The following is a 57671-nucleotide window of genomic DNA, read 5'->3' as shown; positions in this document are numbered from 1 at the left end:
GCACGCGCTGCCCATGCAGGCCTGCGCACCGCACGCAAGCTGAGCTACGAGCACGGCTACAACGACAAGGACGAACAACAGGCCTTCGACGACTTCTTCATCCACCCCAATGTGTGGACCGGCTTCGGCTACATCGGCATCCCGCCGGGCTGCGCGCTGGTAGGCAGCTATGCCAACGTGGTAGCGCGCATCCACGAGTACCACGGCATCGGCATCGACCTGTTCTTCCTGGCCGGCTACCCGCACCTGGAAGAGGCCTACCGCATCGGCGAGCACATCCTGCCGCACTTCCGTGCGCAGCGCGCAGCCCTTGCCCGCCCGGCAACCGAACCCGTGCAACTGCACGCCAGCAACGGAGCCTGACGCCATGGCCAGGGACGGTTACCCACTGAGCCGGCGCAGCTTCCTTGGCCACGCCGGCGTGCTGGCCGGCGGTTTGCTGGCCGGCTGCGGCCCCGCCGACAGCCCGAGCCATGCCGTGGCCGACCAGCCGCGCCATGGCGGGCGCCTGCGTTTAGGCATCATCGACGGCAACCAGAGCGGCAACCTCGACGCCCACAAGCCCATCGGCAGCGGCATCGTGCGTGGCTTTGCGCTGTACAGCAAGCTGTGGGAATGGGACGAGCAGATGCAGCCGCGCCTGGCCCTGGCCGAGTTCGCCGAGCCCAACGCCGATGCCAGCAGCTGGACCCTGCGCCTCAAACCCGGGCTGGAGTTCCACCATGGCAAGACCATCGACGCCGAGGACCTGATCTTTTCCATCCGCCGCCTCACCGACCCGCAGCTGGCCTCGCCCTACGCGGCGCTGCTGCACTGGGTGGACCGCGACAACCTGGTCAAGCTTGACGAGCGCACCGTACGCCTGAGCTTTCGCGAGGGCCGCAGCTACCTGCCGCTGCCGGAAACCTGGGTCAACTTCGGCGGCATCGTGCCGGTGGACTACCACCCGGTCACCAACCCGGTCGGCGCCGGGCCTTACAAACTGAAAAGCTTCACCCCGGGCCAGCGCTCGCTGTTCACCCGTTTCGACAACTACTACAAACCCGGCAAGCCCTACGCCGATGAACTGGAGATCATCGACTTCAAGGACCAGACCGGCCGCCTGGCGGCACTGCGCGCCGGGCAGATCGACATGGCCAACGTGATGTCCACCGAGCACCTGCAGGTGCTGCAGGCCGACCCACGGTTGCGCCTGCTGAAGTCGGTGAGCGGCAACTGGCTGTCGTTCGACATGAACACCGCCAAGGCCCCGTTCGATGACCCGCGTGTGCGCGAGGCGTTCCGCCTGCTGGCCGACCGTGACGAGCTGGTGCGCCGTGCGCTGAATGGCCAGGGCCGGGTGGCCAATGACCTGTATGCACCGTTCGACCCCACCTTCGACCACAGCATTGGCCCACGCCCCTATGATCCGCAGCGTGCAGCGCAGTTGCTGCGAGAAGCCGGCCATGAGCAGTTGCAGGTGGAGCTGGTGACCACGGCCGGGCCGGGGCTGGCTTCGGCACTGGTGCTGGCCGAGCAGGCCCGGCGCATCGGCGTGACGATCAACGTGCGCCAGGTTGACCTGGCTACCTTCCAGGGCCCGCAGCGGGATGACTGGACCCTGAGCACCGGTGGCAGCATCGGCGCCCCGTTCCTGGCCAGCGCGATTCATACCGACGCGCCGTTTGCCGTAGCCAACAAGACCCACTTCAACGACCCCGAATTCAGCCAGGCTTTTCTCGCCGCCATGGCCCAACCGGACCTGGAAAAGCGCAAGGCGCTGGTGCACCGGGCCCAGCGCATCCAGTACGAGCGCGGCGGCATGCTGATCTGGGGCTTTGCCGACTTGCTCGACAGCGTCAGCACCCGCGTGGGTGGCGCGCAGGCAGAGCAGTCGCTGTTCAGTACCTGGCGGTTCGAGAGCCTGTGGCTCAGAAGCTGACCTACCAGCCTTGCATTGGCTGCACTGGCCCTATCGCCGGCAAGCCAGCTCCCACAGGGACTGCGCAATACTTGAGACCTGCGCTGTACCTGTGGGAGCTGGCTTGCCGGCGATAGGGCCGGTACAGGCAGCACAAATATCAAACCAACCGCAGGCGCGGCTGCGCCCTCGTTTTTCCCACATTCCTACTTTTGAACGAGGCCCAGCCAATGCCCCGCGTTACCTTGCTGCACCCAAAATTCCAGCCCAGCGCCCTGACGCTGGCCATCCTGGCCACCAGCACGTCATTGGCCCACGCCGAAGACACCCAGCTGCAAACCGTCACCGTGCAGGCCGAGCAGACCGACGACGACGCACTGCCCACCCGCCCGCCCGCTTCGATCTATGGCGGCCTGGAAGCCAAGGTGCTCGACACCCCGCGCTCGGTCACCCAGATCAACGCCGAACAGCTTGCCAACGACCCCATCCGCAGTTCCGACGACCTGGTCAAATACGCCCCCGGCATCACCCGAGGCGGTGGCCAGAACGCCGGGATCGCCCCGCAAATGCGCGGGCAGAACACCGAGGTGTTCCAGGACGGCCAGCGCGCCTACGGGGTTCGCCACCCCGCCAACTTCAACGCCTACGAAGGCGCCGATATCGTCGCCGGGCCGTCGTCGGTGACCTATGGATCGGTCAGCGGCAGTGGCGGCTACGTCAACTACCTCAGCAAGAAACCCGACTTCAACCGATTCCGCACCAAGCTCAGTGGCGAGATCGGCAGCTGGATTCCCGATGGCGAATCACGCGATGCCACCAAATTCAGCATCGACAACACCGGCCCGCTCACGGACAACCTGGCCTACCGGGTCAGCATCACCCGCCAGCGCCAGGAAGACTTCTACGACAACGTCGAGAACAACTTCGACGCCTTCTACGGCGCGTTGGCCTGGCGCAACGACAACGTGCGGGTGGACTGGAATGCCGCCTACGACGACTACTACGACTACAACATCACCCACGGCTGGAACCGCGCCACCCAGGACCTGGTCGACCACGGCAAGTACTACGCCGGCCGTGCCACGCCGATCATCCAGAACGGCAACACCCTGTGGTCGCCGGTGCTGTCCTCGGGCGCTGCCGACGCCCAGGTGCTCGGCTGGGTGCAACGCCAGCGCAATGCCCAGGGCCAGTACGCAGTGGTGGACGGCAGCTTTCAGGGCGCCTCGCCCAATACCCAGGCCAACCCCGGCAGCCTGCGCGGCTGGGTCTACGACCCGTCGTTGGCAGGCAATGGCCTGACCTCGTTGTCGTCACAAACCGGCCAGCGTGCACAGGATGAAAACCGCTCACGGCGCTTTACCACGCAACTGCGCGTCGAAGGTGACCTGACCCCGTCGATCACCCTGGCCAACAGCACCTTTTACCAGCACTCCACCGACACAACCGACGCCGTGGGTGCGTTTCAGGTGCAAGGCAAGGACGATATCTTCGACAACCGCTTCGAGTTCCGCGCCCGTGGCCAGTGGCAGCTGGGCGACCTGACGCTGGTCGATGACAGCAACAGCGGGCTGATCTATCGCCGCGAGCGCAACGAGTCGATCGCCGCCAACAACAGCTTCGGCAGCACCATCAACGCCTATGACCTGACCCTCGACCCCACCTTTAAAAACCCCGGTGACCTGCTCGGGCTCACCGGCCGCAACCCCGCAGGCGGCAACGCTGCGTGGATCGGCCAACCCGGCGTGCCGCAGTTCTCCAGCTACTACGGCTGGCTCAACCTGCCGGCCATGTACCCGGCCGGGCATGGCCTGTATGCCGAATCGGTGGCGCCGTACACCGCCGACAGCACCTGGACCACCAAGACCCTGTTCAGCCAGCACAACCTGCGCCTGGGCGAGCGTGTGGGCCTGAACGTGGGCGCCAGCCGCAGCTGGATCGATGCCCGTATCGAAAACCCCTTTGTGCTGCCCGGCGGCAACCCACGCAAGGACTCGGACAACTACCGGCTGTTCTCGGTGCAGGTCAGCCCCTATGTCAAACCCACAGAAAACAGCACGCTGTACTACACCTTCGATCGCTCGCTGGCGGTGAACACCGGCTTCTTCACCAACGGCCTGGGCTGGGGCAGCGGCACGGGGGCCAACCAGCTCAACCCGCTGGCCTTCGAGAGCCTGAGCGTGTTGCATGAGGTGGGTTTGAAAGTGGAGGCCGTGCCCGACCAGCTGTTCCTCACCCTGGCTGCCTACAAGCAGGCCCGCGACCAGTCGCCGGACAGCAACAACAACATCGCCCGGTTGATCGTCAAAGGCTGGGAGGCAACGCTGCGCTACCAGGACCAGAACCTGCGCAGTGGCCTTAACCTCAGCCGCATCAGCGCCTACAACGAGTTCACCAGCCAGGCCGGGTTCGCCTCGGCCGGGTTCGTCCCCGACAACGGCACGGTATTCGGCGACAACAACAGCCTCAACCAGCGGCCATCCGGCAAGTTCGATGCGGTGCAGATCCCCGAATACAACGCAGGCGGCTATGTCGACTACCGCTTCGATTCAGGGTTTGGCGTGGAGCTGTCGGGGTGGTGGACCAGCAGCTGGTACCTGAACCTGAGCAAGACGGTGAAAGTGCCGGACGAATACAACCTTGACCTCGCCGTTTACTACCGCCAGCCGCAATGGGGCGTAACCGTGCGCATGCTCAACGTCACCGACGAGCTGAATTTCGTCAGCGGCCTGGCCGGGTCGACCAACACCTTCCTGCAGCCGATGCCGGGGCGGACATTGTTGGCGCAGGTGGATTATCAGTTTTAGAGGTTTGTTGTCTGGGAGATCGAGCGCCGCGCGGGCGGCGCTCGATCTCACAGGCGCCAAACTTCTTCAGACAAACCAACATCAAAACCGGGCAAGGCTCGGCGAGTGCGCCACCAGGTTGCGGGTATAGGCGTCCGCCGGCCGCTCCAGCACCTGCCCGGCACTGCCCTGCTCCACCACCCGCCCCTGGCGCAACACCAGCACGCGGTCGGCTATCGCCCGTACCACGCCCAGGTCGTGGGTCACGAACAGCAACGTCAGCCCCTCGCCCTGCAAGCGCCGCAGCAAGGCCAGGATCGAGGCCTGCACCGACACATCCAGCGCCGAGGTAATCTCGTCACACACCAGCAACTTCGGCTCGCAGATCAACGCCCGGGCAATCGCCACGCGCTGACGCTCGCCGCCGGAAAGCCCCTGCGGGTAAAGGTCCGCCACACGCGCCGGCAATGACACCCGCGACAACACGGCCTCGACCCGCTGCCGGGCCTCGGCACCCCGCACGCCAAAAAAGTGCGCCAGGGGCGCACTCAAGGTTTGTCCCACCGTCTGCCGTGGGTTCAGTGCACGGTAAGGGTTCTGGAACACATACTGAACCTGGTGCCGCAACCGTGCATCACGCTGCCGGGCAGCGAAAGCCAAAGGTTGCCCGGCATAGCGCATTTGCCCCTGCACGTTCTCGCCCAGCCCGGCAATGGCCCGGGCCAGGCTGGTCTTGCCCGAGCCGGACTCACCGACCAATGCCAGGCATTCACCCTGGCGCACCTGCAGCGACACATCGAACAGCACCTGGCGGTCATAGGCGACATCCAGGCCCTGCACCTCCAGCAGTACGTCACCGGGGGCTGACAGCGTTTCGACCGGCACGTCGTCCAAGGCTACGGTTTCCAGCTGCGGCACCACACACGCCACCTGATGCCCATCTGCATGCGCCAGCAACGATGGCTCGATGACCGAGCACTGCGCCCGACGCTGGGCACAGCGCGGTGCAAAGGCACAGCCATCCGGGCGCTGCCCCGGTGCCGGCGCATGCCCGGCAATCGCCTGCAATGGCTGGCGCCGGGCAATGTCGGGAATGGCCGCAAGCAAGGCACGGGTGTAAGGGTGCCCGGGGATGCGGAACAGCGCCTCACGCCCGGCCACTTCCACCAGCCGGCCGGCGTACATCACCATCACCCGATCAACCAGGTCACGCACCACCGCCAGGTCATGGGTCACGTACAGCGCCGCCACCCCATGGCCACGACACAGGTGCTTGAGGGTTTGCAACACATGGGCCTGGGTGGTGACGTCCAGCGCGGTGGTGGGCTCATCAAGCACGATCAGCTTCGGTCTCAAGACAAACGCCAGCGCCAACATCACCCGCTGTTGCTGCCCGCCAGACAGTTGATGCGGGAACCGCCGCAGGAAGGTGTCGTCATCAGGTAGGCCCACATCCACCAGGGTTTCGCCAATACGCTTGCGTACAGCCTCACGCGACAGCAATGGCTGGTGCGCCAACAGGGTTTCTTGCAGTAAGGCCCCCAGGCGCAGCGCGGGGTTAAGCGCCGTGGCCGGGTCCTGGGCCACGTAACCGACCAACCCGCCACGGGCCAGGCGCAGCGCCTCGCCTTCCAGTTCGAGCAGCGATTGCCCGGCCACCACTACTTGCCCACCCACAATGCGTGCACCCTGCCGGGCATGGCGCAGCAAGGCGGTGGCCAACGTGGTCTTGCCCGAGCCGGACTCGCCCACCAGGCCAACGATTTCCCCAGCCGCCAGGCTGAAAGAAACCTCGGCCAGCACATCGACCTGCCCGGCCAGCTCTACCCGCAGGTCACTGACCCGCAACACTTCACTCGTAACATTCAACGGCGCGTTCATGGCTGCTTCTCCCCGATCCGTGCACTGGCCCGGCCAATGCCTTCGGCCAGGATGTTGGTGCCATAGGCAAACACCCCGATGAGCAAGGCAGGTGCCAGTACGGCCCAGGGCTGTACCAGCAGGCCTGCCTGGTTTTCGTTGATCATCAGGCCCCAGTCCGCAGCAGGCGGCGCCACCCCGTAGCCCAGGAAACTCAGGCCCGACAGCATGCCCACCGCCCAGGTGAGCATGTTGCCGAAGTGCACCAACAGCGGCGTGAGGATGTTCGGCAGGATTTCCTGAAAGAGGATGCGCCAACGCGGATAACCCATCATCTGCGCCGCCTCGACAAACTCCTGCCCCGCCACCGCCACCGCGCTGCCACGGGCCAGGCGGATGACGCCGGGGGTGAAGGCGATGGCCACGGTCAGCACGATCAGCCACGGCGCCCGGCCGAGCATGGACACGATCAGCAGCACCAGGATCAGGTCCGGGAACGCCAGCGACACGTCGGCCGCCCAGCTGATGGCCTGGTCCAGGCGCCTGCGCGAGAACCCGGCCAACAGGCCCAGGCTACCGCCGACCAGTAACGCGAGGGTGGCCGCCGCCACCGACATCCACAACACCGACAGGCCGCCACTGAGCAACCGCGACAACAGGTCATGGCCCAGAAAATCATGCCCCAGCGGTGCCTCGGCAGCTGGCGGGCCATACACCGGCCCAACCATTGCCGTGGACGCATGCGGCGCCAGCCAAGGGCCGAGTGCTGCCAGCAGTGCTACCAGCAACGTGATCACTGCGCCGCGCCGCACTTGCGGGTCGGCCAGCCAACGCGATTCAATCATGGGTCGCCTCCTGGGCCGGGGTGCTGCGTGCGCGGCGCCACCACGGGCGGATACCACGCCGGACACGGCGGATCATCCGCACCCGGCGTGCTGTGCGCAGTTTGGGGGTGAGCAATACCGTCAGCAGGTCGGCCAGCAGGTTGATCAGTACCACCGCCAGGGTGATGACCAGCACCACGCCCTGGATCATCGGCAGGTCGCGCATCTGGATCGCCGCGTTCAGCGCGGTGCCAATGCCCGGGAAACTGAAAATGACCTCGGCCAGCAGCGCACCACCGACCAGCGTGCGCAGGGTCAGCGCCACGCCTTGAATGGCCGGGGTCAGGGCATTGGGTAACGTATGCCGCCAGACAATGCGCCGCTCGGGGATACCGCGCAGGCGCGCGGCAATCACATACTCGGACTCCAGCGCTTCGATCATCGAGGCGCGCACCATGCGTGTGAGGTACGGCAGTGCCGTCAGGCTCAGGGCCAGCACCGGCAGCACCAGCGACGGCCACTGCCGCCACAACGGCAGCTGCGGGTCGAGGATCGATACCGCCGGCAACCAGCCCATGCCGGGCATGGAGAACAGCAGCACCAGGCCGATGGCCAACAGAAAGCCCGGTGTGGCCTTGAGCAGGATCAACGCCGACAGGCTCCAGCGGTCCAGCCGGCTGTCGCGGCGCAGGGCCAGGCTCACGCCCAGCAACAGGGCCACCGGCACCACCAGCGCCAGCACCCCGGCCAATAAGGCCAGGGTGTGGCCCAAGCGGCCGAACAACAGCTGCGCCACCGGGACCTGGGAATCCAGCGATACCCCCAGGTCCCCGCGTAGCGCAGCGCCCAACCAGCGCAGGTACTGCACCAGAATCGGCTGGTCGAGGCCCAGCTGGCGCTGCAGGGTGAGGATGCTTTCCAGCGGCGCATCCGGGCCAAGGATCACCCGCGCCGGGTCCGAAGGCAGGGCCTGGGTGGCAATGAACACCACCAGGCTGATCACCCAGGCCGTCAGCAGCCCGTAACCGAGGCGACCGATGAACCAGGCCAGCCAGGCCGGTGTGCGGGGCGTGTGTCGAGTATCAGGCATTGGGGTTCAACCAGAGTTCGTCGAAGCGCCAGGAGGCAAAAGTGGTCTGTTCCGGGGTGAGGCCACCCACCTTGGCCGACGCGGCATCGAGCACGTCGGAAAAGCCCCAGATCAGCAGCCCGCCACGTTCGTGCTGGATGGCCTGGGCTTCATGCACCAAGGCCTTGCGCTGCGCCAGGTCGGGCTGGGCCAGGGCCTGTTGGTACAGCTCGGTAAAGCGCGGATCGTGGAAGTTGCTGCGGTTGTAGATGGCCTGCGGCGCATCGTTGTGCAGCGCCGAGGCAAGAAAGCCGCGCGCCGGGGTCGAGCCTGGCGACAGTTGCCATTGCTCACGTTGCGGGCCGTTGAAGACGGACCCGTCCACCTGATTGACCTTCACCTGCACCCCGGCCTTCAGCGCCTGCTGGGCAAACACCAGCGCGGCATTGACGCCGGGGCCTGGCGTGGTGGTCAGTTCGACGCGCAAGTCCTGCTGCCCGGCCTGGCGCAGCAGGGAACGGGCCTGGTCGAGGTCGTACGGGCGCTGGGCAATACCGTGGTTGTAGGTGGGGTCGTGGGGCGAATACAGGTCGTTGGCCACCCGGCCAAAGCCATTGAGCCCCCGCGCCACCAGTTCCTGGCGGTCGGCCAGCAGGCGGAACGCCTGGCGCACACGCACATCCTGGAACGGTGCCTTGGCCAGGTTCAGGTTGAAGCCGGTAAACGAGGTGGTTGGCGAGGCATACAGGCGCAGCCGTGGGTCGGCCTTGAGCAACGCACTGTGCTCGGCCTGCACGCCACTGGCCACGTCGATCTGCCCGGCGCGCAGGGCGGCGGCCCGCGATACCTGGTCTTTGAATTCGATGATTTCCAGCTCGTCCGCATAGGGGCGGTTGGGCTTGTAGTAGTTCTCAAAACGGGTGTAGAGCGAGCGCTGGCCGGGGATGAAACTTTTCAGCCGGTACGGCCCCGCGCCCACCGGGTTGGTGACCGGGTGGTAGTCGGTGGGCACGATGCCGCCGAAGCTGATCAGCGTTTCATCGAGCGGGTAAAAGCTTTGGCCCTGCTTGAAGCGGATCTCCACGGTGCGCTCATCCAGCTTGCGCAGCGCCTGGCGATCAATGGCGCCGACCAGCCCGGCGAATGGCGATGCCAGTTGCGGGTCGGTCAGCCGCAGGATCGAGAACAGCATGTCGTCGGCGGTGATGTTTTTGCCGTGATGGAACTCCAGCCCCGGCTTGAGGCGGATGGTCCAGGCGCTGGCATCGGCATTCGGCTCTGCGAACTCGGCCAGTGCCAGGCGCGTGCTGACATCGGCATTCCACTCCCAGAACTTGGCGTACAGCGCCCAACCTCGAATGATGCCACCGCCCACCGGCTTGTGCGCATCGAGGTTGCCGGCCTGGTCGCCGTCGATAATACCCACGCGCAAGCGCCCACCGCGCACCGGCGTGCCCGGCAACGCCGCACTGGTGGCTGCCGGCAAGCCACTGTCGCAGCCGCTGAGCAGCCCGCCGCCGAGCAGCAGGCCGCCACCGACGGCCAGGCTGTTGCCGAGAAACACCCGGCGCGAAAACAGCTCGCTCATCACCCTCTCCTTAGGCCGGTTGCGCCACGACCGGCTTGCTCGCCGCGCCCAGGCGCGGTACGTCGAAGCCGTGGTCCAGGTCCAGCAACGGGAACAGCAGGTCGGCCACCCGGTGCGCCTCGTCGATCAGCGGGAAGCCCGACAGGATGAACGCCGACGTGCCCTGGGCTTCGTACTCGCGGATGCGCTCGGCGACCTGCGCGGCGCTGCCGACCAGGTAAGTGCCGGCAGCCGGGCCGAGAATGTTGAAGCCGAACAGGCTGGGGCCCAGCCAGACGTTGGGGTAGATCTCCAGCTCGCGGGCCGTGGGCAGGCGCCCGGCGCGGATGCTGTCGAGGTTGCGCTGAATGCGCGGGTCGTCGCTGACATAGCTGTCGAAGGTCTGGCCGGGAGGCAACTGGCGTTCGATGGCCGCGCGCGCGGTGGCCAGCGAAGTGCGTTGCAACAGGCGCTCGGCGTGGGCCCAGGCTTCTTCCTCGGTCTCGCGCACGATCACCTGCAGGCGGGTGCCGTAGGTCAGCTCCCGGCCGATCTTCGCCGCCTCAGCGCCTACCCGGCGGAACTTGTCGCCCAGCTTTTGCGGGGTGTCGGCGAAGCTCAGGTACACGTCCAGCAACTGCACCGAATGGGCTACACCCGGTGCCGAGGTGCCTGCGCCCCACAGCGGTATGCCGGGCTTTTGCTTCGGTGGGTGCCAACCGCCCAGCGGGTGATGGGCAGCCGCTGGCGAACGGGGTGAAAGCTTGACGTAGCGGCCGTCGTAGCCGGCAGTTTCGCCTGCGTAAAAGCTTTGGAAAGCGCGCCAATATTCCAGGCTGAAGTCGTAGCGTTCATCGTGCGGGTAATGCACGCCCAGGGTGGCTAACCCTGCGTCGTTGCCGTTGACCACATTGAACAGCAGGCGGCCGTTGGAGAACTGGTCGAAGGTGAGCGCCCACTTGGCCAGCACTGCTGGCGACAGCTCGCCGGGGTGCTGGGCGACCAGGAAGCGCAGGCGCTTGGTGGCGTCGATCAGCGCTGCCGACACGGCCAGGCTTTCGTTAGGGCTGGAGCCGAGCAGCGAGCCGTAGAAGCCCAGGCGGTCGGCGGCGATGGCCAGTTGCTTGAGGTGTTCGAAATCGGTGTGCCAGCGGCCTTCGGGCTCCCAGGGATAGGGGCCGTCGGGGGTGGTGAGGTACCAGAGGATTTTTACTGCCATGTAAGTGTTCCTTGTATCAGATGAGATGTTTGCCTACCGACCCTTGGGGCTGCTGCGCAGCCCTTTCGCGACACAAGGCCGCTCCCACATTGATCGACGTACGCAGGACGTTTGTGGGAGCGGCCTTGTGTCGCGAAAGGGGCGCACAGCGCCCCCAGCGATCTGATCAGTTACGCCGATCGATGCCAGGCACCAGGCCCAATTCGGTGGCACGGTCGTACAACCCGCTCATCTTCCACTGCTGGGTCAGCACCCCCGGCCCGTAAGGCCGCGATCCACCCAGCGCATCCGCCAACAGCTGAATCTGCGCCCCCTCCTCCAGCAACAGGATGAACTCCGCCGTGGCCCGCAGCCCCTGCTTGCCCCACACCGTGGAGCCGCCGTTGGCTTCCAGGATCGCCAGGTTGAACGGGTTCTCGGCAATTTTGTCGAGGATGAAATCCACCTCGGCCTGACGCCGGTCGATGTACACCGGCAGCTCGCGGGCCAGCTGGTAGCGCTGCACCGGCACGTAGTGGAACGGCAAGGTGCGATGGGTTTGCGCCCAGGCACCCAGGTACGGGCTGTGCACGTGTGACACGGTGGTGACATCGGCATGGGTCTGGAACAGCTTGGTGTAACGGCCCAGGCCACCTTTGCCCTTGCCGACGATGACGTTGCCGGAAAAATCAGTGACGGTGGCCTGCAACGGCTTGCGGTGGTTCCATGGCCCGCCGTAGTTCACGGATACCAGCAGCTCTTCACCAGGCACGCGCTCGATGAAGCCGACGGTGCCATTGGCGGTGATGGTGTTGGTTTCGCGAAATACGCTGAAGGCCGCTTCGGCTTCAGCCACCACCTGGTCGATGAAGGCTTGCAGTTCGGCAGTGACGGGGCGTTCGTTGATCAGTACGGTCATGTTCAATCTCCAGTCAGGTCAGGCGCGGCGCTGGGCCAGCAGTTCATGGGCAGCTTGCAGAGGCCGCGGGTCGACCCAGTCGGCGATGTCGAAATCGGCTTCGAGGAAGCCGTGCAGGTACAGAAAATCCTTTTGCGTGCCGAGGAAGGCCAGGCGTTGCGCGGACAGGTCCGGGGCCAGGGTGGTGTGGAAGTCGCCGCGATAGGCTTCGGCTACGCCCTGGCTGCCGGCGCGGGTTTCTTCTTCGAGGATGCTGTTGAGCGCGGCGCGGTTGCCGGCTGCCCACTCGGCGGCACGCAGCGTTTGTGCAAGGAAACGCACCACCAGGTCGAAATGGTTGTCGAGCAGGCGCTGGTGCACGGTGATTGGCCGCGGCGTGCCGTTGTTGATGCGGTGGCGCGGGTCGGGCAGCAGGTCGAGGTCGACGCCGACCACCAGCCCCAGGCGGCGCGCGGCATCGGCAGCGGCCGCGCCCTTCACGTACACCGCATCGACTTCACCGCGTGCCAGGTATTCAAGCCCCGACCACAGCCGTTGCAGGCCCAGTTGCGGGGTGGCAGCACCGGCCTGGTCGAGCAGCGCTACCTCTACCAGTTGCACGTCATCCAGGTGCAAGCCTGCCGAAGCCAGGGCGCCTTTGTAGCCATGCAGGCTCATGGCACGGGCAATGCTGCCAGGCCGGGTATCGCCCCAGGCCGGCAGCGCCAGGCGCTTGCCACGCAGGTCGGCGGCGCTGCGGATGCCGGAATCCGGGCGGACCAGAATGGTCTGCCATTCCTCGATCCAGGTCAGGCCGATCAACCGGCTGGGCGAGCCGGCCGCACGGGCGGCCAGCGCCGGCACGTTGCCGCCTTCTCGAAACAGCCCGGGCAGCTGATGATCGTAATGGTGGTGGCCAAGCTGGCGGGCCTCCTGCAGGGTCGAGACTGGCAGGCCGTCGGCAGCGAACTCCTGCTCCAGCCAGCCGAGCTTGTAAGCGATGCCTGAGGCAGTGGGCACGGGGCAGCGGGTGAACCAGATACGCTCCAGCGCGGACGGGTCGTCTGCCAGGCGTTTTGCGATGGGGGTTGCGAGGGTCATGGGGTGGCTCCTTGGGCGTCGTGAAGGCAGCATTGCAGTGTGCGTGCCAACCGCTGGAGGCCTTGATTTACGCGGGGTTTGCCTTTGGTTGCGGGCGCTGTTTGCTGGGCTGGGAGCAGGATTGCGGGCGGGGTGCTGCCAGATCAGCAGGGCGTGTGTTGCCGGGGCAGCAAAAAGTAGTGGAAGCCACGCAGGACGGGGCCTACAGAGGGGTGGCAAAGATATTGCTCAAGGGGTTGGGACCGCGGTGTAGCCATTCGCGGGCATGCCCGCTCCCACAAGGGCCAGCACAACCCTCAAGGGCAGTGCAGGTCCTGTGGGAGCGGGCAAGCCCGCGAAGCAGGCGCACTGGCCCCATCAGACAAACCGAGACCCCTCAATGAGCGCCATAGAACCCTCCCCCGCCCGCCGCCTGACCAGCGAAGCCGAGGCCATCGAAGTAGCCCGCCAGGTCGCCGCGCAAATCGCCGAACTGGCCGCCGACCCAAGCAACAACGGCCAACTCCCCCGTCGCCAGGCCGAGCTGTTGTCCAGCAGCGGCCTGACCGCGATCGCCGTACCCGCCCAGTTCGGCGGCCTGGGTGCCTCGGTGCAGACTGTGGTCGAAACCGTACGCCTGGTCTCCACTGCCGACGGCGGCGTCGGCCAGCTGCTGCAGATTCACAACGTGATGCTGCGCGGTATCTTTACCGGCTACCCGGATGACGTGCGCGACCGGCTGATTGCCGACGTGCTGGCCGGCAAGCGCTTCGGCAACGCCTTGGCCGAAGTCGGTGGCAAGAACAAGTTCGCGCTCAAAACCCGCGTCGAGCGCCGCGCCGATGGCCAGTGGGTGCTCAACGGCAGCAAGTTCTACTCCACCGGTTCTTACCTGGCCGAATGGATCTCGCTGACCGCCGCCAGCGAAGACGGTGGTGTGGGCGTGCTGTTGCACCGCGATACCCCAGGGCTGACCCTGGTCGATGACTGGCAGGCCTTCGGCCAGCAGAACTCGGTGAGCGGCACAGTGAACTTCGACGACATCGTGCTCGACGAGCGCTACCTCACCCGCCGCAGCGGGCCGATGAAACGCACCGGCCTGACCTTCCCGCAAATCCTCCACGCCGCCATCGACACCGGCATCGCTGCGGGCGCCTTGCAGGCGGCTGTCGAGTACCTGCGCGAGCATGCCCGGGCCTGGGTGGAGAGCGGCGTCGAACGCGCCAGTGACGAGCCGCATGTGATTCGCCAGATTGGCGAGTATGCCGTGGCGCTACGCGGCGCCGAGTCGGTGTTGCGCGAAGCCGCGCGGGTGTTCGACGACCACGAGCGCGACCCGGAGAACAAGGCGCTGCAGGATGAGCTGATCTTGTCGGTAGCAACGGCCCGGGCACATTCCGATGCCGCATCGCTGAAAATTTCCAGTGATCTGTTTTCGCTGCTGGGGGCCAGCGCTTCGCTGAGCAAGTGGAACCTCGACCGCTTCTGGCGCAATGCCCGGGTACACACCACCCACGACCCGATCCGCTGGCGGCTGCACAACGTGGGCAACTATTACCTGAACGGGGCCGACCCAGGTGAGTACACGGCAGTGCTCAATGCCAAGGAAACCCAGGGCGCTACTCGCCGTTAAAACCCCATGCGGCCCAATCGCCGGCAAGCCAGCTCCCACAGGACCACATCAGGCCCAAGGCCAGCGCTGTACCTAAGGAAATGCTCTCAGGACGGCACCAGGCTCAAGGGCACTGCTATCACTGTGGGAGCTGGCTTGCCTGCGATGGGCTGCGAAGCAGCCCCCTTTGAGTGATCTACATGAACCACCCGCTCCTTCGGGCATTGGCCATCTACCGCGAAATGCCTTGGCGCTTCGCCTTGGTCACCGCCCTTTATATCGCCGGCAACCTCGGCCTGGCCTGGCAGCAGTGGCTGATCGGCCATGCGGTCGATGATGTCAGCACCGGCCGCGCCGTGCAGCGCCTGGCCGACGGTAGTCTGGACGCCAGCGTGGGCTGGCACTGGCTGTGGTTGCTGCTGGCCATCGCCCTGGGCCGTGGCCTGCTGCAATATGCCGCCGCCGTGCTGTCACTGGTACTCAGCCAGGCCCTGCTCACGCGCCTGCGTGAACGCATCCTCCTCCAGGTGCAGCGCCTGCACCTGGGGTATCACTGGCAACACGGCATGGGCGAACTGGTTACCCGCACCACCCGCGATGCCGACAAGGTGCGCGACGCGCTGATCACTTTCTGGCGGCAGATCATCGAAACGCCGCTGGTGGTGGTCGCTGCCGTTGGCCTATTGAGTTGGTATGACCCGTTGCTGGGCCTGATACCCCTGCTGCTGACCGGCGCCGGGCTGTGGCTGTTCGTGATACAGACCGATCGCCTGGTCACGCTGGACCGCGCCGTGGCCGCCGCCTACGACCAGGTCAGCCAGGACCTGGCCGAAGGCATCGGCGGGGTGCGGGTGATCAAGGCGTTTGGCCTGGAACAACAACGCATCGCCCGTTTCACCAGCCAGGTCGACATATTTAGCGGCCACGCCCGCGCCGCCCTCGCCTACGCCAGTTCGCGTATTCCGCTGCCACAGGCCGTAGTGGCGCTGGGGCATGTGTGGATCCTGGTGTACGGCGCCCACCGTGTGGCCGCCGGTGCGCTGGGTATCGGCGAGCTGGTGACCTCGCTGCTGGTGGCGACCACGCTGGTGTTTCGCATCGAGGGCATTGGCCGGGTGATGCAGACCTTCGCCGATGCCCGGGCCAGTGCCGAACGCATCTGGCAACTGCTGGACGAACGCCCGGCCATTGTTGGCGGCCACACCACCCTGCCTGCCGGGCCGCTGGGGCTGAAGCTGAACCAGGTGCAGGCGGGTGCCGTTGAAGCTGGCCGGCCTGTCCTGCAAGGCTGCTCACTCACCCTGAGGCCCGGTGAAGTGGTGGCGCTGGTAGGCGCCACTGGCACCGGCAAGAGCCTGCTGGCCAGCCTGCTGCCGCGACTGACAGATGTGCAGCACGGCAACGTGCAGGTCGGTAGCGATGCCGGCGGTTGGTACGACGTGCGCGACCTCGACCTGGCCGATCTGCGCCGCCGTGTGCAGGTGCTGCCGCAAGAAAGCTTTCTGTTCTCCGACAGCCTGGCCGCCAACCTGCGCATGGCCGCGCCGCAGGCCAGCGACGCCCAGTTGCGAGAAGCGTTGCGCCTGGCCGCCGCCGAGGACGTGCTGGAGCGCTTGCCCCACGGCCTCGACACGCCACTGGGTGATCGTGGCGTGACTCTTTCTGGCGGCCAGCGCCAACGCCTGTGCCTGGCCCGGGCACTGCTTGGCGCGCCCGACATCCTCTGCCTGGACGACGCCACCAGCGCCCTGGATGCCTTGGGCGAACGCCAGGTGCTGCACAACATCCGCCGCCTGCACAGCACAGGCAGCCAGGGCCCGACCTTGCTGCTGATTACCAGCCGCCTTTCCACGTTGCTGCTGGCCGACCGCGTACTGATGCTGGAAAACGGCCGCATCAGCGCCAGCGGCAGCCATGCCGAGCTGAGCGCGCACAACGCCCATTACCGCGACCTGCTGGGGATCGACCATGACTGATGTGCAGCACTCCCCTGGCAGCGATATCGACATCGAGCAACGCCTGGCTCGCCAGGCGCTGGACCGGGGCATGTTCCACCGCCTGTTGCCGCTACTGCGGCCCATTCGCCGGCAAATCGTGGCAGTGATCGGCATCGAGCTGCTGCTGGTGTTTACGGTTTTCCTGCGCCCATGGTTTGTGCGCGAACTGCTGGACAGGGGCCTGGTGCCCAGCGCCGACCACTGGCTGCTCGACGAGCGCCTGGTGCTGTGGCTGGGCCTGGGGCTGGCAGCCAGCTGGCTGGGGCGATTTCTGCTGGCGGGCGTGTCGCAGTTCATTGCCGGGCGTGCGGCAATCGGCGTGCTCAACACCCTGCGGGTTAAAGTGTTCGCCCATGTGCAAGCGCTGTCGGTGAGCTACTTCGACCAGACCCGCGCCGGGCGCATTATCGCCCGTGCCGACCGTGACGTGGATGCGCTAGAGCCCTTGCTGGTGCAAGGCCCGCCCGAGCTGCTGGGCGCCCTGCTACGCTGCGGCCTGGCGGCAGTGATGCTTTGGCGCATCGAACCCGGCTTCTTCTACAGCCTGGCGGCCACGGTACCCCTGCTGGCCGTGGCCACCTGGCGCTTCAAGCGGGTGTCGCAGCGCAACTGGGCCAAGGTGGCCGAGCAACGCAGCCGCTTCACCGCGCACCTGGTGGAAAGTGTCAGTGGCGTGCGGCTGATTCAGCAATGCGGCCAGGAGCAGACCAACCAGGCACGCTATCGCCGCCTGCTGGAAGACTTCAACCAGGCGCTGATACGCGGCAGCCTGCGCGCTGGCTGGTTCGCGCCGTTCACCGCGTTGCTGAGCACCGCCGGCATGGCCGTGCTGTTGCTGGTCGGCGCCCATGGGCTGGCGGAGGGCAAGGTTACGGTTGGCCAGGTGGGTGAGAGCCTGTTCTATGTGTTCCTGTTCCTTGGCCCGCTGCAGGAGCTGTCGGACCTGTTCGAACGCTATGCCACCGGCAGCGCATCCGCCCAGCGCATCTTCCTGCTGCTCGACACGCGGCCACAGGTGCTCGACCCGACCGCACCACACGCACTGGCCAGGGCACGTGGCCAGGTGGACTTTGACGCGGTCGGCTTTGCCTATGTGCCTAACAGTCCCCGGCCAGTGATCGACGGGCTGAACCTGCATATCCGCGCCGGTGAAGTGCTGGCCATCGTCGGCCCCTCGGGGCATGGCAAGAGCACCCTGGTGCAGTTGCTGACACGCTTCTACGAAGTGCAGCACGGCGCCGTGAAACTGGACGGCATCAACCTGCGTGCGCTGGCCCAGCACGACTTGCGGCGCAACGTGGGTGTGGTGCTGCAGGACAATGTGCTGTTCAGCGGCAGCATCCTCGACAACCTGCGCCTGGCGGCACCGGCTGCCGACGATGCGCAGTTGGTAGCTGCAGCCCGCGAGTTGGGCGCCGATGAGGTACTGGAACGGCTGCCGCAGCGCTACCACACCGAAGTCGGCCCGCTAGGCGCGCACCTGAGCCATGGCCAGCGCCAACTGGTGTGCCTGGTGCGGGCGTACCTCGCCGACCCGGCGGTGCTGGTACTGGACGAAGCCACCTCGGCGGTGGACGTGCACACCGAACGGCGCATACAGCGTGCGCTGCGCCGGCTGTGCCAGGGGCGCACGGCGATCATCATTGCGCACCGGTTGGCGACTATTCGCGATGCGGACCGGATTGCCGTGGTACGGCACGGGAAGGTGGTGGAGCAAGGGGCGCATGCCGAGTTGATCGGGCAAAGTGGTGCTTATGCGGCGCTGTACGACGCGTATCTGCGCAGTGCCGGGGAGGCTATGACCGAGGCATGATCTGAGGGCCCAATCGCCGGCAAGCCAGCTCCCACAGGATCTCCACTGAACCTGAGGCCTGTGGAGTCCTGTGGGAGCTGGCTTGCCGGCGATTGGGCCAGTGCAGGCTAACCCTGCTGCTGCTTCAACATCCACTGCTGCCCGATTGCTGCCACAGCAGCACCCCATCACATGCCGACCCCGCAAACGCCCACCCCACAGGCCCTGCGCCGTCCATGGCACAGCCGTTGCACCACCCTCCCCACTCGCACACTCTCCCCCTTCAGGAGCCCCCATGACCACCGAATTCTTCTGGCGCCTGCCGCTGGGCACCGACGGCCCGCAGCTGTCCACCGACCGCCACAACCGCGGCAACCCCGTGCATCGCCCCGGCAACATTGCCCCCGGCCGGCTGCCGGGTGGCCAGGCCGACGGTTTCACCTACATCGACTACATCGCCCAGGTCGCCAAGGCTGCCGAACTGGCCGGCTTCGAAGGCGCACTGCTGCCCACCGGCCCGGAGCCATGGATCGCCGCCGCTGCGCTGGCCCGCGAAACCCGCCGCATCCGCTTCCTGATCGCCTTCCAGACCACCTGGACGCTGCCGGCCTATGCCGCGCAGCAGGCAGCGATCCTGCAAAACCTCAGCGGTGGCCGGCTGGACTGGAACATCATCACCGGCGGCAACCCGGCCAGCCAACGGGCCAATGGCGACTTCCTTGAACACGACCTGCGTTACAAGCGCACCGGCGAATTCCTCGACGTGATCCAGGGCCTGTGGCAGGACGACACGTTCTCCTACGAAGGCGATATCTATCGCCTGGAAAACGGCAGCCTGCCGCCGGGCCTGCAACACGAACGCAAACCGGGCGTGTACTTCTCCGGCTTTTCCGATGCCGCGCTGGACGTGGCGGCGCGCCATGCCGATGTGTACCTGAACTGGGCCGAGCCGATCGACAAGCTCAAGCCGCACATCGAACGCGTGCGCGAGCTGGCCGACAAGCAGGGCCGCACCGTGCGTTTCGGCCTGCGGGTCGACCTGTTCGCCCGCGAGACCGAAGAACAAGCCTGGCGTGAGCTGCGCCAACAGTTCGAACGCCTGGAAGGCAAGGCCAGCGCCTCGGCCAAAGGCTTCATAACCGGCTCGGACTCCGTCGGCGGTGCACGCCAGGCGGCCTATCACCAGGGTTTGCAGGGTTTTGACGAACTGGTCCTGGCACGCAACCTGTGGGCCGGTTTCGCCAAGGCCAAGCCTGGCCCCACCGTAGGCCTGGTGGGCAGCCACCAGCACATCGCCGAACGCCTGGCCGAATACCGCGACGCCGGTTTCAGCACCTTCATCCTCGCCGCCAACCCGCACCTGGAAGAAGCCCTGCGCATCGGCCAGGAAGTGCTGCCGCTGGTGCAGCAAACCACCCCAGCCCCCTTGCAGGCCAGCGCCTGAACCGACCGGAGCACACCATGAGCCAACCCCTCGATACCCTGTGGTACACGCGCTGTCCGGTGCCCACCGGCCTGGGCATCGCCGTGCAGCAAGGCTGGCTGCAGGACGACCTGGCCAGCCTTGGCACCCAGGTGCAGTCCTTGCGCGAAGCCGACCAGCAGGCCGTGCGCGAATCGCACTTCGACCACAGCTTGCTCAATTCGGTACGCCACGGCGGCAGCATCCCCGCCATCTGGGCCCGCGCCCAAGGGCGTGACACCCGTGTGATCGGCCTGTCGTGGGCCGATGAAGCGCAGTTGATCCTGGCGCGACCAGGCAGCGGCATCCACACCGTAAAAGACCTCAAAGGCCGCCGCTTTGGCCTGCCTGACTGGGCCTCGGCACAGATCGACTTCACCCGCGCCCAGGCCCTGCGCGGGCTGGAAAACGCCCTGAAGCTCGAAGGCCTGCAAGTGGGCGACGTGGAGCTGGTCAACTACCGCTACGACGGCACATTCAGCGACCGCCCGGTGCGCAACGTGGCCGGTACACCGGTGTCCAGCACCCAAAGCGAAGGCCGCAACCTGGAACTGGCCGGCCTGCTGCGCGGCGAGGTGGACGCGATCTTCCTCAAGGGCGCCAGTGCCGTGCAACTGGCCCACGCCTTTGCCCTGCGCACGGTGATCGACACCGGCAGCCATCCCGACCCGCTGATCCGCAGCAACAATGGCACGCCGCGCACGCTGGCGGTAGACAGCCACCTGCTTGAGCAGCATCCGCAGGTGGTGCGTACCCTGCTCGGCTCGGTACTGCGCGCCGAACATTGGGCCCACCAGCACCCGGATGAAACCCGCCGCTACCTGGCGCGGGAAACCAACAGCAGCGAGTACTGGGTGCAAGTGGCCTACGGCGCTGACGCCCACCTGCGCCTGAGCACTCGCCTGGACGAGCAGGCCATCGACGCCCTGCAGGACTTCGTCGAGTTTCTCAAGCGTTGGCGCTTCATCCCTGCCCGCTTCGAGGTGCGCGACTGGATCGCCCGCCAACCCCTGGACCAACTGCTGGCCCCCATTCCCATGGACAGGAAACCCGCGACCCCATGACCAAGCCCCTGGAAACCCTCTGGTACACCCACAGCCCCGTGCCCACCGGCCTCGGCATTGCCGTGCAGTCGGGGCGCCTGGCCGAGGCCTTTACGCCGTTCGGCACCAATATCCAGTCGTTGCGTGAGTCCAGCGAGCGCGAAGTGCGCGAAGCCCACTACGACCACCACCTGCAGAACTCGGTACGCCATGGCGGCAACATCCCGGCGATCTGGGCCTATGCCAGCGGCGTCGAGACCCGCGTGCTGGGGCTGTCGTGGAGCGATGAAGTGCAGTTGATCCTCACCACCGAAGAAAGCGGTGTGCGCAGCATTCGCGACCTTAAGAACCGCCGCTTCGGCCTGCCCAAATGGGCCAATGTGCAGATCGACTTCACCCGCGCCCAGGCCCTGCGCGGGCTGGAGAATGCCCTGAAGCTGGAAGGCCTGGCGGTGGCCGATGTCGAGCTGGTCGACTACCCCTACGGCGGCACCTACAGCGACGATGCCAAGCAGCACCTGTATGGCGCCGAAGTGAGCCTGGACACCAGCCGCTTCAGCCGCCGCAACAACGAGCTGATCGGCCTGCTGCGTGGCGATATCGATGCCATCTTCCTCAAGGGCGCCCATGCGGTGCACCTGGCCCACGAGTTCGGCCTGCGCGTGGTGGTCGACACAGGCAGCCACCCCGACCCGCTGATCCGCAGCAACAACGGCACCCCGCGCACCCTGACCGTGGACCGGCACTTGCTGGAAAACCACTTCGATGCCAGCCGTACCTTGGTCGATACGGTGCTGCGCACCGAACAGTGGGCCTGGGCCAACCCGGAAGAAACCCGGCGCTTTCTGGCGCGCGAGCTGAACACCAGCGAGTACTGGGTGGCGGCGGCCTATGGCGACGATGCGCACCGGCGTTTGCGCACGACGCTGGACAGCCGCTCGATCGAGGCGCTACAGGACTTTACCGAGTTCCTGTTCAGGTGGGGGTTCATACCGCGCCGCTTCGATGTACGGGAGTGGATTGATTTTCGGGTGCTGGAGCATGTGATCGGTTCGACGTCCCGGTTGGCGGTTTGAATGCCGGGGCGCGCCTTGCGCCCCTAAGCGACACACGTGCGCGCCAGACGCGGGTCAGTGCGCCAGTGCCTGGCGGAACCGTCGGGTGCTGGCAACCGCCAGCACCAGCCCGATGACTGCCACGCTACCGCCCACAAGGCCGATATCCGCCACGTCCATCTGGCTGCTGACGATACTGCCCAGCAGCGCGCCACCACCAATACCGATGTTGTAGATGCCCGAGAACAGCGCCATGGCCACATCGGTGGCATCCGACGCCAGCTTCAACGTCTTCGACTGCAACGACAGGCTGAAACTGAGAATCGCCACACCCCAGAACATGCTCAGCGCAGCGAACGCATAGAAGTTGCCCGACAGCGGCAGCAACAACAGCAGGCACGCTGCCAACAGGCCGATCGAACCCACCAGGAAACCATGGGGGAAGCGGTCGCTGTAGCGGCTGAACAGCAACGAACCGAACACCCCGGCACCGCCAAACAGCAGCAGCAACAGCGTGGTGCGCTCACCGCCAATCTGCGCCACATGCAGCGCGAACGGCTCAATGTAGCTGTAGGCGGTGAACTGCGCCGTGATCACCAGCGTCACCAGCGCATAGGTAATGACCAGCGCCGGGCGCTTGAACAGGATCGGCAGGCTGCGCAACGAGCCGGAGTTCTGGCTGGGCAGCAGCGGCAGCGATTTCATCAGGCACAGCATGGTGGCCAGCGCCACCCCGGCAATGCTCAGGAAAGTGATGCGCCAGCCCAGCGCCTCACCCACCACGCGGCCCAGCGGAATGCCCAGCACCATGGCCAGGGTGGTGCCGGTGGCCAGCAGGCCCAGCGCCTTGGCCTGCTGGCCCGGTGGTGCCACGCGCACCGCCAGCGAGGCAGTGATGGCCCAGAACACCGCATGCGCCAAGGCAATACCGATACGGCTGACCAGCAGCATGGCAAAGCTCTGCGACAGCCACGACAACAAGTGGCTGACAATGAACACCAGGAACACGAACAGCAACAAGCGCCGCCGTTCGACGTTACGGGTCAGCAGCATCATCGGCAGCGAGGCCAGCGCCACCACCCAGGCATAGATGGTCAGCATCAGGCCGACCTGGGCGGTGCTCATGTCGAAGCTGCGGCCAATGTCACTCAGCAGCGCCACCGGCACGAACTCGGTGGTGTTGAAGATGAAGGCTGCCAGGGCCAGGGCGATGACGCTCAGCCAGCTGCCGCTGCCCGCCGTGGGTGGCTGATGGGTGGGTATGGGTCCGTTCATGGGTGCAAACCGCTTCTCCGCAGACAAGGCAACAGGTCGCACGCCAGCCACCCGCTTGCAGGGGCGCCGACGCACGCTTTGTTATTGATAGGAATGCCCGGCATGGTACGCGTCAAGCCGGAGCCTCACAACCGCGTGGCAGGCAGAAGGAGTACCATGCGCGTTTTGTGTGAAACGCGAGTGCAACAAGGAGCCCGATCCGCTCATGGACAAGCAGCACCCCCAGCAGCAGTGGCAGCAGGCGGTAACTGCCTACGCCCAGGCCGTCAACGACTACGTCGCGCAGGGCCGTGCGCAAGGCTGGGATAACCTGGAAGCGCCACAGGCACCAGCCACCGGGCACTTGCTGGACGCCTGGATGGCTGCCCTGCAGGCCGCCAATCGCCCTGGCGTCGACGAACAGCAGCGCCGAGCGTTTCGCGAGGCCTGGCCACCCGCACACCACCCCTTGGCACCGTTGCTCGATGACCACGGCCAAGGGATCAGCAATGTCCTGCTGCTGGACGACGGCAGCCTGCTGGCCCGCATCGGCATGCCTTACGACAAGGGCCAGGTCGTGCGTATCGACTGCCATGGGGTGACGCCGGTGATCGGCATCGAGCACTTCGGCCGCTGCCCGGCCCGCCGCTACTTCGCCCTGGCCAATGCCGAGGGCGTGCGTGTGACCGACGGCTGGGGTGGCCCGCAAGTACAGCGGCTGGCATGGCCAAGCGGGCTTGAGGGGTTGCCGTCGGGGTACCCGTTCGAGCCGTTCGACCTGCCGCCCGCGCCAACCGCTCTGGTCCCCTTCCCCGATGGCCAGCGCGTGCTGCTGGTAAGCGCCGAAGGGATCTTCGTGCTGACCACTCAAGGTGCGACTCGCCTGCTGCCACAACAAACGCGGGTGCTCGACGAGCTGGCCGAAGGCACCGACCCGGACGACATCAGCTTGAGGCTGAGCATGGAGCATGGCGCAGTGTCGGCGGATGGCCGGCTGATCGTGGTGGGCGAGCAAGGCACCCGCCACCAGGTGCTGGATGCCCAGCTCAGGCCGGTTGCCGAGATCGGCCCAGGCAGCGAGTACCCGCACTTTGCGCTGTTCAACCGCACGGGTGACCAGTTGATCGTCAATGCCTGCCATTTCCATAGCGGTGCCACGCTGGCAGTGAACGTGGCGGACTTGCCGGGGCTGGATACCGATTACTACAGCCAGGACCCGCGTACCCCGCTGGTGCAGGATGGCGCCAGGGTATATGCCGGGGTGGCGCGCGATGGCGAGTACATTGTGGGGGATGCCTATGGCTACCTGCGGGCGTTCGGCGAGGATGGCACCGAACATTGGCAGCATTACCTGGGATCGACCATCAGTGCGATGGATATCAGCGCCGATGGGCAAACGCTGGTGGCGGCGAGCCATGCGGGGGTTGTGTCGGTGATTGCGCTGGACAGCGGGCGGCCTGAATGGCAGATCGGCACCGGGGCGCATGGCGAGGTGCGGCGGTGGTTGTTCTGGAAGGGTTGGGACACGGCGATGGCCTGGTAACGGCTCCAGCCGCTTTATTGCCTGTACTGGCCTCTTCGCGGGCAAGCCCGCTCCCACAGGGACCGCACAGACTTTGAAAACTGTGCAGTACCTGTGGGAGCGGGCTTGCCCGCGAAGAGGCCGGTACAGACAACCGAAAATAATCAGCCCTGCAACGTGGCCATGTCGATCACGAACCGGTACTTCACATCACCGGCGATCATCCGCTCGTACGCCTGGTTGATATTGCGAATATCCAGCATCTCGATATCGCAACGGATGTTGTGCTCGGCACAGAAGTCGAGCACTTCCTGAGTCTCGGCAATGCCCCCGATCAACGACCCCGCCAGCACCCGGCGCTTCATCACCAGGTTGGCCGCGTGCACCGCCGGATCGATCGGTTCGATCAGGCCGACCAGAATGTGCACACCGTCGAACTTCAAGGTTTCAAGGTACGGGTTGAGGTCGTGCTGTACCGGAATGGTGTCCAGCAGGAAATCGAACCGGCCGGCAGCGGCGCGCATCTGCTCGGCATCGGTGGACACGATCACGTGGTCGGCGCCTTGGCGGCGGGCTTCTTCGGCCTTGGCCTGGGACCGGGTGAACAGCGTCACCTCGGCACCCAGGGCCTTGGCCAGCTTGATGCCCATGTGGCCAAGCCCACCCATACCGAGGATGCCGATTTTGTGGCCCGGGCCGACGCCGTGGTGCTTGAGCGGCGAATAGGTGGTGATGCCGGCGCACAGGATAGGCGCCGCGCTGGGCAAGTCCATGCCAGCCGGAATGCGCACCACGAAGTGCTCGCTGACCACGATGCTGCTGGAGTAACCGCCCATGGTGTTGCTGCCGTCGACCCGGTCCGGGGTGGCGTAGGTCATGGTCGGGCCTTCCAGGCAATATTGCTCCAGGTCCTTGGCGCAGGCTTCACAGTGGCGGCACGAGTCGACCATGCAGCCGACGCCCACCAGGTCACCGACCTTGTGCGCAGTCACCTGGCCGCCCACCGCCGTGACGCGGCCGATGATTTCGTGGCCGGGCATCAGCGGGTACACGGCAATGCCCCATTCGTTGCGCGCCTGGTGGATATCGGAATGGCACACGCCGCAGTAGAGGATTTCGATGGCGACATCGTCCGGGCGTGGGCTGCGGCGCTCGAAGGTGACAGGGGCCAGGGGGCTGGTGGGGGTTTGGGCGGCGTAACCGATGGCGGTATACATGCAGGGCCTCGCAGTAAAGTGAAACGATTCAGGCGGCGCATTTTGCGCGCTGTTTGCCGCCTGGCACACGGCTGATTCTCCGGCATGCATGCCTGATTCTCCGAAGATGCCAGCCAGCATCTGGCGCCACACCCTCAATCTGCGATGATTAGGCTGTCCGATTCTCTGCCCCTGGTTCATCATGCAACTGACCCGCCACGTCGACGCCAACGCGCCGCTCTGCGCGCTGATCCGCAGCCTCGCCACGCGCCCTGGCTTCGTCCCCACGCACCTGCCCCAGGTGCAGGTGCTGAGCTGGGACCACTATGTGGCCAGCAGCCCTCAGATCTACGAGCCCAGCCTGATGATCCTGGCCCAGGGCAGCAAGCTGGCGCGCCTGGGGCCGCGTACCCTGGAATATGGCGCCGGGCATTACCTGGTGCAGGCGTTGTCGGTCCCGTTCATGTGTGAAACCTTCGCCACCCGTGAAGCGCCCTTGCTGGGCGTGGCGGTAGACATCGACCGTGGCGTGCTGGGTGAACTGGTGCAGAGCATGGACCTGGCGCCGGACGCAGCAGTGCAGGCGCAAACCCCGCAATCGATGACTTCGGCAGCGCTGGATGCGCCGATGCGCGACAGTGTGGAGCGGCTGCTGCACTGCCTGCAGGACCCGCTGGATGCCAAAGTGCTGGGCCCGGCGCGCGTACGCGAAGTGCTGTACACCGCCCTGCGCGGCCCACAGGCCGGTGTGTTGCGGGCGTTGGTGGAGCAACAGGGGCACTTCGCCCGCATCGGCGCCGCCCTCGCCCACCTGCGCGCCCACTACAGCGAACCACTGAGCGTGGAGGCACTGGCTGCGCGGGCAAACATGAGCGTTTCGACCTTCCACGAACACTTCAAGCGCTGCACCGACATGGCACCGATGCAGTACCTCAAGCGCCTGCGGTTGTTAAAGGCGCAGCAGATGCTGATTGGCGAAGGCCTGGGGGTGGCGCAGGCCGCGCACCGGGTGGGCTACCAAAGCACCTCGCAGTTCAGCCGCGAGTACAAGCGCCAGTTCGAGCGCAGTCCGGGGGATGAGTTGCCGTATCAGAGCTTGCCGGTGTAGCAGACCATCACCGCGGTTCGAGCCATGGCATTGATTGCGGGCTTGGGCTCAGCTTTGCCCAGCGTCAACTCGAAAGCGGCCACTGTGCCAATGGCCAGTAAGATCCCTTGCGCGACTCGTACAGCGTGAAGTGGCGTGCCGAGAGGTAGAACTCCGGCGCGCTGCTGGCTTCGGGCGGTTGCCCACGGTAATCCCTGGACAGCGTCAAGTGCGGGCGATATTCACGGCTGGCGGCCTCCACCCCCAACGGCAGCAACGCCTGCTGCAACCCGTACACCAGTTGCAACAGGGCCGGCGGTGTCTGCTGTGCCTCCAGCACCAAGGCTCCGGCCCGCTGCCACACCTGCAAACGGTCGAGCAACAGCCGTGGCGCCGCAGCCGGCAGCGCCAGTTGATCGACCGCGGCACAGATCGCAGGCACCGACGCGGCATCCACATCGCCAAGAAACAGCAACGTGACGTGGAAGTTGGCCGCCGGCACCGGTTTGCCGCTGCGCAGGTTCAAACCCCGGCGCCACTGGGCCAGGGCACGGCGCTGTACATCGCTGACCGGCAGGGCGAAAAACAGCCGTTTGAAGGGGCTACCGCTGGGTCGTGCATCCTGAACCATACAAACTCCCGAACATGAAACGTTTGCGCAAGACTGTAGGGCATTACACCAATGTCGCCCCGTTGTTTCGTAACAATAAGTACAAACTGCCCCCATGATTGTTTATGCTGGCTGGCTTATGCCATGGCGCATGGCCATTTTTCGACAAGTAAACGTCCATGAAAATTGCACTCGTACTCATCTTCGTCCTCTCGATCGCCTATGTTCACCTGCGCGGTCGGGTTCGTCACAAGCTGACCCGCCAGCTGGGCGACCACTCCAGCTTCCTGGCCCCGGTCAACAGCTTCCTGTACCTGTTTTCCAAGCTGCCGGCCAAGCCTTACCTGCCGGTCGAGGCCTTCCCCGAACTCAAACCGCTGCAGGACCACTGGCAGGAAATCCGCGAGGAAGGGCGCCAGTTGCTGCATGTGGGCGAAATCAAGAAGTCCGACAATTACGATGACGTCGGTTTCAACTCGTTCTTCAAGACCGGCTGGAAGCGCTTTTACCTGAAGTGGTACGGCGAAAGCCACCCGTCGGCGATGGCCCTGTGCCCACGTACCACCGAGCTGCTGCAAGGCATCGGCACGGTCAAGGCCGCCATGTTCGCCACCCTGCCGCCGGGCGCCAAGCTGGTGCGCCACCGTGACCCGTATGCCGGCTCTTACCGCTATCACCTGGGCCTGGATACGCCAAACGACGACGGTTGCTACATCGACGTGGACGGCGAGAAGTACTCGTGGCGCGACGGTGAGGGGGTGATCTTCGACGAAACCTACATTCACTACGCGGCCAATACCACCGAACACAACCGCATCATCCTGTTCTGTGACGTCGAGCGCCCGCTCAAGTACCGCTGGGCAACGGCGTTCAACCGCTGGTTCAGCCGCAACGTCATGGCCGCCGCCGCCGCGCCCAACGGTGACGGCGACAAGACCGGTGGTATCAACCGGCTGTTCACCCGCATCTACAAGATCCGCGAGCGTGGCAAGGCGCTGAAAAAGCGCAACCGCATGCGTTACTACCTGGAAAAATGGGCCGTGGTCGCGGCGTTGGTGCTGGTGTTCATCTACATCTGACCGGTTTACGCAGGCCCTTCTACCATCGGCCTGCGTACACCCACCAAAGTACAAACCTCACACTTGCCACACTTCGACTAGCCTGAAAGCTCCACTCGCAACCACCCCAAGGTGAAGACGATGAGCATGATGGACTGGGACGCCTACCGTAAGCAGTTGATGGCCGGCATCGGCGATCTCAAGCAACTCTCCCCCGACACCGTGGCCGGCTACATGACCGCCAGCGGTGCGGGGGCCAAGACCAACCACCTGGACGCCAAGACCCGCGAGCTGATCTCTCTGGCGGTGGCCGTGACCACCCGCTGCGACGGCTGCATCGCCGTGCATTCGCAGCAGGCGGTCAAGCATGGCGCCAGCCGCGAGGAAATTGCCGAGGCGCTGGGCGTGGCCGTGGCGATGAATGCCGGTGCCGCGCTGGTCTACTCGGCGCGGGCCATGGATGCGGTCGGCAAGGCCAACGGCTGAGCACAAACGGCGCCGCCGCCCTTGCGCGACGGCGCCGCGCGACCCAGACTGGGCGGCTTAGCCCGCGCAGGAACCCGCATGATCCACATTCGCCCCATGACGCCCGACGATTTCGATCGTTTCTGGCCCACCTTCCAGGCCATTGTCCAGGCCCGTGAAACCTATGCCTTCGACCCTGCCCTGAGCTTCGAACAAGCCCGCCAGTTGTGGCTGGAACTGCCCTTGCACACGCTGCTGGCCGAAGAAGATGGCGAGCTGCTGGGCTCGTATTACCTCAAGGCCAATGCTGCCGGGCCTGGTGCGCATGTGGGCAATTGCGGCTACATGGTCTGCGAACAGGCGCGTGGCCGTGGCGTGGCACGCCTGATGTGCGAACACTCGCAGAAGCTGGCACGCCAGGAGGGCTTTCTGGCCCTGCAGTTCAACTCGGTGGTGGCCAGCAATGAGGTGGCCGTGGCGCTGTGGCACAAACTGGGCTTCGAGACCGTTGGCCGCTTGCCCAAGGCCTATCGCCATGCCCGCCTGGGGCTGGTGGACTGCCTGGTGATGTACAAGTGGCTGGCGGACGAGCCGGTGGTGGAGAAACCACCACTGCTGATCGGGCGCAAGAACATCGAGGCGCGGGTGTCGCGCCGGCGCGGGCGCTGATCGGCCAACCGCGCCCCCACCTACACCGCGCATTTGACGCCCCGGCGTTTCAATGGTCAGATGCGCGCCAGTTTCAGGTGCCCTGTACCGCCGCGTGCAGGGTGAAACGGGAAGCCGGTGCGTCGTATCGACCACGACAAGTCCGGCGCTGCCCCCGCAACGGTAAGCGAGCGAACCCTTCGACATACCACTGTGCTCAGGCATGGGAAGGTGAAGGTTTCATGCCCCTCGCAAGCCCGGAGACCGGCCTGAAGCTTCACTTGGCAACCCGCGGTGGGCGGGCGCAGGCCGGTATCCGTGCGCGCGCCTGCCTGCACGGTTCGCCTTTGCGTGTTTTCCACCGGGATCCATTCATTCCTGCAGCAGTGGAACGACATGTCCCGTATGTTCAAGCTTCACCCCCTGGCGGCCTGCCTGGCCGTCGCCCTGCCAGCCCTGGCCGATGACCAGGGCCGACAGCCCCTGGCCCTGCCCTCCACGGCCATCACCGACACCCTCGACAGCCACGCTATCGACCTGGTCACGCCGACCCAGGCCGGCTCACGCCTTGGCCTCAACGCCCTGGAGACGCCGGCCAGCACCAGTAGCATCAGCACCGAGCAGATCCAGCAGCGCAACAACCTCACGGTGCAGGACACCGTGACCCGTTCGCCGGGCATCACCTTTGTCGGCTCCCCGGGCGACGGCGGCACGGGCCTTTCTGCTCGCGGCTTTGCCGGGCACAGCTCGGTGATGACCCTGTTCGACGGCGCACGTCTGTACACCGGCGCCGGCACCCAGACCTTCCCGGTCGACCCGTGGATGGTCGAGCGCATCGACGTGATTCGCGGCCCGGCTTCGGTGCTGCATGGCGAGGGCGCCACCGGTGCGGTGGTCAACGTGATCCCGAAAAAGCCGTTTGCCGGCGAAGTGCGTAACCACCTGCGCCTGGGGTACGGTTCGTGGGACCGCCAGCATCTCGGCCTGGACAGCGGTGGCAGCCTCAGCGAACGCCTGAGCTACCGCCTGACCCTGAACCAGCAAGGGGGCAATGGCTGGGTCGACCGTACCCCTTCGCGCAGCCTGGCCCTGAGCGCCGCGCTGCGTTTCGACGCCAGCGACGACCTCAGTTTCACCCTCGCCCACGACCGTGGCGATGCGGAACCCGCCAACTACTACGGCACGCCACTGATCGATGGCCACTACCGCAGCAGCCTGCGCAAAAAAAACTACAACGTGCAGAACGACGTGCAGCACTACGTCGATGAATGGACCCGGCTGAACACCGACTGGACGCTGAACGACCACCTCAGCGCCAGCAACCAGCTGTACTACATCAAGAGCCGCCGCCACTGGCGCAACGCCGAAGACTACAGCTGGGACGCCGAGCGCCAGCAGTTGCAACGCGGCAGCTACCTGGAGATCAAGCATAACCAGGAGCAGTTCGGCGACCGCCAGACCTTTACCTTCGACCACACCCTGTTCGGCCTGGCCAGCAAGACCGTGGTTGGCGCCGAGTACAACAAGGTGCGTTTCAACGTCGACAGCAATGCCCCCTACAACGATGTGGGCGGCGACTACATCGACCCGTGGCAGCCGCAGCCTGGCTGGTTCCACAGCGCCTCGCCCCTGCGCCCGCAAACCTTGTCCACCACCCACACCTTCGCCTTGTTCGCCGAGAACCGCCTGCAGCTGAGCGATCGGCTGTCGTTGGTCACGGGCGTGCGCCGCGACCAGAACCACATCGACCGCGACAACCTGGTCGATGGCAGCCGCAGCGACCACAGCCTGCAAGGCGGCAACTGGCGCGTCGGCCTGGTGTATGCGTTTACCGACGACCTGTCGCTGTACGGCCAGTACTCCACCAGTGAGGACGGGGTGAACAACCTCATCAGCCTCAGCCCGGCCCAGATGCACTATGACCTGACCGAAGCGAAGCAGACCGAGGTAGGCCTGAAACAACGCTTCTGGGACGGTCGCGGTGAATGGACGTTGGCGGCCTACCACATCGTCAAGAAGAAGCTGCTGGTGGACGACCCGATCACCCACGAGAAGCAGCAGGCCGGGCAGCAGACGTCTGATGGCCTGGAAGCAACCCTGGAACTGGCGTTGGCGCATCAGTGGCAGGTGTCGGCGAACGCATCGCTGGTGCGCGCCAAGTATGATGACTTTGACGAAATGGTCGGCGGTACAGCGCAGGACCGCGCGGGCAATCGGCCGGCCAATGTGCCACGGCGTACTGCCAACCTGTGGCTGAGCAAAGGCTTCGGGCAGCAGGTGGAGGCCGGCATTGGTGCGCGTTATGTGGATGAGCGCTTTGCCAATACTGCCAATACCCAGAGCGCGCCTGGGTACACCGTGGTCGATGCCAATGTTGCCTGGCAGGTGCTGCCGGATGTGCGGCTGGGGTTGCAGTTGAACAACCTGTTTGATCGTGAGTATGTGCAGTCGGCGTTCAGTGGGCAGCAGTGGTTGATGGGGATGCCACGCTCTTATTTTGCGACGGTGGATTACAGCTTCTGATTCAGGTTGCCTGTGCCGGCCTCTTCGCGGGCTCGCCCGCTCCCACAGGGATATCACAAACATTGAAAACTGTGGTGTACCTGTGGGAGCGGGCAAGCCCGCGAAGAGGCCGGCACAGGTAACACAAAAACCTCTACCAACCCCTAACCAATTAGTTATAAGATAACGTTTCACATGACATTCATTCCTATCAGCGACCCTCCATGACAAGCGCCAGCGCCACCCCCACCCTGCTCACCCAGCGCCTGCAGAGCATCGACGCCCTGCGCGGCCTGGTGATCCTGTTCATGCTTCTGGACCACGTCCGCGAAACGTTCTTCCTGCACCGCCAGGTCAGCGACCCGATGGCCATCGACACCACCGAGCCGTCGCTCTTCATCAGCCGCACGCTGGCCCACCTCTGCGCGCCAGTGTTCGTCCTGCTGACCGGCCTTTCGGCCTGGCTGTATGGCGAAAAGCATCAGGGCCGTGGCGATGTGTCGGCGTTCCTGTTCAAACGCGGGCTGTTTCTGGTGGCGCTGGAGTTTACGCTGGTCAACTTCGCCTGGACCTTTCAGCTGCCGCCCAGCGTCATCTACCTGCAAGTCATCTGGGCGATTGGCATCAGCATGATCGCCCTGTCGCTGCTGGTATGGCTGCCACGCGCCGCCCTGCTAACCCTGGGCGCAGTCATCGTCGCCGGCCATAACCTGCTCGATGGCCTGCACTTCGGCGTGGAATCGGCCTTGCATGTACCGTGGGCGATCCTGCATGACCGTGGCTGGCTGGCGTTTTCCGACACCCTGCGCCTGCGCACGTCCTACCCGGTGCTGCCGTGGATCGGCGTCATCGCCCTGGGCTACGGCCTGGGCCCGTGGTTCGCCCGTGGCAGCGAGGCCGACCAACGTCAGCACCGCCTGCTGCTGGCCGGGCTGGTCGCGTTGCTGGGCTTTGTCGTGTTGCGAATGTTCAACGGCTATGGCGAGGCGCCCTGGAGCGGCTACCCAACCTTCACGCAAACCCTGATGAGCTTCTTCAACATCACCAAATACCCGCCGTCACTGCTGTTCCTGGCCCTGACCCTGGGCTGCGGCCTGCTGTTGCTGCGCGCCTTCGAACGCGCCGGCCAGGCCCGCTGGATCAGTGTGCTGGCGGTGTTTGGTGCTGCGCCGATGTTCTTCTACCTGCTGCACCTGTACGTGCTGAAGCTGCTGTACCTGGCCAGCGTGGCGCTGTTCGGCCTCAACCATGGCGATTACTTCGGTTTCGATGGCATCGCCGCCGTGTGGCTGGGTGCCGTCCTGCTGGCCGCGTCGCTGTACCTGCCGGTGCGCAAGTTCGCCCGCCTGAAAGCGCGCCGTCGCGACATCACCTGGCTGAAGTACTTCTGAAAAGCGTTTTCACCCGGCGGCGTGATGGTCTACCATGCGGGCCGCCGGTTTCCACCACGGAATTAATAGGGAATCCCAGGCCCGCCAACACGGGCCAAACGGAACTGCCCCCGCAACTGTAGGTGCCGAGCCTGCTCCATCGATGCCACTGGGCGTAATAGCCCGGGAAGGCTGGAGCCGGGCCATGACGCACCAGTCAGGAGACCTGCCGGCCTACTTATACCAACCGGCGGGGTGTCCGGGATTGGCCATCTGTGTTGCCCCTGCCAACGGCGGGGCGCGGCGATGCCTGTCCGTGCGTTCCTCACCCGAACTGTCCGATAGGAGATCGCCCAGCATGCTGCCCCGTTTCGCCACCCTGCTCGCCGGCTTCGGCCTTACTGGCCTGGCCCAGGCCGCCGCCACCCATTACCCGCTTACCGTCGAGAATTGCGGCAGACCGCAGACGTTCGCCCAGGCGCCGCAACGCGCCGTCACCATCGGCCAGGCCGGCACTGAAATGCTTTACGCATTGGGCCTGGGTGACAAACTGGCTGGCACCTCGTTGTGGTTCAACAACGTACTGCCCGAATACAAGGCGCAGAACGACAAGGTGCCGCGCCTGGCCGACAACGACCCAAGCTTCGAGGCCGTAGTGGGCAAGCGCCCGCAACTGGTCGCGGTACAGTTCGAATGGATGGTCGGCGCCCAAGGTGTGGTCGGCACCCGCGAACAGTTCGACGAACTGAAGATACCCACCTACCTGCTGCCGTCGGACTGCGAAGGCAAGGACAACCTGGTCGGCGCCGACGGTACTCGCCTGCAAGCGTTCCAGGTAGGCAGCATCTACAAAAGCGTCAGCCAGCTGGCCGAGATCTTCGATGTGCAAGACCGCGGCACTGCCCTGAATGCCGAGCTCAAAGGCCGCCTGGACAGCGCCAAGGCACAACTGGCAGGCAAGGACCTGTCCGCTACCTCGGCACTGTTCTGGTTCTCCAGCGCCGACCTCGACATCGACCCGTACGTGGCCGGCCGCCAGGGCGTCGCCGACTTCATGCTGCGCACCCTGGGCGTGCGCAACGTGGTCGAGTCCACGGAGGAATGGCCCACCGTAGGCTGGGAAACCTTGGCCAAGGCCAACCCCACCTGGCTGATCATCGCACGCATGGACCGTCGCCGCTTCCCCGCCGACGACTACCAGAAAAAGCTCGAATTCCTGCGTAGCGACCCGGTGACCCGCAACATGGACGCGGTGAAGCATGACCGCATCATCATCCTCGACGCCGACGCCATGCAGGCCGGCATCCGCCTGTTCAGCGGCCTGCAGACGTTGTCTGCCGCCTTTGCCAGCGGTAAAGCGGCCCAGTGATGATTCGCCTGTTACCTTGCATCGCGGTCGCCCTTGCAGCCCTGCTGGCCGCCTTGCTGGCCGGCACCGCCATTGGTGAAACCAACCTGTCGCCCAGTGTGGTTGGCCAGGTGCTGGCCAACCACCTGTGGCAGGCCGGCTACCCGGTCGACCCGATCGACGCCGGCATCGTCTGGAACTACCGCCTTACCCGCACCCTGGTCGCCGCTGCTTGCGGTGCCGGCCTGGCGACGTGTGGCGTGATCCTCCAGGCGCTGTTGCGCAACCCCTTGGCCGAGCCTTATCTGCTGGGGCTGTCTGCCGGCGCCTCGACCGGCGCGGTGCTGGTCGGCCTGCTGGGGCTGGGTGGCCTGGCATTGAGCATGTCCGCCGGGGCGTTCATCGGCGCACTGGCCGCATTCACCCTTGTTCTGGTACTGGCCCGCGCGGCCGGCCCCGGCAACAACAACGCCCAGGTCATCCTTGCCGGCATTGCCGGCTCGCAACTGTTCAACGCGCTGACCGCCTTTCTGATCACCAAGTCGGCCACTGCCGAACAGGCACGCGGCATCCTGTTCTGGCTGATGGGCAACCTCAGCGGGGTACGTTGGCCATCGGTGTGGCTGGCCGTGCCGGTGGCACTGTTCGGCCTGGTGGTGTGCCTGTTGCACCGCCGTGCGCTGGATGCTTTTACCTTCGGCGCCGACTCGGCTGCTTCGCTGGGCATCCCGGTGCGGCGCACCCAGCTACTGCTGATCAGCTGCGCGGCGCTGGTGACGGCGGTGATGGTGTCCATCGTCGGTGCCATCGGTTTTGTCGGGCTGGTGATTCCCCACGCCCTGCGCCTGCTGCTCGGCCCCGGGCACAGCCGCCTGCTGCCCGCCAGCGCACTGGGCGGCGCGCTGTTCCTGATTGCCGCCGACGTGCTTTCGCGCACCTTGATTGCAGGCCAGGTGATCCCTGTGGGGGTGGTCACCGCGCTGATCGGGGCACCGGTCTTCGCGCTGATTCTGGTCAGCCGCCGGGGGCGCTCATGACCGTCATGACCGCTGTACAGGTTTCGCCCCTGAGTTGCCAGGGCCTGGGGTTGCAACTGGCCGGCAATACCGTGCTCAGCGGTATCGACCTGAATGTTGTCGCGGGTGAAACGCTGGGCATTGTCGGCCCCAACGGCTCAGGCAAGTCTTCGCTGCTCAAGTTGCTGGCCGGGCTGCGCAAGCCGGCCAGCGGCAGCGTGAAACTGCTGGGCGAACCACTGGCACAGCTGCCCCGCCGCCGTGTGGCACAGGCCCTGGCACTGGTCGAACAACAGGCCGACACCCTCGATGCAATCCGTGTGTTCGACGCCGTGGCCTTGGGCCGTACACCTTGGCTGTCAGCACTGGCTCCGTTCTCACAAGAAGACCGTGCCATCGTCGAGCAGGCGCTGGCTGACCTCGACGCCCTGCACCTGCGCACACGCCTTTGGGGCTCATTGTCCGGTGGCGAGCGCCAGCGCGTGCACATCGCCCGCGCCCTGGCGCAACGGCCACAAGTACTCTTGCTGGACGAGCCGACCAACCACCTGGACATCCAGCACCAGCTAAGCCTGCTGCAACAGGTCCAGGCCCTGCCAGTCACCACCCTGGTAGCGCTGCACGACCTCAACCAGGCACTCACCTGCGACCGCGTGGCCGTACTCGACAAAGGCCATCTGGTCGCCCTGGGCAAACCCCTTGAAGTGCTCACCCCCGAGCGCCTGCTGAACACCTTTGGCGTTCACGCCCATTACCTTACCGACCCCTTCGACGGCGCGCGCATCCTGCGCTTTCGCGCCCCCTGAACCAGGAAGTTCTCCCGATGCCGCTGCGCCCCCTCGCCTTGCTGCTTGCCAGCACCCTGCTCGCCCCGGCCGCGCTAGCCGACGTGCACGAAGTGAAAATGCTCAACCGTGGCAGCGAAGGCGCGATGGTGTACGAGCCGGACCACTTGCGCATCGCGCCCGGCGACACCGTGCGCTTCCTGCCCACCCAGAGCGGGCACAATGCGGCCAGCGTGGCAGGCCTGCTGCCCTCCGGGGCCGAGCCCTTCAAGAGCAAGCTGAACCAGCCGTTCGAACAGACCTTCAGCGTGCCGGGCATATACGGCATCCAGTGCATTCCGCACCTGGCGATGGGCATGGTGATGGTCATTCAGGTAGGTGACGCATCGGCGACCGAACTGCCCGCCAACTTGCCAGCCCGGGCCAAGGCCCGCTTTGCTGCCCAGTTGCAGAAGCTTGAGGCCGCGCAATGAGCCGGTTGTTGTTGGCGCTGCCGCTGCTGGGGCTGGCGCCGTTCGCCCAGGCCGACTCCGCACAGTCGCAAAGCAACGGTTTTGTCGAGGATAGCAGCTGGAGCATCCTCAACCGCAGCGTGTTCGACCAGCGCGACTACAAGCATGGCGGGCGCAACAGTTCCGCACGAAATGCCTACAAGCCACGCAGCGAACGCAGCGGCAAGGCTGAAGAATGGGCCTACGGTTTGATGGGTACCTTCCAGTCCGGCTTTACGCAAGGCCTGGTTGGTGTCGGCGTCGATGCCCACGCCTACCTGGGCGTGCAACTGGACAGTGGCGGCGGGCGTGCGGGCAAAGCGCGCTTGCTGGGGGTCGATAACGACGGGCACCCAAAGAACGAATACAGCCGCGCAGGCGCGGCATTGAAACTGCGCATGGCCAATACCGTGTTGTCCTACGGTGAGCAGCGGGTCAAGACCCCGGTGTTCAGCTCTTCCGACAGCCGCTTGTTACCCGAGACCGCCACCGGTTTCTTCCTCACCAGCAACGACTTCGACACCCTCAAGCTGGTGGCCGGGCACTTCAACGAGAGCACCGACCGCAATGCCACAAGCCACGACCAGGGCTTTGTGGTGAACTACTCCAACGGCAAACAGGGCAACAGCTTCGACCTGGCCGGCGTGGTCTGGAACCCGGGCGCCAGCTTCAGCGGCAGCCTCTACACCTCGCGCTACGAGGACAGCTGGAACCAGCATTACCTGGGCAGTACCCTCAGCCATGCGCTGGATAACCGCCGCAGCGTCAGCCTGGACCTCAACCTGTACCGCACCACCGACACCGGCAAGGCGCTGTCCGGGCGCATCGACAACACCACCTGGAGCCTGGTATCGCGCTATAACCAAGGGCCGCACGGGTTCAGCCTGGGCTGGCAGCAGGTAGACGGCAACACCCCGTTCGACTACGTGACGCGTGGCGCGATCTTCATTGCCAACGCGGTGCAGATGTCGGACTTCAACGCACCGAACGAAAAGTCATGGCAGGCACGCTATGACCTGAACATGGGGGCCTATGGGGTGCCAGGGCTGAACCTGACAGCGCTGTACGTGCGCGGGTTCGATATCGACGGCACGCATGTCGACCCGACTGGCGGGTATGCGTACCTGGGGTATGGCAAGGGCGGCAAACATTGGGAACGCGACCTGGAGGCGCGGTATGTGGTGCAGAGTGGCAAGGCCAAAGGCACCACGTTCTCGCTGCGGCATAACGTGCACCGGGGGAACACGGCGCAGGCGGAGCTGGATGGTGACCAAATTCGCTTGGCGGTGGAATGGCCACTTTCGGGTAGTTTCTAAGGTACGGTGATGCCTGGATGGGGGCTGCTTTGCAGCCCATCGCCGGCAAGCCAGGCTCCCACAGGTGTAGCGCAATGCCCGAGCCTGTGGGAGCCTGGCTTGCCGGCGATGGGCCGCATAGCGGCCCCAGTAACGTTCAGGCAACCGAGCTGCCTGCAGGCAGCAAGCCCCACTCCGCCCGTTCCTGCACGCTCATCGTCGCCAACACCTCGGCAAACGTCCGCTCAAGCTCCGAACTGACATTGCCAAATACCCGGTAATTGGTCAGCAGGTAGCGCTTCACCGTCCTCGGCCAGCGCCGTTCCTTGTGCGCCGCATTGATGATCCCTTTGGCATCATGCCGCGTCGCGCCACGCCACAAGTCCATCAACCTGTTCTCGAAATCGCCGAAGGTCCACAGGTCTCTGCGGTCGTCGAACTCGTCCAGCAGTTTAAGTTTGTACAGGGCCATGTATGCCATCGTGAGTCTCCCTCGGTGCAGTGAAAAGCCTTGCATGAGGGAAGGTAAGCAAGCCGGGGCGCCCTGAACATGAACGCGTCGATCACGCCGAAAAGGCCGTTGTAGGCGCTTTCCCACAAATCAGCGCAGCCGCAGTTGCATGTGCGTGGTCTGCCAGACCGGGTCTTGCTCCACGTCCACCACCGCAAACCCATGCCGTTCCCAGAACGCAATCGCACCCGGGAGAAACGGATGCGTATGCAGGTACAGGCAATCGATTCCCGCCTGCACCGCCTGCTCGCGCAATGCACTGAACAACGCGCCCGCCAGCCCCTGCCTGCGATAGGCCGGCAGCACGAACAGGCGCACCACCTCCACTACCCGCCCGGCGTGATAGTCAAGCTGGGCAAAACGATGGTCATAGGGCACATAGCCGATCACGGCAACCAGCCGACCGTCATCGCGGGCTTCAAGAAAGCACCCCGCGCCGTCCAGGTAGGTTTCGGCAAAGTGCGCAAGGTCGTGCGGCAAGGGGGCCGCGACAAGCATCGGGAACAGCTCGCGGCGGGCGCTTTCGACAAACGCCACGACTTCGGCAATGGCGACGCGCGCGACAGGTTGCAGGGTCCGGTTCGGCATGGGGCTGCTGGCAATGGTTGGAAGGCTGGGTTCTACACCAGCGTGCCGGTCAAGGCAAATCACGGGGCTCGTCGCGGCCATGCGGACATCGGTATAATCGGCAGTCTTCACTGCCCGACCAGGCCACGCCATGCCTCGCTTCCAGAAGTTGCTGTTGCCCCTGCTGCTGACTGCCGCCCTTACTGCCTGCGACCAGAAGCCCACCCGTGAAGAACAGATCCTCGCCCAGCTACCGCTGCAGGATGCCTACACGCACAATATTGAGCGCATGGCCACGCTGCTCGGCCGCACTCACCCGCAGCTGTCGCAAGCCACCATCCAGGGCGTACTGCGCAAATACCTCACCGTCGAGGACCAGCACCAGGACCTGTTCCGCCTCTACAGCGAGAAGAATTTCAGCGACGCCGAGTTCGCCACCATCGTCGAAGCCACCCAGGACCCGGCCAAGGCCCGCGCGCTGGAAGACACCGAAGCCGGCAGGCGCCTGAGCGAAAAGCTCACTGCCCTGATGCGCGAAACCGCCCGCGATGTGAAGGTGCAGGCGCTGGTCGAGCGACGCATGCAACAGGTGGAAGACGAGCTGAATGCGCTGGACAGGGCAGGCTCCTGAATGCAGCGCCCGTTCACGCGCTAGTGCATATGGCTGTTCCCATTTCTTAGCTATTTTCAAAGCCCGAGGTCAGGATTGCCACACGCCAAGCACGGATTGCGCCTGGATCTACGAACACTCATTCTGGTGCTCTGCGCCCTTACGGCCCTGGTCATGCTGTGCGCCAGCTATTTCGCCAGCTACCGGGTGCAGCGCCAGCTGCTGATCGACCACGCCCTGGAAGCCAACCGGGTGTATGCGACGAAACTGGCGGCCATCACCGAGACCTTCATCGGCAACGCCTTGCAGCAGCTTTCATTCAGCGCCGGCGTGCAGGGCCACCAGTTGAGCGACGCGGCAGCACTGCAGGTGGAGACCGACCGTGTACTGGGCCAGAGCATGGCCTTCAACTCCACGTTCGTGATCGATGCCAACGGCGTGCTGCTGGCGATCTCTCCAGCCTCGCTACGCCACTTTGTCGGCACCCGCATGCAGTCGCCGGGTGCTCAGGAAGCCCTGCACGAACGCCGCCCTCTGGTTTCCACACCCTACCTGTCGGCGGCCAACAACCTGGTGGTGGCGTTGTCGCACCCCATTTTCGACAGCAACGGCCGTTACCTCGGGTACGTGGGGGGCAGCCTGTACCTGCGAGAACGCAACATCCTCAACAGCCTGCTGGGCGAGCACTTCTACAAGGACGGCTCGTACCTGTATGTGGTCGACCGCAACCGCCGCCTGCTCTACCACCCCAACAGCCAACGGGTAGGCACCGTGGTGGAAGGCAACGCGCTGGTCGACCAACTGGCGACACTGGACAGCGGTACCCGGCAACTGACCAACAGCCTGGGCGTGGAAATGCTGGCCGGGTACGCCACCGTGCCCAGCGCCGGCTGGGGCGTGGTGGCGCAGCAGCCGCTGGCACAGACCGTAACGCCGCTGAGCCACCTGATTCTCAACGTGATCGGCACCTCCGCGCCCTTCGCGCTGGTGGGCTGCCTGCTGCTGTGGTGGCTGGCCCTGACCATTGCCCGACCACTCTGGCAACTGGCCGCCGGCGCCCGTTCGATGGACCGTGCCGGTACAGCCGAACGCTTGCACCGGGTACCCGCCTGGTACTTCGAGGCGGCCGAGCTCAAGCGCGCGCTGTTGTTCGGGCTGAACCTGCTGCAAGAACGCATCGGCAGGCTTGACCGTGACGCCCAGACCGACCCGCTGACCGGCCTGGGCAACCGCCGCAGCCTGGAACTCAGCCTGTCGTTGCTGGAAGCCGAAGGGCGGGCATTTGCGGCCATCGCGCTGGACATCGACCATTTCAAGCGGGTCAATGACAGCCATGGGCACGAGGTCGGTGACCAGGTGCTGCGCCAGCTGGCCGAGCTGATGCGCCGGTGTTGCCGCGAAGGGGACCTGCTGTGCCGTACCGGCGGCGAAGAGTTTCTGATGATGCTGCCGGGGGCCAGCCTGGAGGTGGCCGCGGTGGTGGCTGAGCGCTTGCGGGTTACCGTGCAGGATACGCCGCTGGAACCTGTGGGGGCGGTGACCATTTCGCTGGGGGTGGCGCGCTGGGATGGCGAGGCAGGCGGTGAGCCTGTGGAAACACTGAGCGAGGCTGACCGGGCGCTTTACCGGGCCAAGCAGGAGGGGCGCAATCGGGTGGTCATCGCCTGACCTGTGAGGCGGCAAAGATGAAACGTGCAGTTGTAACAATGTCTGTCATAAAACTGTCGTGTTCCCGTCATAGGATTGACCTCAACCTGACATTTTCACTTCATGGATGAGCGTCTCATGCGTCGTGTGGTTTTCAATCAGAAAGGGGGCGTCGGCAAATCCAGCATCGCCTGCAACCTTGCGGCTGCCAGTGCCGCCGAAGGCTACCGGACATTGCTGGTCGACCTCGACCCACAAGCCAATGCCACCTACTACCTGACCGGCCTGGTGAACGACGCCATTCCAGCCGGCATCGCCGACTTCTTCCGCCAGACCTTGTCACCGGTCACGGCCGCCGGCAAGAAGCACCGCGTGGCAATAACCGAAACCCGCTACAGCAACCTGCACCTGGTCACCGCCAGCCCCGACCTCAGCGACCTGCAAAGCAAGCTGGAGAGCAAGTTCAAGATCAACAAGCTGCGCAAGCTGTTGGTGGAACTGGGCGAGGACTACGAACGGATCTATATCGACACCCCGCCGGCGCTGAACTTCTACACCTTCAGTGCGCTGGTGGCGGCCGAGCGCCTGCTTATCCCGTTCGATTGCGACAGTTTCTCGCGCCAGGCCCTGCACTGTGTCATGGCCGAGGTCGAGGAACTGCGCCAGGACCACAACCCGGCGTTGCAGGTAGAAGGCGTGGTCGTCAACCAGTTCGCCGGGCGTACTGCACTGCACCAGACCCTGGTTGACCAGTTGCGCGGCGAAGGCATGCCGGTGTTGCCGGTCTACCTGAGCAGTTCGATCAAGATGCGTGAATCGCACCAGGCGTCGGTGCCGTTGGTACACCTGGCGCCTCGGCACAAACTGGCGATGGAGTTTGTCGATTTGCTGGACCTGCTCGAACGCGCTGCCTGACAGACCCTGGGGACGCTTTGCGTCCCTTTCGCGACGCAAGGCCGCTCCCACAAGGTACTGTGATTTCCTGTGGGAGCGGCCTTGTGTCGCAATGGGCTGCGCAGCAGCCCTGAAAATTGTACAGCCAAAGAGCTACCCGACCGTTCATCCGGATGGTAGATTCGCCGCCATGAAAACCACCCGGCACACTCGCACGCTGACTGCCTGGACGCTCTACGCCAGCGTCCTGTTCAGCCTGTTGCTGTGCGGCCTGCACCATGGCCAGATGGGCGGGCTGCGGCTGGCCGGGCTGGAGGGCGGCTTCTGCTCGGTGAACAGCGAACACGGCGTGGCCATCGACCTGGACGGCGCCGGCGGTGACCAGCACATGGCCCAGCTGGACTGCCCGGTGTGCTCCTCGTTCGGCCTGGCCGTACCGCTCAGCAGCGGTGGCTGGTCTTTCACCCCGGCGCAAGCCGTGGCCACCTCGCCCATCGTCGTGCGCAGCTGGGCACAACCGCCACCGCGCTATCAACGCCCCGCCCTCAACCCCCGCGCCTCCCCCACCGCCTTCCCCGCCGCTGTAATGCCTTTCGCCTGACGTCAGCCGGGCACGCCTGCGTGCGCGCTCGCCGTCAGCCATGACCTTTGCGTGGAAGACACACCAACATGCTTCGTAACACCTCCCTGGTGCTCCTGATGGGCACCTGCAGCTTCGCCTGCGCCGAAATCGCCCCCGTTGAACTGGGCGCCACCACCATCGACGGCGAACGCGATGCCGCCAGCGGTGTGCAACTGGACGAACCGATCCGCACCGGCTCGCGCCTGGGCCTCACCGCGCGGGAAACACCCGCCTCGGTCAGCGTCTCGGACCGCCGCCTGATCGAAGAACGCGGCGCCAAGGACAGCCAGGACGTGATCAACGCCATGACCGGCGTGAACGCCTCGGCCAACCCAGGCTTTGGCGGCTTCGTTGCCTACCGCGGCTTTACCCAGAACCAGGTCACCCAGTTGTACAACGGCATCAACCTGGGCTACAGCAGCGCCACCCGGCCAGTGGATGCCTGGGTGCTCGACAGCGTCGAGCTGATTGGCGGGCCGTCTTCGTTCCTGCATGGTGCCGGTGCCGTGGGCGGCTCGATCAACTACATCACCAAACTCGCCAGCCGCGACCAGCAGACCCTTGACGGGCGTATCCGCTATGGCAGTTTCGACGACAGCGAGGTGGCGTTCGGAATCAACCAGGCGCTGGCCAGCAACCCCGCTGACGCCCGCCATTTCATGCGCCTGGACTTCAGCCGTGGGCAGGGCAACGGTTACGTCGACCGCAACGAACGGCACACCGACAGCCTGGCCTTTTCGCTGCTCAGCGACCTGGCCCCCAACCTCACCCACACCCTGGCGCTGGAGTACCAGGAAGACCGCGAAGACAGCCCCTACTGGGGTTCGCCGATCCTGCCGGGGCGCAGCACGATGAAGATCGACAACAGCCGCCGCTTCGAAAACTACAACGTCGCTGACGGCCGCTATGAGCAGCGCGTACGCTGGCTGCGCTCGATCCTCGACTACCAGGTCAGCGACAGCACCAGCGTGCAAAACACGCTTTACCACTACAACGCCCAGCGCGACTACCGCAACCTTGAACGCTATGCCTACACCTCCGCTGGCCAGGTGCAACGCAGCAGCCCTTACCTGCAGCGCCACGACCAGAACCTGCTGGGCGACCGCATCGAGCTGCGCCACGACAACCAGCTGTTCGGCCTGGCCAGCCAGTGGTCATTGGGGCTGGAATACTCACGCATGCGCCAGACCCTCTACCCCACCTCGGGCAGCTGGAGCGACGTGGTCGATGCCGAGCACTTCAACCCTGGCAGTTTCGATGACATCCCCGGGGTGAATGCCGGCCTGACCAAACAACGTCGCCACGAGGTGATCAACCGTGCGGTGTTTGCCGAAAACCGCCTGCAACTCACCGAGCGCCTGGCCCTGCTGACCGCCTTGCGCTACGACTACCTGGACATGGAAGTCACCAACTACGGCGCCGTGACGCCCACCTCGCCGGCCTATTTCGAACGGCGCTGGGAGCCGCTGTCCGGGCGTATCGGCCTGACCTATGCACTGACGCCTTCGGCCAGCCTGTATGCGCAATACAGCACCTCGGCCGACCTGCCCGCCGGCTCGCTGGCAGCCGCGACCTACTCCAATGTGGGGTTGTTCGACCTGTCCAAGGGCGAGCAATGGGAAGTGGGCAGCAAGTTCGACTTCCTCGACGGGCGAGGTGCGGCCACCCTGGCGCTGTATCAGATCGTGCGCAAGGACTTTGCCGTGCGCGACTCGAACGACGCCAACCTCACGGTCCAGGCCGGGCAGCAGACTTCACGCGGGGTGGAACTGTCCGGGCGCCTGCAGGTAACGCCAAAACTGCTGGCCGAAGCCAACTACGCCTACGTCGATGCGCAGTACGACGAATTCAACGAGGCCGTCAACGGGGTATCGGTCTCGCGCAAGGGCAATGCACCAACCAACGTACCGGCCAATGTCGCCAACCTGTGGCTGACCTACAGCCTGTCGTCGGCGTGGTCGGTGGGCGCGGACGGGCGCTACGTGGGTTCGGTGTATGCCGACAACGCCAACAGCCTCAAGGCCCCGGCCTACACGCTGTTCGGCGCGTTCGCCCGCTACCGGCTGGACGAGCACACCACGCTGACCGGGCGGGTGCGCAACCTGACCGACGAGGTGTATGCCAAGCAGGCCTACAACAGCCAGTACTACATGGGGCCGCCGCGCACCTTCGAGCTGGCGTTGGACATGCGCTTCTGACCATAAGCGCATTTCCCTGTGGGAGCGGGCATGCCCGCGAACACCGGCGCAGCCGGTGCCATCCACCGCGTCGCCTGCTTCGCGGGCTTGCCCGCTCCCACAGTGATCGCGCCAGCTTCAGGTTTTGTGCAAGACAGCTGCTCCACATTTCTCCATACAAACCACACAAAACCCTCAAGCATTTCGAATAATATTGGCTCTCATTACCGCCGGCATGTAGGCCGGCTTTCTCACATCAAGGAAGTTTCTGTGTTCAGATCGTTGTCTCCGGTAATCGCGGCCACCGCACTCATCGCCTTATCGGGTTGCCAGAACCGGCCTGCCTCCGAAGAAGATAAACAGGCGCGCAAGACATTCGTCAGCGACATGCAGCAAGTCCTGAAACTGGGCATTGCCACCGCCGACACGGGCAAGCAGATTGGCGTGGTCATGCTGGACGTCAAACTCGACCAGAACTCGGCGCCCGTCAGCTGCAAAGCCAGCAAGGCGCCGATGAGGTACGAAACGGTATTGCCTGCCGACCTGGTCCGCTCGGACTTCAAGGCGTTGGCCAGCATGGTCGAGGCGCAATGCTGGAAGACCATCTACCCCGTGGTGCCGAAGTCGCTGCGCGATGAGGACGGTACAGTAGAAGTACGTGCGCCGATGTTCGTGGTCCTGCCCGCTGCCGCCCAGGCACCGGATACCCCACGGCGCCAGGCCAATGCTCAACGTGAGTTCTTCTGGCAGCACCTGCTGCGCGACCAGCCGGTAAACAGCATTGGCAGAGCCTCGCTCTACTATGAAGCCAATGCACAAGGCAAAGTCCAAGGGTGCCTGGTGCAGATTTATCCCCACCCGAACCGGCCGGACGACTTCCGCCTCGATGGCAAGCTGCAGGCCGAACTCAACAGCCGCTGCATGGCGCTTGATGTGAGCCAGCTACCGGGCTTCAGCACCGACGCGCACGGCCAGGCCAAGGGTTACAGCGAGCTGGAATACGCCCCCTGGAAAGTAGGCCGGCTGTAAACCGCCACAGCGGTTGATTCAGGTATCCCGAGGTCGCCCTCGACAAAGCACGCTCCAGCGCCCGGCGATCTACTGGCAAGCACAACAATGAGGGCGCGGCCCGACCGCGCCACCTTCATCATGCCTGCCAATGGAACCGGAGAGCACTCGCATGTCCGCACCTCATGAGGTATCCCCCGCCACCCTGCGCAGGGTGATCGCCGCCTCGGCCATCGGCAATTTCGTCGAGTGGTTCGACTTCGCCGTCTATGGCTTTCTCGCCACCTTGATCGCCAGCCAGTTCTTTGCCAGCGAAGACGCCAGCGTGGCCTTGCTCAAGACCTTTGCAGTATTTGCCGTGGCCTTTGCCCTGCGCCCGCTGGGCGGGATCGTGTTCGGCGCGCTGGGCGACCGCCTGGGGCGCAAGCGCATCCTGTCGTTGACCATTCTGCTGATGGCAGGCTCCACCACCCTGATCGGCCTGCTGCCGACCTACGCCAGCATCGGCTTGGCCGCCCCTGCGTTGCTGACCTTGGCGCGCTGCCTGCAGGGTTTTTCTGCCGGCGGTGAATATGCCGGGGCCTGCGCCTACCTGATGGAGCATGCGCCCAACGACAAGCGCGCCTTCTATGGCAGCTTCGTGCCGGTCTCGACCTTTTCCGCCTTTGCCTGTGCAGCGGTCATTGCCTATGGCCTGGAGGCCAGCCTGTCGAGCGAGGCGATGAATGCCTGGGGCTGGCGCATTCCGTTCCTGATCGCTGCACCGCTGGGGCTGGTCGGCCTGTACCTGCGCTGGCGCATGGAAGAAACCCCGGCGTTCCGTGAAGCCATCGCCCAAGGCAAAGCGCACGAGCATTCGCCGCTCAAGGAAACCCTGCGCAATCATGGCCGGGCCATTCGCAACCTGGGGGCATTCATTTCGTTGACTGCGCTGTCGTTCTACATGTTCACCACCTACTTCGCCACCTACCTGCAACTGGTGGGCAACCTGACCCGCGCGCAATCGCTGCTGGTGACCACCGTGGCGTTGCTGTTCGCCGCCGTCGGCTGCCCACTGGCCGGGGCGTTCTCGGACCGTGTGGGGCGGCGCAAGACCATTGGTTTTACCTGCCTGTGGGTAATGCTGTGCGTGTTCCCGGCGTACTGGCTGGCCAGCTCGGGCTCGATGTCCGGCGCGCTGATCGGAGTGATTTTGCTTGCGGTGGGGGCGTTGTGCAGTGGTGTGGTCACGGCGGCGTTGCTGTCGGAGAGCTTTCCAACGCGCACCCGCTATACCGCTTCGGCGATTACCTACAACGTGGCCTATACGCTGTTTGGCGGTACCGCGCCGCTGGTGGCAACCTGGCTGATCGGGCAGACCGGCAGCAGCCTGGCACCGGCGTTTTACCTGGTGGTGATTGCGCTGGTGGCGTTGGTGGGGGGGTTGGCGTTGCCGGAGACTTCGCGGATTTCGTTGCATGATGAAGTGGGAGCCGACCGCGTGCAGCCTGGAGCCCGTAGTACCGTTTGAGATCTTTGGGGCCGCTGTGCGGCCCCAAACTTTCAGCCTTCTTGCACCTCTTCACGCCGATACGCCCACTGATACAACGCCGGCAACACCAGCAACGTCAGCGCAGTCGAAGACAGAATCCCGCCAATCACCACCGTCGCCAGCGGCCGCTGAACCTCCGCCCCGGTCCCGGTCGCCAAGGCCATCGGAATGAACCCCAGCGACGCCACCAGCGCGGTCATCAAGACTGGCCGCAAGCGCGTCAGCGCGCCCTCTTCCACGGCCGCTCGCAGGGTACGCCCTTCTTCGCGCAACCCACGGATAAAGGCAATCATCACCAGCCCGTTGAGCACTGCCACGCCTGACAGCGCAATGAACCCCACACCCGCCGAGATGGACAGCGGAATGTCCCGCAACCACAGCGCCAGCACCCCGCCGGTCAAGGCAAACGGGATGCCGGTGAACACCAGCAGGCCATCCCTGAGGTTGTTGAACATCATCAGCAACAGCGCCATGACCAGCAGCAAAGCCACCGGCACCACCACCTGCAAGCGCTCGGCCGCCGACTGCAGCTGCTCGAACTGGCCACCCCAGCGCGTCCAGTAGCCCGGCGGGATCTGAACCTGGCCAATGAGCGTCTGTTCAGCCTCTTCGACAAACGAGCCCAGGTCACGCCCACGCACGTTGGCACTGACCACCACCACGCGCTTGCCATCCTCGCGGCTGACCTGGTTCGGCCCCAGCTGCAGGTTCAGCGTGGCCACCTGCGACAGCGGAATAAAGCCGATTTGCGCAGCACCGGCTGTGGCACTGGCCGGCACCGGAATCAGCAGGCTGCCCAACCCGTCCACATCGGTGCGCAAGGTTTCGGGCAGGCGCACCACCATGTCGAAGCGGCGGTCACCTTCATACAGCGTACCTGCCGTGCGCCCCCCTACGGCGATGGCGATGGCGTCCTGCACGTCACCCACGTTCAGGCCATGGCGGGCGGCCTTGTCACGGTCGATGTCGATGGTCAGCACGGGCAGGCCGGTGGTCTGCTCAACCTTCACCTCAGACGCGCCCGGCACGCGCTGCAGGCTGCTGGCGATTTGCGCGGCGGTGCGGTTGAGCACGTCCATGTCGTCTCCGAACAGCTTTACCGCCACATCGCTGCGCACCCCGGAAATCAGCTCGTTGAAGCGCAACTGGATCGGCTGCGACAGCTCGTAGTTGCTGCCCGGTACGCTGGCCGCCGCACGTTGTACTTCGGCAATCAGCTCGTTACGCGGCTTGCCCGGGTCCACCCACTGCTCGCGCGGGCGCAACATCACGTAGGCGTCGGAAATGTTCGGTGGCATCGGATCGGAGGCGATCTCGGCGGTGCCGGTGCGGGCAAACACCCGCTCCACTTCCGGCACCTGGGCGATGATCGCCCGCTCCAGGCGCTGTTGCATGTCCACCGACTGCGACAGGCTGGTACCCGGCACGCGCAGGGCCTGCAAGGCAAAGTCGCCCTCGCTGAGGCTGGGGATGAACTCGCTGCCCATGCGGCTGGCCATTACACCGGACAACAGCACCAGAGTGGCCGCTGCGGTAAACGCCAGCTTGCGCCGGCCCAGCACCCAGGCCAGCACCGGGGCATAGCGCTGGCGCGCCGTGCGCATCACCAGGCCTTCTTCTTCCTTGACCTTGCCGGTGACGAACAGGGCGATGGCCGCCGGCACAAAGGTGACCGAGAGAATCATCGCACCCAGCAGGGCCATGACCACGGTAAAGGCCATGGGGTGGAACATCTTGCCCTCGACCCCGGTCAGGGCAAAGATCGGCAAGTAAACCACCATGATGATCAGTTGCCCGTAGATCAGCGGCCGGCGCGCTTCGCGGGCGGCGGCAAACACCTCATGGAAGCGCTCGCTGCGGGTCAGCATGCGGCCATGGCGTTGCTGGGCGTGGGCCAGGCGGCGGATGGCGTTTTCCACGATCACCACGGCGCCATCGACGATGATGCCGAAGTCCAGCGCGCCCAGGCTCATCAGGTTGGCGCTGACCTTGTTGCTGAACATGCCGGTGAAGGTGAACAGCATCGACAGCGGGATGACCATGGCGGTGATCAGCGCAGCGCGGATGTTGCCCAGGAACAGGAACAGCACGGCGATGACCAGAATGGCGCCTTCGACCAGGTTCTTCTTTACCGTGGCGATGGCTTTTTCCACCAGGTTGGTGCGGTCGTACACCGTCACCGCCACCACGCCCTTGGGCAGGTTGCGGTTGATCTCGACCAGTTTGGCGGCAACTGCCTGGGACACTGTGCGGCTGTTTTCACCGATCAGCATGAACACCGTGCCCAACACCACTTCACGGCCGTTTTCGGTGGCCGCGCCCGAACGCAACTCTTCACCCAGGCCAACCTCGGCCACATGGCTGACGCGGATCGGCGTGCCGTCCACGCTGGATATGACGATATTGGCGATGTCTTCGGCCGAGGCCACCTGGCCCGGCGCCCGGATCAGCAACTGCTCGCCATTGCGCTCGATGTAACCGGCACCCACGTTGGCGTTGTTGCGCTCCAGCGCGCCGATCAGGTCGTTGAGGGTAAGCTTGTAGGCCGCCAACCGCTTGGGCTCCGGCGCAATCAGATACTGCTTGGCGTGGCCGCCGATGCTGTTCACTTCGGCCACCCCCGGCACATTGCGCAGCTGCGGCTTGATGATCCAGTCCTGGATCACCCGCAGGTCGGTCGGCGTATAGGGCGTGCCGTCCTCCTTCAGGGCGCCCTGTTCGGCTTCCACGGTCCACAGGAAGATCTCGCCCAAGCCGGTGGAAATCGGCCCCATGCCTGCTTCGATCCCTTCGGGCAACTGCTCGCGGGCCACTTGCAGGCGCTCGTTGACCAGCTGGCGGGCGAAGAACAGGTCGGTGCCGTCATCGAAAATGACCGTGACCTGCGACAGGCCCGAGCGCGACAGCGAGCGGGTCTGCTTCAGCCCTGGCAGGCCCGCCATGGCCGTCTCGATGGCAAAGGTAATGCGCTGCTCGGTTTCCAGCGGCGAGTAGCCGGGGGCGGCGGTGTTGATCTGCACCTGGACGTTGGTGATGTCCGGTACAGCGTCGATCGGCAGTTTCTGGTAGCTGTGGATACCCACCGCGGCCATCAGGACCACGGCCAGCATCACCACCAGGCGCTGCTCGATGGCGAATTGGATCAGGCGTTCGAACATGCAGGCGTCCCCGTGATCAGTGGCTGTGCTCGGCCGAGCCTTTGCCCAGTTCCGACTTGAGGACAAAGCTGCCGGCGGCGGCCACCTGGGTACCGGCGGCAAGACCGTCAGTGATTTCTACCTGGCCAGCGTCGCGCCGGCCGGTTTTCACCGGGCGAGCCTCGAAACCTTCTTCAGTGCGGGCAAACACAACGGTTTGCTCTTCCCAGGTTTGCAGGGCGTTTTCCGGCACCGCGACAGCAGCATTGAAGCGTTCGACGCTGACAGCCACATTGACGAACAACCCGGGGCGCCAGGCGCCGTTGGGGTTGGCCAGGGTGGCACGCACGGTAGCGGCACGGTTCTGCTCGCCAAGCAGGCTGCCAACGTAGTTGACCTTGCCCTCGACCTGGGCGCCCAGGTCCGGTGCGCTGACCGTGACATTGCGGCCGGTCACCACCTTGTCCAGGTCACGCGGGGCCACGGCGAAGGTAGCCCACACCCGGCTCAGGTCAGACAACGTGAACGCATTGCTGGTCTCGTCGACCACTTCGCCCACGGTCAGGTGCTTTTCCACCACCACCGCATCGAACGGGGCGCGCAGCTCATAGCGGTTGCCAGCGCCAGCCGGGCCCACCGCGGCGACCTTCTGCCGGGCGTTGGCCAAGGCGATCTCGGCCTCCTGCAACGCCTGGCGTGCCTGCAGGTAATCCTGTTCGGCACTGATGCGTTCCTGCCACAGCTGCTGTTCGCGCTGGAAGGTCAAGCGCGCCAGTTCCAACCGGCGCTGGGCGGCCTGCTGCTCGCTGCGCAGGTCCGAAATCTGCTGGCTGGCGATCACCGCCAGTACCTGGCCGCGCTTGACCGCCTGGCCCAGCTCGGCTTGCACCGCCTCGACCACGCCGGGTACACGCGGCACCACGTGAGCCGTACGGTCTTCGTCGAAGCGGATTTCCCCCGGAAAACTGATAGCGGTACCCAGTGCCCGAGGGCCGGCGGTAGCCAACTGCACACCGGCGGCCTCGATCTGGGTGATGGACAGGTGCAACTGGCCCTCTTCTTCGCCGTGGCCCTCCTCTTCGTGGCCTTCGCCGGCTTTCTCGGTGCCATGGCCGTGGTCGTCTTCGCCGTGGTCATCGTGCCGGGCTTCCGTTTTCGACGCCTGGCCGAGGTTGCCGGTCCAGGCCAGGCCGCCCAGGCCGAGCGCGGCCATGGCGGCAACCAGAAGGGCTATCTTGCGTGGGTTAGTCATTGTTGCTCCTGCTGTTCAAGGGGGTGCTCAGGCCATCGAGGTCGCCATAGATCCGCTCGACCTGCGCCCGTGCATCGGTCGCCGAGGCCAGTGCTTCGAGGTACAGCCCGCGTGCCTCGATCAGCGTGCGCTGGGCGTCAAGCACATCGAGGAAGGCGAACTTGCCCATCTCGAAGCCACGGGTGGCGGTGTCCACGGCCTGCTGCGCAGCCGGCAGAATGGTGCGGTCGTAGGCGTCCACCTCCTGCATAGCCGTGTGCCACTGGCTGACAGCGCTACGGGTTTCACTGCGCAGGCGCAGCTCCACGGCGTTACGCAAGTCACGCGCCTGGTCGGCACGGCGCGCGGCTGACATCACGTTGCCCTGGTTGCGGTCGAACAATGGCAAGGGCATCGACAGACCGACCACGTTGACGCGTTCGCGGTCCTCGCGGCTGTACTGGCTGCCGAGGCTGACGGTGAGGTTGGGAATGCGCTGGGCCTTTTCCGATCCCAAGGCGGCTTCACCACGCTCGACCTGGGCGGTGGCCAGGCGCCATTCGACCGTTTGCTCGACCTGGTCGAGCAAGGTGTCGGCCCTGGGGGCAACGCCAGGTGAAAGGTTGGCGGCCTGCAACTGGTCGAAACCTGCCAGCGGGCTGCCGGTCAGGCGTGCCAAGGCCTGGTAGGCCACGCCGCGCTGGGTTTGCGCGCGCCGCACTTCGGCCTGGGCCTGGGCCAGTTGCACCTGGGCACGGGTGGCCTCTACGGGTGATGACTGGCCGGCAGTGACCCGCCCCTGTACCACCCGCAGCCCGCGCTCGGTCAATGCCTGCGACTGCTGCGCCAGTTCCAGCGCGGTCTGCGCCCGCAAGGCAGCATGGAAGGCCTGCACCACATCAGCCCGCAGGCCATTGCGCTGGCGCTCCAGGTCGAGTTGGGCAATGGCCTGGCCGGCACCGGCCACCGCAATACGTGCGCCGCGCTTGCCGCCCAGTTCCAGCGGCTGGCTGAGGGTGACGGTGGTGGTGCTGGTGTCGCGGCGAGTGTCCTCGACCTCCCAGGACAACTCAGGGTTTGGGATCAACCCTGCCTGGCGCCGCTCGCCGTCGGCAATGCCGACTTCGCGGCCGGCGGCGGCCAGTTCCGGGTTCTGGGCAAAGGCGGCGGCAAGCGCCTGGGGCAGGCTCAGGCTCTGGCTGGCCTGGGCGCTGGTGGCGCTGGCCAGCAACAGGCAGAGCAAGGCGATCTTGCGGGGGATGGGCACGAACAAGTCCTCGTCGACGCGTGTAGGCGAGGGACTGTAAAAAGCCGTGCTTATCGAGGCGGTGTCGGGAACATTACAATTTTGTAAGGTTTGGCTGCGTTCGATAATCGCCCACTTTCCCGGTGCGACGGTCTCGCCCAATTGACGGAACTAACCAGTCAGTACAAAACTACGCGCATCCAACAACAACAAAGCGATGCCCGTCATGAAGCCCCTTATTCTTGTGCTCAACGGCCCTAACCTGAACATGCTGGGCACCCGCGAGCCTGCCCAATATGGCCACGAAACCCTTGCGGACCTGGCGCAAAGCTGTGCCGATACTGCCCATGCCCACGGCCTGGAACTCGAATTCCGGCAAACCAACCACGAAGGCGAACTGATCGACTGGATTCACGCCGCCCGCAACCGCTGTGCCGGTATCGTGATCAACCCCGGCGCCTGGACCCACACCTCGGTGGCCATCCGCGACGCCCTGGTGGCCAGCGAACTGCCGGTCATCGAAGTGCACTTGTCCAACGTGCACAAGCGCGAGCCGTTCCGTCACCTGTCGTTCGTATCGTCCATCGCCGTCGGTGTCATCTGCGGCCTGGGCAGCCATGGCTACCGCATGGCCCTCAGCCACTTCGCCGAACTGTTCCAGGAGCGCACGGCATGAGCCAGCACGCCATCCTCGCCGGCCTGATCGGCCGTGGCATCCAGCTGTCGCGTACCCCTGCCCTGCACGAACACGAAGGTGATGCCCAGGCGTTACGCTACTTGTACCGGCTGATCGACGCCGACCAGTTGCAGCTGGACGACAGCGCCCTGCCCGGCCTGCTCGATGCCGCGCAGCACACCGGCTTCACCGGGCTCAACATCACCTACCCGTTCAAACAGGCGATTCTGCCACTGCTCGACGAGCTGTCGGACGAAGCCCGTGGCATCGGCGCGGTGAATACCGTGGTGCTCAAGGACGGCAAACGGGTCGGCCACAACACCGACTGCCTGGGCTTTGCCGAAGGCTTGCGCCGTGGCCTGCCCGACGTGGCACGCCGCCAGGTGGTGCAGATGGGTGCCGGCGGCGCCGGTTCGGCGGTGGCCCATGCCCTGCTGGGTGAAGGGGTCGAGCGGCTGGTGCTGTTCGAAGTGGACGCGGCCCGTGCGCAGGCACTGGTGGACAACCTGAATGCCCATTTCGGCGCAGGGCGCGCCGTGGTTGGCAGCGACCTGGCCACGGCTTTGGCCGAGGCAGACGGACTGGTCAATACCACGCCGGTGGGCATGGCCAAACTGCCGGGTACACCACTGCCGGTCGAACTGTTGCATGCGCGCTTGTGGGTGGCTGAGATCATCTACTTCCCGCTGGAAACCGAACTGCTGCGCGCGGCCCGGGTGCTGGGATGCCGCACGCTGGATGGCAGCAACATGGCGGTGTTCCAGGCGGTGAAGGCGTTCGAGCTGTTCAGCGGGCGCCAGGCGGATGCGGCGCGGATGCAGGCGCATTTCGCCAGCTTTACCTGATGGTTGCAGCGGCAAGCTCTGAAACCTTGCGCAGTATCTGTGGAAGCGGCCTTGTGTCGCGAAAGGGCTGCAAAGCAGCCCCGGATTTTAGCGATAATGCACAATTTTCTGGGGCCGCTTCGCGGCCCTTTCGCGACACAAGGCCGCTCCCACAGGCCATGCAATCCAGTCATCCTTTCTCATCCAGCAAAGCCTGTATCACCTGTTCCTGCCCCCCATAATCCCCTTCGCCAAAGTGCACATGGCGCACCTGCCCCTTGCGGTCGACAAAGTAATGCGCCGGCCAGAACTGGTTGCCCCAGGCATTCCACACGTTGTAATCGTTGTCCACCGCCACCGGATAACCGATCCCCAGCCCGGCCACCTTGTCCCGCAAGGTGCCCACATCATGCTCGTAGTCGTACTCCGGCGTATGCACGCCCACCACCACCAGCCCCTGGTCGGCATAGCGCCGCGCCCAGTCGTTCACATGCGGCAGGCTGCGCTGGCAGTTGATGCAGTCCCAGGTCCAGAAGTCCACCAGCACCACCTTGCCCTTGAGCGTCGGCCCATCCAGCGGTGTCGAGTTGATCCACTGGCTGGCCCCCGACAGCGACGGCATCGCACCGTAGCTGTCGCGGGCCATCAGGTGCCCGGCCAGGCCAAGCCCCGTCAGTGCCAGGGCAATACCCCCCACCTTCAGCATCAGGCGGCGATCAATTCTCATGGCAACCGCCGGTGGCGTAGGTGCGGTACTGCACGCTTTGCTGCTGGCCCTTGGAGTCGAGGTAGTCCATGCGGGTGTTCACCAGGCCGCAGGCGTTGCTCTGGTCATCCTGCACCGACAGTACTTTCTTCACATCCAGGTGGTCACCGTAGCGGTACTGCATGGCACCGGCATCGCCCATGGGCGCGGTGGCGGCCTGGGCGGCGATAGCGCCGAAGCTGAGCACGGCGAACAGGCTGGCGCTGGCGAAGGTCTTGACGTTCATGGCATCTCTCCTGAGTAACACTTGGGTATGGGAAGTTGTGCTTCCCGGTCGAGAGCCATTTCACGCCTGTCAGGTATCCCGTATGTGTCGTCCGAGGCTGTGATGTGCTTCCTGCTGTATCTGTACAAAGCCCAGATACACTGCAATACAAAACCCGGCAGGCAAGCGCGAACGCGCTCGGTACACTGCGCCCATCCCCCTTTACACAGGAACGCTGCGCATGGAACACGTCGATCACATCCTGATCGTCGACGACGACCGCGAGATCCGCGAACTGGTCGGCAACTACCTGAAGAAGAACGGCCTGCGCACCAGCATCGTCGCCGACGGCCGGCAGATGCGCGCCTTTCTGGAAGCCAACAGCGTCGACCTGATCGTGCTCGACATCATGATGCCCGGTGACGACGGGCTGCTGCTGTGCCGCGAGTTGCGCGCCGGCAAGCACCGCAACACCCCGGTATTGATGCTCACCGCACGCAACGACGAAACCGACCGCATCATCGGCCTGGAAATGGGCGCCGACGACTACCTGACCAAACCGTTCTCCGCCCGCGAGCTGCTCGCCCGCATCAACGCCGTGCTGCGCCGCACGCGCATGCTGCCGCCCAACCTCACCATCAGTGAAAGCAGCCGCCTGCTGGGTTTCGGCCAGTGGCGCCTGGACACCACCGCGCGCCACCTGCTCGACAGCGAAGGCACCCTGGTGGCCCTTAGCGGCGCCGAGTACCGCCTGCTGCGGGTGTTCCTCGACCACCCTCAGCGGGTACTCAGCCGCGAACAGTTGCTCAACCTGACCCAAGGCCGCGAGGCCGACATCTTCGACCGCTCCATCGACCTGCTGGTCAGCCGCCTGCGCCAGCGCCTGGGCGACGACGCCCGCGAGCCCAGCTGCATCAAGACCGTGCGCAGCGAGGGCTATGTGTTCTCGTTGCCCGTGCAACTGCTCGAGTCGCCGTCATGAAGTGGCCACGCACCCTGGCATCACGCCTGGCGCTGATCTTCTTCACCGGCCTTGTGCTGGCGTACGGCCTTTCGTTCGGCTTGCAGGCCTACGAGCGCTACATCAGCAGTCGCTCGATGATGCTCACCAACCTGGAACAGGATGTGGCCACGTCGGTCGCCATCCTCGACCGCCTGCCCGCAGCCGAACGTGCCGCGTGGCTGCCACGCCTGGAGCGGCGTACCTACCGCTACCGCCTGGACCACGG

At 65.1% G+C, this 57671-nt stretch carries 49 protein-coding genes and 2 riboswitches (2 of these 51 cut by a window edge); of the genes, 32 read left to right on the top strand and 17 right to left on the bottom strand.

Annotated elements, in window-relative coordinates; all coding sequences use genetic code 11:
* The 3 genes from A0O30_RS22175 to A0O30_RS22165 form a co-directional block, all read left to right on the top strand.
* Nucleotides 1-363, top strand: the 3' portion of a protein-coding gene (locus A0O30_RS22175) for an LLM class flavin-dependent oxidoreductase (RefSeq protein WP_105948023.1). The gene continues 837 nt to the left of window position 1, outside the view; only the last 363 of its 1200 coding nucleotides appear in the window; its start codon lies beyond the left edge, outside the window; it ends in the stop codon at nt 361-363.
* Between the two features lie 4 nt (nt 364-367).
* The gene (locus A0O30_RS22170) at nt 368-1921 is read left to right on the top strand and encodes an ABC transporter substrate-binding protein (protein ID WP_105948022.1); all 1554 of its coding nucleotides are present in this window, start codon (nt 368-370) and stop codon (nt 1919-1921) included.
* Between the two features lie 209 nt (nt 1922-2130).
* Nucleotides 2131-4707, top strand: a complete 2577-nt coding sequence (locus A0O30_RS22165; RefSeq protein ID WP_105948021.1) for a TonB-dependent receptor plug domain-containing protein — start codon at nt 2131-2133, stop codon at nt 4705-4707.
* Between the two features lie 81 nt (nt 4708-4788).
* On the opposite strand, the gene A0O30_RS22160 is transcribed toward A0O30_RS22165, so the two are convergent.
* The 7 genes from A0O30_RS22160 to A0O30_RS22130 form a co-directional block, all read right to left on the bottom strand.
* Nucleotides 4789-6567 carry an ABC transporter ATP-binding protein gene (locus tag A0O30_RS22160; RefSeq protein WP_105948020.1) on the bottom strand — a complete coding sequence of 593 codons (1779 nt, stop codon included), beginning with the start codon at nt 6565-6567 and terminating at the stop codon, nt 4789-4791.
* Nucleotides 6564-7391: an ABC transporter permease gene (locus tag A0O30_RS22155; RefSeq protein WP_105948019.1), complete on the bottom strand. Its 828-nt coding sequence runs from the start codon at nt 7389-7391 to the stop codon at nt 6564-6566. Before A0O30_RS22155 ends, A0O30_RS22160 begins: the two co-directional genes overlap by 4 nt.
* Complete coding sequence (locus A0O30_RS22150; protein ID WP_105948018.1) at nt 7384-8460, bottom strand: ABC transporter permease; 1077 nt, start codon at nt 8458-8460, stop codon at nt 7384-7386. The genes A0O30_RS22155 and A0O30_RS22150 overlap by 8 nt, the downstream gene beginning before the upstream one ends.
* A complete protein-coding gene (locus tag A0O30_RS22145) occupies nt 8453-10027 on the bottom strand; it encodes an ABC transporter substrate-binding protein (RefSeq protein ID WP_105948017.1) in 1575 nt (524 codons plus the stop codon). Before A0O30_RS22145 ends, A0O30_RS22150 begins: the two co-directional genes overlap by 8 nt.
* Before the next feature lie 10 nt (nt 10028-10037).
* Complete coding sequence (locus tag A0O30_RS22140) at nt 10038-11225, bottom strand: LLM class flavin-dependent oxidoreductase (protein ID WP_105948016.1); 1188 nt, start codon at nt 11223-11225, stop codon at nt 10038-10040.
* Nucleotides 11226-11391: 166 nt separating this feature from the next.
* Nucleotides 11392-12123: a class II aldolase/adducin family protein gene (locus A0O30_RS22135; protein ID WP_105948015.1), complete on the bottom strand. Its 732-nt coding sequence runs from the start codon at nt 12121-12123 to the stop codon at nt 11392-11394.
* Nucleotides 12124-12141: 18 nt separating this feature from the next.
* Entirely contained in the window at nt 12142-13203 is a 1062-nt protein-coding gene (locus A0O30_RS22130) for an ABC transporter substrate-binding protein (protein WP_104835105.1), read from the bottom strand.
* 379 nt (nt 13204-13582) lie between these two features.
* On the opposite strand from A0O30_RS22130, the gene A0O30_RS22125 reads away from it, so the two are divergent.
* The 6 genes from A0O30_RS22125 (at nt 13583) to A0O30_RS22100 (ending at nt 22164) form a co-directional block, all read left to right on the top strand.
* On the top strand, nt 13583-14815 hold the full coding sequence (locus A0O30_RS22125) for an acyl-CoA dehydrogenase family protein (protein WP_105948014.1): 1233 nt from the start codon (nt 13583-13585) through the stop codon (nt 14813-14815).
* A gap of 179 nt (nt 14816-14994) precedes the next feature.
* On the top strand, nt 14995-16770 hold the full coding sequence (locus A0O30_RS22120) for an ABC transporter ATP-binding protein (RefSeq protein WP_256589749.1): 1776 nt from the start codon (nt 14995-14997) through the stop codon (nt 16768-16770).
* Entirely contained in the window at nt 16763-18604 is a 1842-nt protein-coding gene (locus tag A0O30_RS22115) for an ABC transporter ATP-binding protein (protein ID WP_105948013.1), read from the top strand. Before A0O30_RS22120 ends, A0O30_RS22115 begins: the two co-directional genes overlap by 8 nt.
* Before the next feature lie 274 nt (nt 18605-18878).
* A complete protein-coding gene (locus A0O30_RS22110; protein WP_105948012.1) occupies nt 18879-20027 on the top strand; it encodes an LLM class flavin-dependent oxidoreductase in 1149 nt (382 codons plus the stop codon).
* A 17-nt stretch (nt 20028-20044) separates the two neighbouring features.
* A complete protein-coding gene (locus A0O30_RS22105) occupies nt 20045-21109 on the top strand; it encodes an ABC transporter substrate-binding protein (protein ID WP_105948011.1) in 1065 nt (354 codons plus the stop codon).
* Complete coding sequence (locus A0O30_RS22100) at nt 21106-22164, top strand: ABC transporter substrate-binding protein (RefSeq protein WP_025754360.1); 1059 nt, start codon at nt 21106-21108, stop codon at nt 22162-22164. Before A0O30_RS22105 ends, A0O30_RS22100 begins: the two co-directional genes overlap by 4 nt.
* 54 nt (nt 22165-22218) lie before the next feature.
* On the opposite strand, the gene A0O30_RS22095 is transcribed toward A0O30_RS22100, so the two are convergent.
* On the bottom strand, nt 22219-23418 hold the full coding sequence (locus tag A0O30_RS22095) for a sugar transporter (protein ID WP_105948010.1): 1200 nt from the start codon (nt 23416-23418) through the stop codon (nt 22219-22221).
* A gap of 205 nt (nt 23419-23623) precedes the next feature.
* Between A0O30_RS22095 and A0O30_RS22090 the strand changes: the two genes are divergently transcribed.
* Nucleotides 23624-24940, top strand: a complete 1317-nt coding sequence (locus A0O30_RS22090; RefSeq protein ID WP_105948009.1) for a hypothetical protein — start codon at nt 23624-23626, stop codon at nt 24938-24940.
* Nucleotides 24941-25083: 143 nt separating this feature from the next.
* Here A0O30_RS22090 and calA read toward each other — a convergent pair whose 3' ends face one another.
* Nucleotides 25084-26136, bottom strand: a complete 1053-nt coding sequence (gene calA / locus A0O30_RS22080) for a vanillin reductase (RefSeq protein ID WP_016714652.1) — start codon at nt 26134-26136, stop codon at nt 25084-25086.
* 181 nt (nt 26137-26317) lie between these two features.
* On the opposite strand from calA, the gene A0O30_RS22075 reads away from it, so the two are divergent.
* Nucleotides 26318-27223 (top strand): AraC family transcriptional regulator, encoded by a 906-nt coding sequence (locus tag A0O30_RS22075; RefSeq protein ID WP_105948008.1) that lies wholly within the window; start codon nt 26318-26320, stop codon nt 27221-27223.
* 64 nt (nt 27224-27287) lie between these two features.
* Here A0O30_RS22075 and thpR read toward each other — a convergent pair whose 3' ends face one another.
* The gene (gene thpR, locus A0O30_RS22070) at nt 27288-27833 is read right to left on the bottom strand and encodes an RNA 2',3'-cyclic phosphodiesterase (RefSeq protein WP_105948007.1); all 546 of its coding nucleotides are present in this window, start codon (nt 27831-27833) and stop codon (nt 27288-27290) included.
* Between the two features lie 158 nt (nt 27834-27991).
* On the opposite strand from thpR, the gene lpxO reads away from it, so the two are divergent.
* The 10 genes from lpxO to A0O30_RS22020 all read left to right on the top strand — a co-directional run bounded on the left by lpxO (nt 27992) and on the right by A0O30_RS22020 (nt 38811).
* Nucleotides 27992-28891, top strand: a complete 900-nt coding sequence (gene lpxO, locus A0O30_RS22065) for a lipid A hydroxylase LpxO (protein ID WP_060498225.1) — start codon at nt 27992-27994, stop codon at nt 28889-28891.
* Nucleotides 28892-29011: 120 nt separating this feature from the next.
* A complete protein-coding gene (locus tag A0O30_RS22060) occupies nt 29012-29356 on the top strand; it encodes a carboxymuconolactone decarboxylase family protein (RefSeq protein ID WP_013973174.1) in 345 nt (114 codons plus the stop codon).
* A gap of 78 nt (nt 29357-29434) precedes the next feature.
* Nucleotides 29435-30004 carry a GNAT family N-acetyltransferase gene (locus A0O30_RS22055; RefSeq protein WP_105948006.1) on the top strand — a complete coding sequence of 190 codons (570 nt, stop codon included), beginning with the start codon at nt 29435-29437 and terminating at the stop codon, nt 30002-30004.
* Nucleotides 30005-30062: 58 nt separating this feature from the next.
* Nucleotides 30063-30271: riboswitch (cobalamin riboswitch) on the top strand.
* A 108-nt stretch (nt 30272-30379) separates the two neighbouring features.
* The gene (locus A0O30_RS22050; protein ID WP_105948005.1) at nt 30380-32506 is read left to right on the top strand and encodes a TonB-dependent siderophore receptor; all 2127 of its coding nucleotides are present in this window, start codon (nt 30380-30382) and stop codon (nt 32504-32506) included.
* A gap of 203 nt (nt 32507-32709) precedes the next feature.
* Nucleotides 32710-33876 (top strand): DUF1624 domain-containing protein, encoded by a 1167-nt coding sequence (locus tag A0O30_RS22045; RefSeq protein ID WP_105948004.1) that lies wholly within the window; start codon nt 32710-32712, stop codon nt 33874-33876.
* A 28-nt stretch (nt 33877-33904) separates the two neighbouring features.
* A riboswitch (cobalamin riboswitch) is annotated at nt 33905-34104 on the top strand.
* Between the two features lie 109 nt (nt 34105-34213).
* Entirely contained in the window at nt 34214-35224 is a 1011-nt protein-coding gene (locus A0O30_RS22040; protein ID WP_105948003.1) for an ABC transporter substrate-binding protein, read from the top strand.
* Entirely contained in the window at nt 35224-36240 is a 1017-nt protein-coding gene (locus A0O30_RS22035; protein WP_105948002.1) for an iron ABC transporter permease, read from the top strand. The genes A0O30_RS22040 and A0O30_RS22035 overlap by 1 nt, the downstream gene beginning before the upstream one ends.
* Complete coding sequence (locus A0O30_RS22030) at nt 36237-37025, top strand: ABC transporter ATP-binding protein (protein ID WP_105948001.1); 789 nt, start codon at nt 36237-36239, stop codon at nt 37023-37025. The genes A0O30_RS22035 and A0O30_RS22030 overlap by 4 nt, the downstream gene beginning before the upstream one ends.
* Nucleotides 37026-37042: 17 nt before the next feature.
* Entirely contained in the window at nt 37043-37477 is a 435-nt protein-coding gene (locus tag A0O30_RS22025) for a pseudoazurin (RefSeq protein ID WP_105948000.1), read from the top strand.
* Nucleotides 37474-38811: an OprD family porin gene (locus A0O30_RS22020; protein ID WP_105947999.1), complete on the top strand. Its 1338-nt coding sequence runs from the start codon at nt 37474-37476 to the stop codon at nt 38809-38811. Before A0O30_RS22025 ends, A0O30_RS22020 begins: the two co-directional genes overlap by 4 nt.
* Nucleotides 38812-38947: 136 nt before the next feature.
* Here the strand turns inward: A0O30_RS22020 and A0O30_RS22015 are convergent, their stop codons facing one another.
* Together A0O30_RS22015 and A0O30_RS22010 are read right to left on the bottom strand one after the other, a co-directional pair.
* A complete protein-coding gene (locus A0O30_RS22015) occupies nt 38948-39271 on the bottom strand; it encodes a hypothetical protein (RefSeq protein ID WP_105947998.1) in 324 nt (107 codons plus the stop codon).
* A 120-nt stretch (nt 39272-39391) separates the two neighbouring features.
* Nucleotides 39392-39889, bottom strand: a complete 498-nt coding sequence (locus tag A0O30_RS22010) for a GNAT family N-acetyltransferase (protein WP_105948032.1) — start codon at nt 39887-39889, stop codon at nt 39392-39394.
* A 130-nt stretch (nt 39890-40019) separates the two neighbouring features.
* On the opposite strand from A0O30_RS22010, the gene A0O30_RS22005 reads away from it, so the two are divergent.
* The 7 genes from A0O30_RS22005 to A0O30_RS21965 all read left to right on the top strand — a co-directional run bounded on the left by A0O30_RS22005 (nt 40020) and on the right by A0O30_RS21965 (nt 48336).
* Nucleotides 40020-40499, top strand: a complete 480-nt coding sequence (locus A0O30_RS22005; RefSeq protein WP_016714667.1) for a hypothetical protein — start codon at nt 40020-40022, stop codon at nt 40497-40499.
* Nucleotides 40500-40574: 75 nt separating this feature from the next.
* Nucleotides 40575-42146, top strand: a complete 1572-nt coding sequence (locus tag A0O30_RS22000) for a sensor domain-containing diguanylate cyclase (protein WP_105947997.1) — start codon at nt 40575-40577, stop codon at nt 42144-42146.
* Between the two features lie 117 nt (nt 42147-42263).
* On the top strand, nt 42264-43040 hold the full coding sequence (locus tag A0O30_RS21995; protein ID WP_105947996.1) for a ParA family protein: 777 nt from the start codon (nt 42264-42266) through the stop codon (nt 43038-43040).
* Nucleotides 43041-43209: 169 nt separating this feature from the next.
* Nucleotides 43210-43620, top strand: a complete 411-nt coding sequence (locus tag A0O30_RS21985; protein ID WP_105947994.1) for a DUF2946 family protein — start codon at nt 43210-43212, stop codon at nt 43618-43620.
* A 68-nt stretch (nt 43621-43688) separates the two neighbouring features.
* A complete protein-coding gene (locus A0O30_RS21980) occupies nt 43689-45839 on the top strand; it encodes a TonB-dependent siderophore receptor (protein ID WP_105947993.1) in 2151 nt (716 codons plus the stop codon).
* A 249-nt stretch (nt 45840-46088) separates the two neighbouring features.
* Nucleotides 46089-46847 carry a hypothetical protein gene (locus A0O30_RS21970; RefSeq protein ID WP_105947992.1) on the top strand — a complete coding sequence of 253 codons (759 nt, stop codon included), beginning with the start codon at nt 46089-46091 and terminating at the stop codon, nt 46845-46847.
* Between the two features lie 151 nt (nt 46848-46998).
* On the top strand, nt 46999-48336 hold the full coding sequence (locus tag A0O30_RS21965) for an MFS transporter (protein WP_105947991.1): 1338 nt from the start codon (nt 46999-47001) through the stop codon (nt 48334-48336).
* Nucleotides 48337-48368: 32 nt separating this feature from the next.
* Here A0O30_RS21965 and A0O30_RS21960 read toward each other — a convergent pair whose 3' ends face one another.
* The 3 genes from A0O30_RS21960 to A0O30_RS21950 are packed head-to-tail and all read right to left on the bottom strand — an operon-like array spanning nt 48369 to nt 53992.
* Complete coding sequence (locus A0O30_RS21960) at nt 48369-51515, bottom strand: efflux RND transporter permease subunit (RefSeq protein ID WP_105947990.1); 3147 nt, start codon at nt 51513-51515, stop codon at nt 48369-48371.
* A gap of 16 nt (nt 51516-51531) precedes the next feature.
* Entirely contained in the window at nt 51532-52746 is a 1215-nt protein-coding gene (locus A0O30_RS21955; RefSeq protein WP_105947989.1) for an efflux RND transporter periplasmic adaptor subunit, read from the bottom strand.
* Nucleotides 52739-53992: a TolC family protein gene (locus A0O30_RS21950; RefSeq protein WP_105947988.1), complete on the bottom strand. Its 1254-nt coding sequence runs from the start codon at nt 53990-53992 to the stop codon at nt 52739-52741. The genes A0O30_RS21955 and A0O30_RS21950 overlap by 8 nt, the downstream gene beginning before the upstream one ends.
* A gap of 205 nt (nt 53993-54197) precedes the next feature.
* Between A0O30_RS21950 and aroQ the strand changes: the two genes are divergently transcribed.
* Both aroQ and A0O30_RS21940 read left to right on the top strand, forming a co-directional pair.
* Complete coding sequence (aroQ, locus tag A0O30_RS21945) at nt 54198-54647, top strand: type II 3-dehydroquinate dehydratase (RefSeq protein WP_016714675.1); 450 nt, start codon at nt 54198-54200, stop codon at nt 54645-54647.
* On the top strand, nt 54644-55492 hold the full coding sequence (locus A0O30_RS21940) for a shikimate dehydrogenase (protein ID WP_105947987.1): 849 nt from the start codon (nt 54644-54646) through the stop codon (nt 55490-55492). Before aroQ ends, A0O30_RS21940 begins: the two co-directional genes overlap by 4 nt.
* A gap of 169 nt (nt 55493-55661) precedes the next feature.
* Here A0O30_RS21940 and A0O30_RS21935 read toward each other — a convergent pair whose 3' ends face one another.
* Entirely contained in the window at nt 55662-56177 is a 516-nt protein-coding gene (locus A0O30_RS21935; protein WP_105947986.1) for a thioredoxin family protein, read from the bottom strand.
* A gap of 10 nt (nt 56178-56187) precedes the next feature.
* The gene (locus tag A0O30_RS21930; protein ID WP_016714678.1) at nt 56188-56463 is read right to left on the bottom strand and encodes a DUF2790 domain-containing protein; all 276 of its coding nucleotides are present in this window, start codon (nt 56461-56463) and stop codon (nt 56188-56190) included.
* A gap of 220 nt (nt 56464-56683) precedes the next feature.
* On the opposite strand from A0O30_RS21930, the gene A0O30_RS21925 reads away from it, so the two are divergent.
* On the top strand, nt 56684-57424 hold the full coding sequence (locus tag A0O30_RS21925; protein WP_003250463.1) for a response regulator: 741 nt from the start codon (nt 56684-56686) through the stop codon (nt 57422-57424).
* On the top strand, nt 57421-57671 hold the beginning of the coding sequence (locus A0O30_RS21920) for a HAMP domain-containing sensor histidine kinase (RefSeq protein WP_105947985.1). It continues 1036 nt past the right edge of the window; the window shows 251 of its 1287 coding nt (coding positions 1-251); its start codon is at nt 57421-57423; its stop codon lies off the right edge, out of view. Before A0O30_RS21925 ends, A0O30_RS21920 begins: the two co-directional genes overlap by 4 nt.

It is taken from the genome of Pseudomonas sp. LLC-1 (assembly GCF_002992185.1).
GTDB classification, from domain to species: Bacteria; Pseudomonadota; Gammaproteobacteria; order Pseudomonadales; family Pseudomonadaceae; genus Aquipseudomonas; species Aquipseudomonas monteilii.
Note: the sequence above shows the minus strand (reverse complement) of the source record. Positions and strands in the feature narration are given on the sequence as shown.

Coding starts and splice junctions, on each gene's coding strand:
- A0O30_RS22010 (WP_105948032.1), bottom strand. CDS start 39,889: ATGCCGAACCGGACCCTGCAACCTGTCGCGCGCGTCGCCATTGCCGAA.
- A0O30_RS22050 (WP_105948005.1), top strand. CDS start 30,380: ATGTCCCGTATGTTCAAGCTTCACCCCCTGGCGGCCTGCCTGGCCGTC.
- A0O30_RS21935 (WP_105947986.1), bottom strand. CDS start 56,177: ATGCTGAAGGTGGGGGGTATTGCCCTGGCACTGACGGGGCTTGGCCTG.
- A0O30_RS22145 (WP_105948017.1), bottom strand. CDS start 10,027: ATGAGCGAGCTGTTTTCGCGCCGGGTGTTTCTCGGCAACAGCCTGGCC.
- A0O30_RS22130 (WP_104835105.1), bottom strand. CDS start 13,203: ATGACCCTCGCAACCCCCATCGCAAAACGCCTGGCAGACGACCCGTCC.
- A0O30_RS22040 (WP_105948003.1), top strand. CDS start 34,214: ATGCTGCCCCGTTTCGCCACCCTGCTCGCCGGCTTCGGCCTTACTGGC.
- calA (WP_016714652.1), bottom strand. CDS start 26,136: ATGTATACCGCCATCGGTTACGCCGCCCAAACCCCCACCAGCCCCCTG.
- A0O30_RS22095 (WP_105948010.1), bottom strand. CDS start 23,418: ATGAACGGACCCATACCCACCCATCAGCCACCCACGGCGGGCAGCGGC.
- A0O30_RS22115 (WP_105948013.1), top strand. CDS start 16,763: ATGACTGATGTGCAGCACTCCCCTGGCAGCGATATCGACATCGAGCAA.
- A0O30_RS22045 (WP_105948004.1), top strand. CDS start 32,710: ATGACAAGCGCCAGCGCCACCCCCACCCTGCTCACCCAGCGCCTGCAG.
- A0O30_RS22105 (WP_105948011.1), top strand. CDS start 20,045: ATGAGCCAACCCCTCGATACCCTGTGGTACACGCGCTGTCCGGTGCCC.
- A0O30_RS22125 (WP_105948014.1), top strand. CDS start 13,583: ATGAGCGCCATAGAACCCTCCCCCGCCCGCCGCCTGACCAGCGAAGCC.
- A0O30_RS22160 (WP_105948020.1), bottom strand. CDS start 6,567: ATGAACGCGCCGTTGAATGTTACGAGTGAAGTGTTGCGGGTCAGTGAC.
- A0O30_RS22140 (WP_105948016.1), bottom strand. CDS start 11,225: ATGGCAGTAAAAATCCTCTGGTACCTCACCACCCCCGACGGCCCCTAT.
- A0O30_RS22165 (WP_105948021.1), top strand. CDS start 2,131: ATGCCCCGCGTTACCTTGCTGCACCCAAAATTCCAGCCCAGCGCCCTG.
- A0O30_RS22090 (WP_105948009.1), top strand. CDS start 23,624: ATGGACAAGCAGCACCCCCAGCAGCAGTGGCAGCAGGCGGTAACTGCC.
- A0O30_RS21965 (WP_105947991.1), top strand. CDS start 46,999: ATGTCCGCACCTCATGAGGTATCCCCCGCCACCCTGCGCAGGGTGATC.
- A0O30_RS22030 (WP_105948001.1), top strand. CDS start 36,237: ATGACCGTCATGACCGCTGTACAGGTTTCGCCCCTGAGTTGCCAGGGC.
- A0O30_RS21980 (WP_105947993.1), top strand. CDS start 43,689: ATGCTTCGTAACACCTCCCTGGTGCTCCTGATGGGCACCTGCAGCTTC.
- A0O30_RS21955 (WP_105947989.1), bottom strand. CDS start 52,746: ATGACTAACCCACGCAAGATAGCCCTTCTGGTTGCCGCCATGGCCGCG.
- A0O30_RS22055 (WP_105948006.1), top strand. CDS start 29,435: ATGATCCACATTCGCCCCATGACGCCCGACGATTTCGATCGTTTCTGG.
- A0O30_RS22110 (WP_105948012.1), top strand. CDS start 18,879: ATGACCACCGAATTCTTCTGGCGCCTGCCGCTGGGCACCGACGGCCCG.
- A0O30_RS22005 (WP_016714667.1), top strand. CDS start 40,020: ATGCCTCGCTTCCAGAAGTTGCTGTTGCCCCTGCTGCTGACTGCCGCC.
- A0O30_RS21985 (WP_105947994.1), top strand. CDS start 43,210: ATGAAAACCACCCGGCACACTCGCACGCTGACTGCCTGGACGCTCTAC.
- A0O30_RS21940 (WP_105947987.1), top strand. CDS start 54,644: ATGAGCCAGCACGCCATCCTCGCCGGCCTGATCGGCCGTGGCATCCAG.
- A0O30_RS22035 (WP_105948002.1), top strand. CDS start 35,224: ATGATTCGCCTGTTACCTTGCATCGCGGTCGCCCTTGCAGCCCTGCTG.
- A0O30_RS22075 (WP_105948008.1), top strand. CDS start 26,318: ATGCAACTGACCCGCCACGTCGACGCCAACGCGCCGCTCTGCGCGCTG.
- A0O30_RS22135 (WP_105948015.1), bottom strand. CDS start 12,123: ATGACCGTACTGATCAACGAACGCCCCGTCACTGCCGAACTGCAAGCC.
- A0O30_RS21930 (WP_016714678.1), bottom strand. CDS start 56,463: ATGAACGTCAAGACCTTCGCCAGCGCCAGCCTGTTCGCCGTGCTCAGC.
- aroQ (WP_016714675.1), top strand. CDS start 54,198: ATGAAGCCCCTTATTCTTGTGCTCAACGGCCCTAACCTGAACATGCTG.
- thpR (WP_105948007.1), bottom strand. CDS start 27,833: ATGGTTCAGGATGCACGACCCAGCGGTAGCCCCTTCAAACGGCTGTTT.
- A0O30_RS22150 (WP_105948018.1), bottom strand. CDS start 8,460: ATGCCTGATACTCGACACACGCCCCGCACACCGGCCTGGCTGGCCTGG.
- A0O30_RS21960 (WP_105947990.1), bottom strand. CDS start 51,515: ATGTTCGAACGCCTGATCCAATTCGCCATCGAGCAGCGCCTGGTGGTG.
- A0O30_RS22100 (WP_025754360.1), top strand. CDS start 21,106: ATGACCAAGCCCCTGGAAACCCTCTGGTACACCCACAGCCCCGTGCCC.
- A0O30_RS22020 (WP_105947999.1), top strand. CDS start 37,474: ATGAGCCGGTTGTTGTTGGCGCTGCCGCTGCTGGGGCTGGCGCCGTTC.
- A0O30_RS22170 (WP_105948022.1), top strand. CDS start 368: ATGGCCAGGGACGGTTACCCACTGAGCCGGCGCAGCTTCCTTGGCCAC.
- A0O30_RS21995 (WP_105947996.1), top strand. CDS start 42,264: ATGCGTCGTGTGGTTTTCAATCAGAAAGGGGGCGTCGGCAAATCCAGC.
- A0O30_RS22015 (WP_105947998.1), bottom strand. CDS start 39,271: ATGGCATACATGGCCCTGTACAAACTTAAACTGCTGGACGAGTTCGAC.
- A0O30_RS22060 (WP_013973174.1), top strand. CDS start 29,012: ATGAGCATGATGGACTGGGACGCCTACCGTAAGCAGTTGATGGCCGGC.
- A0O30_RS21925 (WP_003250463.1), top strand. CDS start 56,684: ATGGAACACGTCGATCACATCCTGATCGTCGACGACGACCGCGAGATC.
- lpxO (WP_060498225.1), top strand. CDS start 27,992: ATGAAAATTGCACTCGTACTCATCTTCGTCCTCTCGATCGCCTATGTT.
- A0O30_RS22155 (WP_105948019.1), bottom strand. CDS start 7,391: ATGATTGAATCGCGTTGGCTGGCCGACCCGCAAGTGCGGCGCGGCGCA.
- A0O30_RS22120 (WP_256589749.1), top strand. CDS start 14,995: ATGAACCACCCGCTCCTTCGGGCATTGGCCATCTACCGCGAAATGCCT.
- A0O30_RS22025 (WP_105948000.1), top strand. CDS start 37,043: ATGCCGCTGCGCCCCCTCGCCTTGCTGCTTGCCAGCACCCTGCTCGCC.